Raw genomic sequence first — 57,671 nt, 5'->3', positions numbered from 1 at the left:
CTCGCCGTCAGTACCGAGGTCTGCAAGCGCCTCATGGAGTTTGCCGACCGTGGCGACCTTGCCTGCGAAGTAGCCGTTGAGGTAATCGCCGTCACAGGCTCTGCGAAGCAGCCACGATCGGGCCATTGGGTCGTCGAGTCTGCAGAGAGCTTCAACGACATAGACGCGTCCCCAGCCTGTGACTCGCTCGCCGAGCCAGAGCAGAGCCTCGACTCCTCCGGGCTGACGTTCGAAAGCGTGCGCCGCCAGTGGCCCGAAGTGGTTGGAGAGCAGCCCGATCGTCTGAATCAGGGGGATGTCGTCGGCTGTTCCCACGGCGGCGACCAAGGCAAGCCCCATGGTGACCGAGCATCGATCGGTCCCGTGCCGGACCAACCACCGGCCCGTTTGCCGGACGCGCTCTCGGTCCGCCCGCTCAGCCGCGGCGGCGATGTGTGCGTTGTGGTGAATCGGAACGTAGACATCGTGGAAGGCATCGGCCAACTCACTGGGAGGGGCAACGGCCCGCGCGAAATGCGCGTCAAGGATGAGAGCCGCGTCCTTGCCGGCCGACTGCCGGTCCCTAGGCGCCTTCGGTCCTTGCCCACCACGGTGCAACCCGTTGTCGGGATACGGTTCTCCGTCGCGCGCAAGCGGCTCGCCTGGAGCAAGCCGATGGAGCCGGAGCGCGTGGTCGAACAGTGCTGTCGGTGATCCGGGCAGTCCTGTCCCGGTCGTCTCGCTCATCGGCGGACGGAGGACTCGATTCTCTTGATCATGGCCTGGAGCCTGCCATGGCAGGCGTCACCGTGACAAGCCCCCGTGTGCGGCCACCATCGAAGCGAGCGACGGGAGCCATGAGGTCCGTTGCTCCAGCGCCTCCAGGACACGCCGAAGGGGACCAGCCCATGGCCGGTCCCCTTCGAACCCGCAGGTCAGGCGAGTTGGCAGATCGCGTCGAATGGTCCGTTCGACGCGACTCCGCCTATCTTCAGCTGCAGCCGCTGGTGGAGCCGCAGCCCTCGCAGATGTAGCAGGAGCCGGCGCGCTGCATCTTCGTACCGCAGGAGAAGCAGAGCGGGGCGTCGGCGGAGACGCCGAGCTGCATCTCGACCAGTTCGGCGTTGGAGTGCGCCGTCTTGGGGGCCGGGACCGGGGCGACCGCGACCGGCTTGGCGGCCGGGACGGTCTGGACCGCGGCGAGCGGGGCCGCCTGGGTCAGGGACTCCGTGTCGAGCTCCTCGTCGAGGGGCTCGTAGGAACCGGTGTCCAGGTGGCGCTGACGCTCCTCGGCGGAGTGGATGCCGAGGGCCGAGCGGGTCTCGAAGGGCAGGAAGTCGAGCGCCACGCGGCGGAAGATGTAGTCGACGATGGACTGCGCCATGCGCACGTCCGGGTCGTCCGTCATACCGGCCGGCTCGAAGCGCATGTTCGTGAACTTCGCGACGTAGGTCTCCAGCGGGACGCCGTACTGCAGACCGACCGAGACGGCGATCGAGAAGGCGTCCATCATGCCCGCGAGGGTCGAACCCTGCTTGGACATCTTCAGGAAGACCTCGCCGAGACCGTCGTCCGGGTAGGAGTTCGCGGTCATGTAGCCCTCGGCGCCACCGACCGTGAAGGAGGTGGTGATCCCCGGGCGGCCCTTCGGGAGGCGCTTGCGGACCGGGCGGTACTCGATGACCTTCTCGACGGCCGTCCGGATGGTGTCCTCCGCCTTGGCGGTGACCTCCTCCTTCTCCTCTTCCTTCTTCTTCGCGGAGAGGGGCTGGCCGACCTTGCAGTTGTCGCGGTAGATGGCGAGCGCCTTGACGCCCAACTTCCACGCCTCGAAGTAGATCTCCTCGATCTCCTCGACGGTCGCCGTCTCCGGCATGTTGACCGTCTTCGAGATCGCGCCGGAGATCCAGGGCTGGATCGCGGCCATCATGCGCACGTGGCCCATCGCGGAGATGGAACGCTCGCCCATCGCGCAGTCGAAGACCGAGTAGTGCTCCTGCTTCAGGCCCGGGGCGTCGACGACCACGCCGTGCTCGGCGATGTGGGCGACGATCGCCTCGATCTGCTCTTCCTGGTAGCCCATGCGGCGCAGGGCCTGCGGAACGGTGCCGTTGACGATCTGCATCGAGCCGCCGCCGACGAGCTTCTTGAACTTGACCAGGGCCAGGTCCGGCTCGACACCGGTGGTGTCACAGGACATCGCGAGACCGATGGTGCCGGTCGGCGCGAGGACGGAGGCCTGCGAGTTGCGGAAGCCGTTCTTCTCGCCGAGGCGGATCACGTCCTGCCAGGCCTCGGTGGCCGCGGCCCAGATGATGTTGTCCAGGTCCTCGGTGCGCGGCGCGACGGCGTTGGCGTCGGCGTGCTGCTTCATGACGCGCTTGTGCGACTCGGCGTTGCGGGCGTAACCGTCGTACGGGCCGACGATCGCGGCCAGCTCGGCGGAGCGCTTGTACGCGGTACCGGTCATCAGCGAGGTGATCGACGCGGCGAGGGTGCGGCCGCCGTCGGAGTCGTACGCGTGGCCGGTGGCCATCAGCAGGGCGCCGAGGTTGGCGTAGCCGATGCCCAGCTGGCGGAAGGCGCGGGTGTTCTCGCCGATCTTCTGCGTCGGGAAGTCCGCGAAGCAGATGGAGATGTCCATCGCGGTGATGACCAGCTCGACGACCTTGGAGAAGCGCTCGGCGTCGAAGGACTGCTTGCCCTTGCCGTCGTCGTCGAGGAACTTCATCAGGTTCAGGGAGGCGAGGTTGCAGGACGTGTTGTCCAGGTGCATGTACTCGCTGCACGGGTTGGACGCGGTGATGCGGCCGGACTCGGGGCAGGTGTGCCAGTTGTTGATCACACCGTCGTACTGGATGCCCGGGTCGGCGCAGGCCCACGCGGCCTCGGCGAGCTTGCGGAAGAGCGACTTGGCGTCGACCGTCTCGATGATCTCGCCGGTCATGCGGGCCCGCAGGCCGAACTCGGTGCCGTTCTCGACGGCCGTCATGAACTCGTCGTTCACACGGACGGAGTTGTTGGCGTTCTGGTACTGGACGGACGTGATGTCGTCGCCGCCCAGGTCCATGTCGAAGCCCGCGTCGCGCAGGGCGCGGATCTTCTCCTCTTCCTTCACCTTGGTCGCGATGAAGTCCTCGACGTCCGGGTGGTCCACGTCCAGGACGACCATCTTGGCCGCGCGGCGGGTGGCGCCGCCCGACTTGATCGTTCCGGCGGACGCGTCGGCGCCGCGCATGAAGGAGACCGGGCCGGAGGCGTTGCCACCGGAGGAGAGGAGCTCCTTGGAAGAGCGGATGCGGGAGAGGTTCAGGCCGGCGCCGGAGCCGCCCTTGAAGATCATGCCCTCTTCCTTGTACCAGTCGAGGATCGACTCCATGGAGTCGTCGACGGCCAGGATGAAGCAGGCGGAGACCTGCTGCGGCTGGGGCGTGCCGACGTTGAACCACACCGGCGAGTTGAAGCTGAAGATCTGGTGCAGGAGCGCGTAGGTCAGCTCGTGCTCGAAGATCTCCGCGTCGGCGGGCGACGTGAAGTAGTCGAAGTCCTCGCCGGCCTTCGTGTACGTCTTCACGATCCGGTCGATGAGCTGCCGCAGACCGGTCTCGCGCTGCGGGCTGCCGACCGCACCGCGGAAGTACTTGCTGGTGACGATGTTGACCGCGTTCACCGACCAGAAGTCGGGGAACTCGACGCCGTACTGCTCGAAGTTGACCGAGCCGTCGCGCCAGTTGGTCATGACGACGTCGCGGCGCGCCCAGGTCACCTCGTCGTACGGGTGCACGCCCGGGGTGGTGTGGATGCGCTCGATACGCAGGCCGCTCTTGGCAGTCTTGGTGCCCTTGGCGCGGGAACCTCGTGCCGAGCTGCTCGCCGTCTCTGTCATGCCGTTCCTCCCAATGAGGGCAAAACGCCCTAAAGTGCCAGCGCTATTCCGCGGCACGGTGCTGTGTGTCTTGTATCTACGTCTTCTTCGCCAGACCCACCGGCCGTTCCACGACGCACGTACGGCGCGGAACGGACCCTCCGGTCAGTCGGCGGCGGAGGCGGGCACGGGGACCGGAACGGTCCCACCGGGCTCGCACTCTTCATGAGGCCGCGGCACGCGGAGTTCCGCGATGGCGGTCTCGAAGTCTTCGAGTGTGTCGAACGCCTTGTAAACGGACGCGAACCGGAGGTACGCGACCAAGTCGAGGTCCTGCAACGGGCCGAGTATGGCCAGACCCACGTCGTGGGTGGTCAGCTCGGCGCTCCCGGTGGCGCGCAGCGCCTCCTCGACCCGCTGGCCGAGTTTGGCGAGGGCGTCCTCGGTGACCGGCCGCCCCTGGCACGCCTTGCGCACGCCGGAGATGACCTTGGTACGGCTGAAGGGTTCCGTCACCCCGCTGCGCTTGATCACCATCAGCGAGGCCGTCTCCACCGTCGTGAAGCGACGGGAGCAGTCGGGGCACTGGCGGCGCCGGCGGATCGACGTGCCGTCGTCGGTGGTGCGACTGTCGACGACACGGCTGTCGGGGTGCCTGCAGAAGGGGCAGTGCATGGTTCCCTCACCCTCCTCTTGGCACGACTGAATCACCTCGCGAGACCCCTGAACGGCAGAGTCGAAGCTCTGCAGGAGGCTCTCGAAGCAGCCACAAGCATATGCGATGTCGGGGACCCCGGCAGACCGGGGACCACAACTTCTGGGTGGCAGCGCTCATCCAACCACTAGATCTTGGGTTGTGGTGGATTTACACCGCTCCGCGTGTCGCGGCGTCCGGTGGCCGGATAACAGGCTTCGCGGTGCCACACTGAGCGCAGACCCGGACGGTGGCGACCCGACCCGGAAGGGTACCGTAAGCAGTGGTTCCGCAGCCGAACCCCCGTTCGGTCCGGACGGCCCACCGGCGGCATATACACCTCACGAAGTGAACACGGTGGGTGATCTCCGATTTTTCACTCGAACGTGTGTTTGGCGCAACCTTTCGAAAGCAACTACCGTTGTCCAGCTAGGGAGAACATTTCGAGAGGGGCCGACGACGTGACCACCACCGCAGACAGTGCCACCATCACTGCCCAGAACCGCTCCCAGAGCCGACTTGAGCCGGTGCATGCCATGAATGACGCAAGTCTGAACCCGGAGGCGGAGCCCGTACGCCCCGCACGCTCGCTGCCAGGGCGGCCTCCAGGCATCCGCGCCGACAGTTCCGGGCTCACGGACCGGCAGCGGAGGGTCATCGAGGTCATTCGCGACTCGGTGCAGCGGCGCGGCTACCCGCCGTCGATGCGGGAGATCGGCCAGGCGGTCGGCCTGTCCAGCACCTCTTCGGTCGCGCACCAGCTGATGGCCCTGGAGCGCAAGGGCTTCCTGCGCCGCGACCCCCACCGCCCCCGGGCGTACGAGGTGCGCGGCTCCGACCAGCCCAGCTCGCAGCCCACGGACACCACGGGCAAGCCCGCGGCCTCGTACGTGCCGCTGGTCGGCCGGATCGCGGCCGGTGGCCCCATCCTCGCCGAGGAGTCGGTGGAGGACGTCTTCCCCCTCCCCCGCCAGCTCGTCGGCGACGGCGAGCTGTTCTGCCTCAAGGTCGTCGGCGATTCGATGATCGAGGCCGCGATCTGTGACGGCGACTGGGTCACGGTCCGTCGCCAGCCGGTCGCGGAGAACGGCGACATCGTCGCCGCCATGCTCGACGGCGAGGCCACGGTCAAGCGCTTCAAGCGCGAGGACGGCCATGTCTGGCTGCTCCCGCACAACGCCGCCTACCAGCCGATCCCCGGCGACGAGGCCACCATCCTCGGTAAGGTCGTGGCCGTACTGCGCCGGCTCTGATCGCCTGCGCCCCCATCCAGCTCCGGGACCTCCTGCGCCGGTCCCGGAGCTGCTTTGTGTCTCGGCCTACTTCTCGTCGGCCTTCGCCGCGGCGTCGATCGCGGCGAGCGAGCGACGGACCTGATTGCGGTCCGTCGTGTACCAGAAGTCCGGCAGTGTGGCCCGCAGGAAGCTCCCGTACCGGGCCGTGGCCAGCCGGGGGTCCAGGACCGCTACGACGCCCTTGTCTCCGGTGGCCCGTACGAGACGGCCCGCACCCTGGGCCATGAGCAGGGCCGCGTGGGTCGCCGCGACGGACATGAAGCCGTTCCCGCCGCGCTCCTCGACCGCCTTCTGCCGGGCGCTCATCAGCGGGTCGTCGGGACGCGGGAACGGAATCCTGTCCATGATCACCAGCTGACAGCTGGGCCCCGGCACGTCCACGCCCTGCCACAGCGACAGGGTCCCGAACAGGCAGGTCTTCGGGTCGGCGGCGAAGGCCTTGATCAGCTCGCCGAGCGTCTCCTCGCCCTGGAGCAGGATCGGGTTCTCGAGCCGGCCGCGCAGTTCCTCGGCGGCGGCCTTCGCCCCGCGCATGGAGGAGAACAGTCCGAGGGTGCGGCCGCCCGCCGCCTCGATCAGCTCCGCGAGCTCGTCCATCATGTCGCCGCGGGTGCCCTCGCGGCCGGGGGTCGCCAGGTGCTTGGCGACATAGAGGATGCCCTGCTTGGGATAGTCGAAGGGCGAGCCGACGTCGAGGCCCTTCCACTGCGGCACGTCCTCGCCCTCGACGCCCTCCGGGGACAGTCCCATCGACGCCGCGACCCCGTTGAAGTCGCCGCCGAGCTTGAGGGTCGCCGAGGTCAGGACCACGGAGCGGTCCGCGAACAGCTTCTCGCGCAGCAAGCCGGACACCGAGAGCGGAGCGACCCTGAGGGTGGCGCCGAACCGGTCGTGGCGTTCGTACCAGACGACGTCGTACTCGGAGCCGGCCACGATCCGCTCCGCCACCCCGTGCACGCTCTCCACCGCGGCCAGCGCCTGCTTTCGGACGGCGTCCTCGTCGTGGACGGACTTGTCGCGCGTGTTGCCGATCGCCGAGATCACGGTGCGCGAGGCGTCCCGCAGGGCCATCAGCGCGTAGCCGAGGTCCTCGGGGATCTCCTCCAGCCGGCCGGGGAGGGCCAGCTCCATGACTCGCTCGAAGGTCTCGGACGCGGTCTGCAGGGAGTCGGCCGTCTTCTCGTCGACCAGCTTGGCCGCACGCTTCACGGCACGGTTGACCTGGCCGGGGGTGAGCTCTCCCGTGGCGACCCCGGTCACCCGGGACACCAGCTCGTGGGCCTCGTCGACGATCAGCACCTCGTGCTGCGGGAGCACCGGGGCGCCCTCGATCGCGTCGATGGCGAGGAGGGCGTGGTTGGTGACGACCACGTCCGCGAGCTTGGCCCGCTCGCGGGCGGCCTCGGCGAAGCACTCCGCGCCGTACGCGCACTTCGTCGCGCCCAGGCATTCCCGGGAGGAGACGGAGATCTGCGCCCACGCCTTGTCGGAGACGCCCGGGGTGAGGTCGTCGCGGTCGCCCGTCTCGGTCTCGTCCGCCCAGTCGCGCAGCCGCAGCAGGTCCTGCCCCAGTTTGCTGGTCGGGGTGGCCGCCTCGAACTGGTCGAAGAGGCCCTCCTCCTCGTCCTGCGGGGCGCCCTCGTGCAGACGGTGCAGACACAGGTAGTTGGAGCGGCCCTTGAGCATGGCGAACTGCGGGCGGCGGCGGAGCTGCGGATGCAGCGCCTCCACCGTCCGGGGCAGGTCGCGCTCGACGAGCTGGCGCTGGAGGGCCAGCGTCGCCGTGGCCACGACCACGCGCTCGCCGTGCGCGAGGGCCGGCACCAGGTAGCCCAGGGACTTACCGGTGCCGGTACCGGCCTGGATGAGGCGGTGGGAGTTGTCGTCGATCGCTTCGGCGACGGCTTCGGCCATGGCCACCTGGCCGGGGCGCTCCGTGCCGCCGACGGCGGAGACGGCGGCGTGCAGCAGGTCGGGGAGGGAGGGCTTCGTCATAGCAGTGCCAACCCTACGGGGCCCCGCCGACAGTGACCGCACCGGCGAGCGGTCATGACCGGTGGAGGGGGTTCGGCACCGTCCCGTACCGCACGGCGTTGGGGCGGTCGGGCCGGTCGCGGTAGCCGTCCTCGTAGAGACGGTTCCTGTTGAGGCAGAGCCTCACGATGCGTTCGCCGAGGAGGTCGAAGAGCTCGTAGCGCTCCTTGAGCTCCGGGAAGCGGGCCTGGTGGCGGAGGATCTCCGCCCGCACGAGGGACCAGAACGTGTCTTCCGGAACCCCGAGCCGGTCCTCACAGAGGGCGGAGAGGTAGCGGAAGACACCGACGAAGAGCCCGGAGTGGATGAACTGGGGCAGGAAGTCCGCGGGCTCGGTGGGCAGGACCGCACGGACCTCGTCGGGCATGGACGCCAGCTCGGGCAGCGGTTCGGCGCTGATGTTGACGTCGTCCACGAAGTCCTTGATCGCGAGCCGGACCGGGACGTCGTGCTCGTCGAAGATCACGACGGCGTTCTCGCCGTGCGGGGAGAACACGGTGCCGTAGCGGTACAGGAAGCGGAGCAGCGGAGGCAGCAGGGCGGCGAAGAGGCGCTGGAGCCAGACCGTGGGGGTCAGGCCGGAGCGCGCGACGAGCTCGGCGGTGAAGGACCGGCCGCGGGGATCGGTGTGCAGCAGCGAGGAGAGGGTGCGGGCCCGCTCCCCGGCGGCGAGGTGTCCGGTCAGCGGCTCGCGCCAGATCGCGCCGAGGAGCTCCTTGTACTGGTACGGGACTTCGGGGAGCGCGTCGTAGACGGGGTGGCGGACCGTGACGGAGGCGACCTCGCCGAGCAGGATCACCCCGCATTCCTCGCGCAGGAAGGGGTCTCCGTCGCGCAGGGAGTGGATCCAGGCGGTGACGGCGGGCGCCGCGAGGGCCAGGTCCGAGGGCAGGCCGCGCCAGACCATCGTGTTGAAGACGGAGAGCGGCAGTTTGACGCTGTGGCGGTCGGGGCGGGTGAGGTTGAGGAAGGTGCGGATCGACTGCTGGGGGAGGCGGAGGTCGGGGTCGGCGGGGAGCGGGACCAAGGTGCCGGCGGCGAGGGCCGGCGCGAAGAGGGGCAGGACGACCTCGTCCCACTGCCAGGGGTGGACGGGGAGGTAGAGGTAGCCGAGCGGGTCGAGACCGCGGTCGCGCAGGGTCCGGTCGAAGAGGGCGCGGGTGACGGGGTCGAGCTCGGCGGAGTAGAGGCGGGCGGGGTCCTCCAGGCCGGCGGTGCCGCGGTAGTGCGCGAGGGAGCTGTGCGCGGCGAGCCAGGGCAGACGCTGGGCGGTGCGGGCCTCGGGCGCCCAGGCGGCGGTGTCGGAGGCGGAGAGTCCGATCCGCCCCTTGTTGAGGACGAGCCAGGGGTGGCCGGTCTGGTGGCCTTCGAGGGCCGCGTAGTCGAGGTCGGCGAGGACGTCCGCGGTGAGCCCGGTGTGGTCGATGCGGGCGTCGGCGGCGAGGGTGGCGCTGAGCTCGCGGACGAGGTGGCCGAGGGTGGCGCCGTCGAGGCCGAGGAGCGTGCGCGCGCGGATGAGGAAGGCGTACGGGTCCCCGAAGGCGGACGGCGACCCGGGTTCGGCGGGCTGCGGGGTGAGGGTGATCGTGTCGGGTGTGACGTGCCAGCTGCCGTACGAGCGGCGGCGGGCCCGGAAGCCGAGGCTGCTGCCGTCGTCGAGGGTCAGCGTCCAGGCGTCTCCGGAGGCCGCCGGGGCGGGGACCGGGGTGATGATCTCCTCGTACGCAAACTCGCCGAGCATCTTGGCGAGCAGGCGGCGGGCGGCGAAATCCCAGGTCGGGCAGTTCAGTTCGGGCGGCGTGCACGGGTGCTGGGGCGACGGGGGCACGGTGTCCGGGAAGTGGGGGCCTGGGGAGTCGGGGGCTGCGGGGAAATTCTGCACGGGACTCCTCAGGATCGGGAACTTTGCTGTGTGGCGCAGAGTTTTCGAGGTGAGATGTACGGGAAGTAAAGGGATGTGCGGGAACGGCTCGGATGTACGGGAAGCGCGGGGGGCAATCAGAGGAGATTGCGCAGCGCCCGCTCCCGGATCATCAGGGCGGCTCGCTTGCCGGGCAGTTCGATCTCGGCGGGACAGCGGAAGCCGGATTTCAGGAAGGCTGATACGGAGGGGGTGTTGCGGATGTCCGGTTCGGCGATGACGCGCATGCAGCGTGGGCGGTTGTCGAGCACCAGGTCGGCGACGGCGCGCAGGAGCATGGTGCCCAGACCCCGGCCACGGTTCGCGCCGTCTCCGATGAGCAGGTGGATACCCGTGTCGTGGGGTCGCGCCGGGTAGTGCGCGGAGAGCGGGTCGAGGTCGGCCCGGTAGATCTCCCAGTAGCTCATCGGCGTGTCGTCGAGGAGGCCGAGGCACGGGATGCTGCGGCTGCCCCCGTCCCGTTGCGCCCATACGTGGGCGGCGGTGACGGCGGCCGGGCCGGAGAGTTCCCAATAGGCGTCCACCTGCGGGTCGTTCATCCAGCCGGTGAGCAGATCCAGGTCGCGGTCGAGCCGTACGGGTTCGAGGCGGAAGAAGCCGGACCGCGTCGTGACGCCGCCCCAGGCAGCCGGGGAGTCGAGGAGATCGGCCTCGGCCAGCTGGGGCAGCGACTCGGCGCTGAGACGCGGCGCGGGGGTGCGGAGCGCTTCGGGGCGGCGCGCGTCGGGGCGGAGCACATCGGTGAGGAGCACGCCGGTGTGGAAGTCGGTGGAGGGCATCGGTGGCTCTTCTCCCTTTTCTGTGCTGACGCGTCAATCGTGGAGGGGGTTGGTGATGGTGACGTAGACGGACTGGGTGTCGACGGGCCCGACGAGCTCGTCCAGGCCTCCCAGGCGGGTGAGCAGATTCGCCTTGCAGCGCAGGGTGGGCGAGTCGAGCAGCCTCTCGGGGAGCGGGCCGAGGCCCTTGGCCTTGCCGAGGAAACGGCGGAAGGCGGCCAGCAGGACACGCTCGTCGGCGAGCCGCTGGGATCCGAAGGCTCCGATGAGACCGAGCACGTTGTTGATGCCGAGGTAGTAGGCGAAGCGTTCGTCGGTGACGGCGTCCGAGACGAAGGTGTCGCTCGTGGTGCCGATTCCGGGGAGCCGGCGCTCCAGTTCCGTGCGGCGGGAGGCGCGGAAGTAGTAGCCCTGGTTGTCGCGGTAGCGGCCACCGACCGGCCAGCCGGCCGGGTCAAGGAGGACCAGCGTGTTCTGCTGGTGCGCTTCGAGGGCGATGCCGGCGAGCGCGTCGAAGGCGAGGACCGGCAGGACCACGTGCTCGAGGTAGCGCAGGAACCACTCGGCGGCGACGGCGGAAGTCGTCCGCCCGGTGGTGGCGGCGAGGCGCGAGACGGTCTCGGCCAGACGGGAACTCATGGTGGTCCGCCCGGGCCACGGGCGGGGTGAGGTGAGTGCGGCGACACAGAGGGCGTCGTCGCCCGGTCGGAAGGGGTTGTGACGCAGCAGGACGTCGAGTCCGGGGACGGGGGTGCCGTCCGGGGCGTCGACGGCGACCCAGGCGGGATCGCGGACGATGTCGAAGCCGGGGTGGGTGGCCTGCCACCGCTCGGCGAGTCCGGTGCGGAGCAGTCGGTGCACCTCGATGCCGCGGTGGAGTTCCTTGCGGAGGTTCTCGCGCCGGGAGTTGGTGATGCGCAGGCCCAGGGAGAGCTTGAGCATCGCGGGAGCGCCGGGCTGCTGGACGGTGCGGATGGAGGAGGTCGGATACCAGGGGGCGCCGTACGGGCCCAGGTCGTGCAGGAGTCCCGTGTCGCGGAGGGCGGCGACCGCGGGGCGCTGGAGCAGGTCGCGGGCCTGCCAGGGGTGAAGGGGGAGGGGGGTGGCGCCGTCGGGCACCGGGAGGCCGGGGGCGAGGCGGCCCAGCAGGCGGGCGGCGGAGACGGGGCGGCCGCGTTCGGTCCAGGCGGAGTCGGTGGCGAGGGCGGCGGGTTCGACCGCCAACCAGTGCAGGGGGAAGGAGCCGTGGAGTTCGGGTGAGTAGCGGCGCACTTCGGTGTCGGAGAGCCCTTCGCGGCTCTTCGGGGTCGGGTGCAGCGGGTGGCCGAGGAGGAGGGACTGTTCGGCGGTGAGGAACCGGTCCGCGCCGATGGGGGCGGGTGCGGCCGGGCGTTGACGGCGGTCGGTGATGAATTCGGCGGTCCGGCGCACCGAGTCGGCGACCCGCCCGACGAGGTCGGCGCCGCCGGGGTCGCCGTGGCTGCGGGCGCCGTCACTGTGGGCACCCTCGCTGTGGGCACCGGTTCCGGGGCCGCCTCCTTCGCGGGAGATCAGCGCCGCGAGGGTGACCGCGTCCACGGCCGGGGCGTCGGCCGGGACGCCTTCGATCCGGGCCGGACCGAAGCGGTGCCAGCCGGCCGTGGACCAGTAGCGGACGGCGACGAGCAGGGCGGCGCCGGATGCGGGGAGGGGGATGCGCAGGACGGGGCCGGCGGGCTGTTCGAGTGCGGTCTCGCGGACCCAGCAGCGCAGCAGGTTCTCCACCGAGGCGGCCTCGGCGGCGACTCTGGGGTCGGGGTGGTCCAACGGGTCCGCCGCTCCCGCGCGGGGACGGACGTTGCCGTCCTTCTGCCGCGGCACCGCGGCGGGTGCCTGCGGCTCGGCCGCCGGCCAGGGCATCCCCGCGGCCGGCATGCCCGGGAACGCACCGGCAGGACCGGTGACCCCCTCCGCCGGCGACGCGGACGCCGCGGCCCGCTCGCTCGGTTCGGCTGGACCAAGTCGCGGGGCCACCGCGTCCTGGGCGGCGCTGGGCGGGCTGGTGCGACCGCTGGCCGAAGGGGCCGCCGCGGACGGTCCCTTCGGCACGGCCTTGCCCTGTCCCCCCGAGGCCGGCTCCCCCGAACGCCCCGGGCCGGGCGACGCCGAGCCGCCCGACGGGCCGCGGCCGGGCGAGGCTCCCCGAGCCTCCGCGGAACCCTCCGCCCTCGGACCCTCTGCCCGGCTTGCCGGGCCAGAGTCGGCCGCAGCCCCGGAAGCCGGTCGCGAAGCAACGGGCGAAGGTTCACTGCCGGAGGCCTCGCCCGTAGCCCGTACCCCGGACCACGCCACGGCACCGGCCAGCGGCGGCCACGCGGTGGGAGCGGGGGAAGGGGCGGCTGACACAGCCGGAGTGGGGGTAGGGCGGGGGGCACTGTCCGCGGGAGCGAGCAGAGGCGGCCATGCGGTGGGGGCGGGGGAAGGTGAGCTGGGCTCGGTCGGCACGAAGGGGGGTTGGGGGGAACGTTCCGCTGGAGCGGGTGGCGGCTGCCACCCGGTGGCGGCGGGCGGAGGCTCGGTGACCGGAGCCGGACCGGGCGGCTCAGGTCGGGCCGTAGCACCGGAAGGTGACGGGCTCGGCCTGCCGTCCGGGGAGACGGGGGGGATGGGTCGCGCGGGCGGAGGCGTCGCGGCCGAGGTGGCGCTCACTGCAACCGGCCCGTCCGGGTCCCCGGGTGCGACGGCCGGGGTCGGGCTCGGAGCGGGAGCCGGGGGCTCGGTACCGAAGGGCTTCCCAAGTCGGGTCGGCGGGTGCCCGTTGGAGGCCGCCAGGGGCGGAGAGGGGCGGTCGTCCTGCGGTGGCGTCGGCGCGGCGCCGGGGGCCGGGGTCGACGGCAGCGTTGGCGCGGCGTCGAAGGTCGGGATCGGCTGCGGAGTAGGTCCGGCCGGGGCGGCGGGAGACGGTGCCGGCGGGCTCTCGGCGCCGGGCCGGGTCCCGGGTGCGGGGGCCGGCGGCTGCGGGAGGGCTACGGAGACGGGCGGACGGAGCGAGGGCCAGTGCCCGGCCGCAGCAGCCGAAGCCGGGGCGGCCGTCGGCGGTGCCCCGACGGTGGCCGGGACACCGGGGGGAGGGACTGACGCCGTTGAGCGGGGCCCGGTCTCCTCCGGAGTCGGCAGCGGTGAGGAGCCGACGGGGGCAGGCATGGAGGGCGTGTACCCGTACCCGCTAGCAGAGGGAGAGCTCGGGGCGTCCGGAGACGGGACCGCACCGCCCCCGGCGCAGGGTGGCGTACCCACGGCCGGCGCCGACCTCACTGGCGGAGCGGCGGACATCGACCCGGGCTGCCGCCCAGCCGCGGCAAGGGGAGACCGTGGCTGAGCGACGGGCGCCGGGGAAGGCACCACGGAACCAGCCGGAGGAATCGGCGGCGCAGCCTCAGCCGCAGCAAGGAGGGGCCTTCCCGGATCGACCGCCACCGGCGCGGGCGGCACAGGGGCAGACCACGGAAGCGGCGAAGCCAGCCCATCGGCAGACAGCGGAACCGGCACCGGCAGGGCGGGGGCAGGCGAGGAATCCGCCGACGGCTGTGGGTCAGCGGGCACCGGTGACTGAAGGGCGGACGCAGCCGGAGCGAGTGGCGGCCGGTGTGGAACGGCTTGCGCCGGCGGGGGTGGCGCAGGAGCGACCTGCGGAAGCGGCGGGCCCAGCCGGTCAGTCGACAGCGGCACGGCGGGGACCGGGACGGGGGCGGGGACCGGGACGGGGGCGGGGAGCGGGACGGGGGCGGGCCTGGAGCCCGGCGACGGCAGCGCACCGGTAGGCGGCGCGAACTCAGCCGGAGGCTGCGGGGACTCGGCCGGAGGCTGCGGGGACTCGGCCGGAGGCTGCGGGGACCGTAGCGGAGCGGTGGGCAGCGGCGGCGGTGGGGTGGCCGGGGGCTGAGGCTGCGGTGGTTGTACGAGGTTGGCCGGTGGGTGCGCCGAGGCGGACGGAGGGAGGGTGGAGGCCACGGGAGTCGGCGGGTGGAGCAGGTCGGTGTGCGCGGGGGTGGGAGGCGTGAGGGCGGGAGGCGGGAAGGTGGAGGCCACGGGGGTCGTCGAGTGGAGCGGGTCGGTGTGCGCGGGGGTGGGGGGTGGGAGGGGGGCCGAGGGGTGGAGGGGGTCGGGCATCGGGGTCCTTAGCGGCGGGTGGCGGCGGAGAGGGCGTCGGCGAGGCGGTCGAGGACGGCTGAGGCCTGTTCGTCGGTCAGGGTGAGCGGGGGGAGGAGGCGGACGACACTGGCGTGGCGGCCGCCGAGTTCGACGATGAGGCCCCGGTCCAGACAGGCCTGGCGGACGGCCACCGCGAGGTCGGGCGAGGCTTCCCCGGTGTCGGGGTCGGCCAGTTCGACGCCGATCATCAGCCCGCGGCCCCGTACGTCCGCCACGCAGGGGTGGGACGGGATCAGGCCGCGCAGCGCGGCGAGCATGCGCGCGCCCAGGGTCCGCGCGCGCTCCGCGAGGCCGTTCTCCCTGACGTAGGCCAGCGTCGCGGTGCCGGCCGCCATGGCCAGCTGGTTGCCGCGGAAGGTGCCGGCGTGGGCTCCGGGGGCCCACTGGTCCAGCTCCGCCCGGTACACGATCACCGCGAGCGGCAGGCTGCCCCCGATGGCTTTGGAGAGCACCATCACGTCGGGGACGACCCCCGCGTGGTCGACCCCCCAGAAGGCCCCGGTGCGCCCGACCCCCGTCTGGACCTCGTCGGCGATCAGCGGGATCCCCCGCTCCGCCGTGATCGCCCGCATCCTGCGCAGCCAGGCGTCGGGGGCGGGGTGGACTCCGCCCTCTCCCTGGACGGGTTCGACGATCATCCCGGCGGGCGCGGGCACCCCGCTCTTGGGGTCGTCGAGCAGGTTCCGCGTCCAACGGGCCGACAGTTCCGCCCCCTCGGCCCCGCCGATGCCGAAGGGGCAGCGGCGGTCCTGTGGGTACGGCAGCCGGGTCACCCGTACGTCCGTGGCCCCTCCGGAGACGGCCAGTGCTCCCGCGGTCATGCCGTGGTAGGCCCCCGTGAAGGCGAGCATCCCGGACCGGCCGGTCGCGGTGCGGACGAGGGTGAGCGCGGCCTCCACCGCGTCCGTCCCGGCCGGTCCGCAGAACTGGATGCGGGCGTCCGCGGCCAGCTCCGCCGGCAGGCTGGCGAACAGCTCGGTGGTGAAGGCGTCCTTGACCGGAGTCGCGAGGTCCAGCACGTGCAGCGGGGCTCCCGAGTCGAGGACCCCGCGGATGGCTTCGAGCACCACCGGGTGGTTGTGGCCGAGGGCGAGGGTTCCGGCGCCGGAGAGGCAGTCGAGGTAGCGGCGTCCGTCCGCGCCCTCGATGGTCAACCCCCTTGCGCGCACGGGCACGATGGGCAGGGAGCGTGCGTACGTCCTTGCCGCGGACTCCCGTTGTGCCTGCCTGCGCAGGATCCCCTCGCCCGCGGCCGACCTCGGAGCCGTATCGGACCTCGGATCCGGATCAAACCTCGGAGCCGTATCGGACCGCGGAGCCGTATCGGACCGCGGAGCCATATCCGGCCCCGGATCCGCGAACCGCCCCGGAGCCGCGAACCGCCCTGTCTCCGGAACCCGGTTCGCCTGCGCCGGTACCTCCGCCCCGGCCGTGGCCTGCTCGCCCGTCCACGCCGTCAAAGGCACGAGTGTCGCTCCTCCCGCACGGTTGCTCTTCCGGGGTGCGCTTCGAACACCCACGCTGCTCCCCCGTCCCCCGTACGTACCAACGACGGTGGCGGCGACGGATCACGGGTGGGCCCAAGATCCTTGTCCGGCCGGGGGGAACCGACGCCCCGGGCTGTGCCGTCCCCCACGGCAGCGGCATAGTGGGGTGCTGCAACCCGGGCGCCCGCCCACCCAGGCGCCATCCCGAACCAAGAACCATCCAGGGGGATTCACGACATGCGACCGATCCGACCGGTCACCGCGATCCTGTGCTCGGCCGCGCTCGCGCTGACCGCCGCGGCCTGCGGGCCCGGCGACGGTGAGACCGACGCCAAGCCGACCGTGGCGGCGAGCCTGCCCACCAGCCTGGACGGGGTGAAGATCCCGGACGGGCTGAAGGACAAGCTCAAGGAACACGGCATCGACCTGGAGAAGTGGAAGGGGGGTGAGTGGAAGAACTGGAAGAAGGAGGACTGGCTCCGCGAGGCGGGCGATTACATCAACCCGATCATCGAGGACCTCTGGGACCCGGACCGGATGCGTGACGCCGCCAAGACTCCGCAGCCTCCGGCCGTCGACCCGGACGCGGGCAAGGACCAGGGCGTCACCGACCCGACCCCGGCTCCGGTGGCGGCCAAGGCCGCGACCGCGCCCTACCACCGGAGCGTTCCCGCCTCCGGCAAGGTGTTCTTCGACGGTCCCGAGGGCTCGATGGTCTGCTCGGCGACCGTGGTCAAGGACCCCGCGCACCCCGGCAAGTCCAACATGGTCTGGACGGCCGGCCACTGCGTGCACGCGGGCAAGTCCGGCGGCTGGTACCGCAACATCGCCTTCGTCCCGTCGTACAACAACAAGGGCAAGTCCGCGGCCGCGCTCAAGGGTGCGCCCCGCGAGGAAGTTGCCCCGTACGGCGTGTGGTGGAGCGACTGGGCGCAGACCTCGGACCAGTGGATCGCGACCGGCGGTCCGACCGGCGGCGCGGGTGCCCCGTACGACTTCGCGGTGCTGCACGTGACCCCGGAGAAGGGCGGCGGCAAGTCGCTGGAGGAGACGGTCGGTACGGCGCTCCCGGTGGAGTTCAACGCCGCTGCCGCGCCCAAGATCGCGAAGATGACGGCCACCGGCTACCCGGCGGCGGCTCCGTTCGACGGCCAGAAGACCTTCCAGTGCGCCGACAAGCCGGGCCGTCTGTCGCTGAACGCGACCGACCCCACGATGTACCGCATCGGCTGCACGATGACCGGCGGTTCCTCGGGCGGCGGCTGGGTCGCGGCGGGCAGTGACGGCAAGCCCGCGCTGGTGTCGAACACCTCCATCGGCCCCGCCAAGGCGGGCTGGCTGGCCGGTCCCCGGCTGGGTCCGGAGGCGAAGGGCGTCTTCGACGCCGTGAGCGGCAAGTTCAAGTAACCGCGTCTGCACACCACACGACTGAGGGCCCCCGCTGCTGCGGGGGCCCTCAGTCGTTCATTCGGTACGCGTCGGCGTCAGTGCTTCGCGAGCACGTACGGAGCGAACTCCGCCGCCAGTTCCGCGTGCACCCGCGCCTTGAGCAGGGTGCCCTCCGCCGTGTGCTCCTCGGAGATCACCTCGCCCTCGGCATGCGCCCGGGCGACGAGCCCGCCGCGCGTGTAGGGCACGACGGCCTCGATCTCGATCGCCGGCCGCGGCAGCTCGGCGTCGATGAGCGCGAGGAGTTCCTCGATGCCCTGACCCGTGCGCGCCGAGACGGCGATGGAGCGCTTCTCGATCCGCAGCAGGCGCTGGAGCACCAGCGGGTCGGCCGCGTCCGCCTTGTTGATCACCACGATCTCGGGCACCTTGACGGCGCCGACCTCGCGGATGACCTCGCGGACCGCCGCCAGCTGCTCCTCCGGCGCCGGGTGCGAGCCGTCCACGATGTGCAGGATGAGGTCGGAGTCGCCGACCTCCTCCATCGTGGAGCGGAACGCCTCGACGAGGTGGTGGGGCAGGTGCCGGACGAAGCCGACCGTGTCGGCCAGGGTGTAGACCCGGCCGGACGGGGTCTCGGCCCGGCGGACGGTCGGGTCGAGGGTGGCGAACAGTGCGTTCTCCACCAGGACGCCCGCGCCCGTGAGCCGGTTGAGCAGCGAGGACTTGCCCGCGTTGGTGTATCCGGCGATGGCGACCGAGGGCACCTTGTTGCGGCGCCGTTCCTGCCGCTTGATGTCGCGGCCGGTCTTCATCTCCGCGATCTCCCGGCGCATCTTCGCCATCTTCTCGCGGATCCGGCGCCGGTCGGTCTCGATCTTGGTCTCACCGGGGCCGCGGGTGGCCATGCCGCCACCGCCGCCGCCGCCCATCTGCCGGGACAGCGAGGCACCCCAGCCGCGCAGTCGCGGCAGCATGTACTGCATCTGCGCGAGTGCGACCTGCGCCTTGCCCTCTCGGGACTTGGCGTGCTGGGCGAAGATGTCGAGGATGAGCGCGGTCCGGTCGACCACCTTCACCTTGACGACGTCTTCGAGGGCGATGAGCTGGCCGGGGCTGAGCTCACCGTCGCAGACGACGGTGTCGGCGCCGCTCTCCATCACGATGTCGCGCAGCTCGCGCGCCTTGCCGGAACCGATGAAGGTGGCCGGGTCGGGCTTGTCGCGGCGCTGGATCACTCCGTCGAGTACGAGCGCGCCCGCCGTCTCGGCGAGGGCGGCGAGCTCCGCGAGGGAGTTGTCCGCGTCCTGCACCGTGCCGGAGGTCCATACGCCGACGAGGACGACCCGCTCCAGGCGGAGCTGGCGATACTCGACCTCGGTGACGTCTTCGAGCTCGGTGGAGAGGCCGACCACGCGGCGCAGGGCCGCGCGCTCGGAGCGCTCGTACTGGGCGCCGTCCCGGTCTCCGTCGATCTCGTGGCTCCAGGCGACGTCCTCTTCCATCAGGGCGTCGGCCCGAAGGCTCTCGGTGAAGCTCTGCGGATCCGGCGCATCCTGTGCGTCGTCCCGCGCGTCCTGGGAAGGGGAAGAAGAGGAGGTCATTGGATCCTTACGTCGTTTTCGAATGCGTCCGCGTCAGGCGAAGCGGAGCCAAGGCCAAAGCTACTCCCGCGCGTGACATAACACTGTCACGTCCAACGTGTGACACTCCCCCGGGATTCCCCCGGACTGCGGAGATTCCCCGGTGGCGCCCCGCGCAGCGGCCTCGTCGATGGTGGCATGCCCGTTCCGCACGCGTCACACGCTTTTCGCGGCGCTCCACTCCGGGTGCCCCGGCATCGCCGGCGTCTTCTTCCCGTACAGCCACGGCTCCAGGAACGCCCCCAGGTCCCGGCCCGCCTCCTGCGAGGCCAGCCGTACGAAGTCCTCCGTACCCGCGACTCCGTCCCGGTGCTCCCCCACCCAGCGGCGCTCCACCCGGTCGAAGGCCTTGGCCCCGATCTCCTGCCGCAGCGCGTAGAGGATCAGCGCGGCGCCGTCGTAGACCGCGGGCCGGAACAGCCCGATCTTCTCTCCCGGGGCGGCCGGCTTGGGCGCGGCCGGGGGGCCGCCGGCCGCCCGCCACTGGTCGGAGCGCTGGTACGCCTCACGCATCCGCCGCTCCAGGGAGTACGTGCCGAGGCCGTCGGCGTACAGGGCTTCGTACCAGGTGGCATGGCCCTCGTTGAGCCACAGGTCGGACCAGGTGCGCGGGCTCACGCTGTCGCCGAACCACTGGTGGGCCAGCTCGTGGACCATCACGGACTCGACGTACCACTCGGGGTAGCCGCCGCTGCCCGAGAACAGTGCGCTCTCGAACAGCGACAGGGTCTGCGTCTCCAGCTCGAAGCCGGTACGGGCCTTCGCGATCAGCACCCCGTAGTTCTCGAAGGGGTAGCGGCCGATCCGTGCCTCCATCCACTCGATGTGCCCGGCGGTCTTCTTCAGCCAGGGCTCCAGCCGCTCCCGGTCCGCCGCGGGGACCACGTCGCGCAGTGGCAGACCGTGCGGCCCGGTGCGGTGGACCACGGCCGAGTCGCCGATCGAGACCTGGGCGAGTTCGGTGGCCATCGGGTGCAGCGTCCTGTACGTCCAGGTGGTCGCGGCGCCCGCCCGGCGGGCCGGCAGCGCGCCCGGCACTCCGTTGGCCACGGCCGTCATCCCGGCCGGGGCGCTCACCCGGAAGGTGAAGTACGCCTTGTCGGCGGGGTGGTCGTTGCACGGGAAGACCCGGTGCGCGGCGTCGGCCTGGTTGGCCATCGCCAGGCCGTCGTCGGTGACCACCCAGCCGCCGTCGCCGCGGCCGCGCGGGTCGCTCGTGTGCCGGACGGTGATGTGAAGGGGGAGGTCCGGCTCCACCGGCCGGGCCGGGGTCAGCACGAGGTCCTCGCCGACGCTGGCGAAGCCGGCGGGTTCCCCGTTGACCTCGGCGGAGGCCACTTTCCCATGGGTGAAGTCGAGGTTGACCGTTTCGAGCCGGGTGAGGCTGCGCGCGTCGATGACGGTGACCGCGTCGAGAGGGCTCTTGTTGTCCTTGTACGCGAAGGACAGGTCGTACGAGAGGACGTCGTATCCGGGGTTCCCCAGTTCGGGGAAGAGCGGGTCGCCGATGCCGAGCGCCCGGGGCGGGGGCACGACGGCGGCGACGAGGGTGAGGGAGGCCGCGGCGAGCAGGGCGGCGCGCAGGCGCGCGGAGGTGAGCTGCATCCCCCACCGCTTATCAGCGCCCGCCACGCGCCCGCGAACGGCGCGCGACGGCTCCACCCGAAAGGGGTAGGGCGGGCTGGTGGTCCCTTCCCCCGAGCCCCCTTACGCCCGGCTGACGTCGTAGACCCCGGGCACGTCCCGCATGGCCCGCATCAGTGCCGGGAGGCCCGTCGCGTCGGGCAGCTGCAGGGTGTAGCTGTGCCGGACCCGCTGTTCGACCGGCGGCTCGACCGTCGCGGAGACCACCTCGACCCCCTCGCGGGCGATGGCCTCGGTCAGATCGGCCAGCAGGTGCGGGCGGCCGAACGATTCGGCGAGCAGCGTGACCCGGCAGTCCGCGGTCGCCCGCCAGTGGACGGCGATGGGGGTCCGCCCCACGGCCCGCATCTGGGCCACCGTCGCGCAGTGGACCCGGTGCACGGTGACGGCCCCGCCGCGTACGACGAACCCCTCGACGGCGTCCGGGGGCACCGGGGTGCAGCACCCGGCGAGCCGCACGGTGGCGTCGGGCAGGTCGGCGACGGCGTTGCCCCCGCCGCTGCGGAGGCCGATCACCGACAGCGGCGGCCTGGGTGCGGCGTCGGCGGGCCGGGCCCCGTCGGGGTGGGCCTCGAGCCAGCTGCTGACGGCGATCCGGGCGGCCGGGGTCTTGGCGTGGTCCAGCCAGTCGGCGGTGGGCCCCGAGGAGGCGTCGTGCGCGATCAGGAGCTGGACGGTGTCCCCGTCGGAGAGCCGCGAGGACAGGGAGGTCAGGCGCCCGTTGACCCGGGCGCCGATACAGCCGTGGGCCGCCTCGCCGTACTGCGCGTAGGCGGCGTCGATACAGCTGGCGCCGGCCGGCAGGCTGATGGTGCCGGGGACGCCTCCGTCGGCGCGGAACACGGTGATCTCCCGGTCCTGGGCCAGCTCCGAGCGCAGGACGTCCCAGAAGGTGTCGGGGTCGGGCGCCGACTGCTGCCAGTCGAGCAGCCGCGACAGCCAGCCGGGCCGGGTCGGGTCCACCCGCTCCTCGTCGCAGTCGGCCGCCGCGACCGGCTCCGCCGACGGCGGGGCCGTGTACGGATTGCCGAGCGCCACCACGCCCGCCTCCGCGACCCGGTGCATCTGCCGGGTCCGCACGATGACCTCGGCCACCTGGGTGGTGGGCCCCTCCGACGTGGCGAAGGCGGTGTGCAGGGACTGGTAGAGGTTGAACTTGGGGGTGGCGATGAAGTCCTTGAACTCGGAGATGACCGGGGTGAAGCATGTGTGCAGCTCCCCCAGCACGGCATAGCAGTCCGCGTTCTCCCCCACGAGGACCAGCAGGCGGCCGAAGTCGGAGCCGCGCAGTTCCCCGCGCTTGAGGGAGATGCGGTGGACGGAGACGAAGTGCCGGGGCCGTACGACCACCTCGGCGGCGATGCCCGCGTCGCGCAGGACGACCCGTACCGAGTCGGCGATGGCGGGCAGCGGGTCGCGCTCGCCCGCGTGGGCCGCGATGAGGGCGCGGGTGTGCTCGTACTCCTCGGGGTGCAGGATCGCGAAGACGAGGTCCTCCAGCTCGGTCTTCAGGGCCTGCACGCCGAGCCGTTCGGCGAGCGGGATGAGGACGTCGCGGGTGACCTTGGCGATGCGGGCCTGTTTCTCCGGTCGCATCACGCCGAGGGTGCGCATGTTGTGCAGCCGGTCGGCGAGTTTGATGGACATCACGCGGACGTCGTTGCCGGTGGCGACGAGCATCTTGCGGAAGGTCTCGGGCTCGGCGGCGGCGCCGTAGTCGATCTTCTCGACCTTGGTGACGCCGTCGACGATGAAGCAGACCTCGTCGCCGAACTCCTCGCGGACCTGATCGAGGGTCACGTCGGTGTCCTCGACGGTGTCGTGGAGGAGCGAGGCCGTCAAGGTGGTGGTTTCGGCGCCCAGTTCGGCCAGGATGAGCGTCACGGCGAGCGGATGTGTGATGTACGGCTCACCGCTCTTGCGCATCTGGCCGCGGTGCGAGGTCTCCGCGAGCAGGTACGCGCGGCGCAGCAGTGACAGGTCCGCGTCGGGGTGGTGGGCGCGGTGCGCTTCGGCGACATGGCCGATGGCGTCCGGCAGTCGATCCCGGGGCGTGGGGCCGAGCAGCGCAGCGCGTCCGAGTCGTCGCAGGTCAAGCCTGGTACGGCCGCGTCTGCGAAGTTCGGGGAGCGCTTCGGGACGTGCTTCGGGGTTCGTGGCCTCTGCACTCATGGGCACCTCCGACGGCTTCGACCGGCGGTGGTGGGCATGGGGTGCGCCCGCAGGGCCGGTGCCTGATGCTACCGACCCCACCACGTGGCGCAGTCCACCTCTCGCTCAGCGTGAAACGGATCACCCATTAGAGGGAAGCTTCAGGCGAAAGCCGTTTCGGTGAGCCAGGCGGGATCGAACTCGCCCTCGGCCACGATCACGGCGGGTCCGGTCATCTCGATCCGCCCGTCGGGGTGCTCGGTGATGAGCAGGGTGCCGCCGGGCAGATCGACGGTGTACGTGACGGGCGCGCCGGTGACGGCCGGGTCGGCGCCGTCGCGGCGGATGGCGGCCACGGCGACCGCGCAGGCGCCGGTGCCGCAGGAGCGGGTCTCGCCGGAGCCGCGCTCGTGGACGCGCATGGCGACGTGCCGGGGGCCGCGGTCGACGACGAACTCGACATTGACACCCGTCGGGTAGGCGGACGCCGGGCTGTACGGGGGCGGGTCGAGCAGCTTCCCGGCATCGTCCAGGCTGTCAACGAAGGCCACCGCGTGCGGGTTCCCCATGTTGACGTTCCGAGCGGGCCAGGAGCGGGCCCCGACGGAGACGGTGACCTCACCCTCGGGAAGCTCGGCACGGCCCATGGAGACGGTCACGTCGCCGGTCTTGTCGAGGTGCACCCGCTTGACTCCGCCGCGGGTGGCGACGGCCAGGTCGCCCGGCTCCGCGTGCCCCGCGTGCTGGAGGTAGCGGGCGAAGACGCGGACGCCGTTGCCGCACATCTCGGCGATGGAGCCGTCGCTGTTGCGGTAGTCCATGAACCACTCGGCCTCGCCGGCCAGGTGCGCCGCCTCGGGGTGCGCGGCGGAGCGCACGACGTGCAGCACGCCGTCCGCGCCGATCCCGGCCCGCCGGTCGCACAGCCGCGCGACGGCGGAGGGCGTCAGCTCGATGGCGTTGTCCGGGTCCGGGACGATCACGAAGTCGTTCTCGGTGCCGTGGCCCTTGAGGAAGGAGAGGCTGGTCTGCGTCACCCGCCCATGGTACCGAGCCGGCGCCCGGCGCAGCCGGGCCGCCCCTGTGACGACAGGCCCTATCGGAGCCGGGCCACCCGGTACACCGCGAGCGCTACGACACCCAGCGCGACCAGCGCGTACAGCAGGGCGAGGCGCCAGTCGGGCCGCTGCCCCGAACCGCGGGCCGGGAGCCCCGGCAGGGCGTAGCCCACGCGGCGCGCGGCCATCAGGCCCCAGCCGCCCGCGCAGCAGCTGATCAGGAATCCGAGCATGGCGACGACCGCTCCGCCGTCGCCGAACTCGAAGGCGAGGGGGAAGGCGAACATCAGGGATCCGGCCGCGGCCAGCATGACGATGGGGGCGATCTGCCAGAGCCTCAGGCGGCGCTGCGGGCGCAGTTCCACCTCGAAGGCGGGGGCGGCGGCCGCCTCCGCCTCGGCGGAGTCGGGCGCGTCCGGGCCGTCGGGGGTCAGCCGCGCGGGATCCGCGGGCAGTCCGAGGCCGTCGGCGTCCGCGGGCAGTGCGAGCCCGTGGGTGAGCCCGCCGGTGAGCCCGTCTGCGTCCACCGGCGCTCCGCCGGGCAGCCCTTCGCCATCGGCGAGGGCGCTGTGAAGCATCGGGTCCGTTTCCCGTCGGGTGTCGTCCCGACCGGTGTCACGAGGGCCGGCCTCCATCGCCACGCGCCCTCCCCACTTGGACTTCGCACGCCGTCGTTCACCGCCGGTGACGGCACCGGCGGAAGTTTGATGATGGCACGCCGTCAGGCCCGGGACGGGCGTGCGGGGCGTCCCGATGCCATCACGTGATCAGGCTGTGACCGCTCGTTCGACCAACGACTGCGCGAGTCCGGCGAGTTCTTCCCGGTCCTCGGCGGCCCCGCTGAGCCAGTGCACCCTCGGATCACGGCGGAACCACGAGTCCTGCCTGCGGGCGAACCGCTTGGTGGCGCGGACCGTCTCGGCGCGCGCGTCCTCCTCCGTGCACTCCCCGGCGAGGGCGGCCAGTACCTGCTGGTAGCCGAGCGCCCTGGAGGCGGTGATTCCGCCCCGCAGGCCGGCGGCCTCCAGCGTGCGGACCTCGTCCACCAGCCCGGCCTCCCACATCCGGTCCACGCGCAGCGCGATCCGCTCGTCGAGCTCGGGCCGGGCCACGTCCACACCGATCTGGACCGTGTCGTAGACGGACTCGTGGCCGGGCAGGTTCGCGGTGAACGGCCGTCCGGTGATCTCGATGACCTCCAGCGCGCGCACGATGCGGCGGCCGTTGCTGGGCAGGATCGCCTGCGCGGCGGCGGGGTCGGCGGCGGCGAGGCGGGCGTGCAGGGCGCCGGGGCCGCGCAGGGTGACCTCCGCCTCCAGCCGGGCCCGGACCTCGGGGTCGGTTCCGGGGAACTCCATGGCGTCGAGCGCGCCGCGCACGTAGAGCCCGGAACCGCCGACGAGGACCGGTGTACGGCCCTGGGCGAGCAGCTTGTCGATCTCGGCGCGGGCGAGGCGCTGGTACTCGGCGACGCTCGCCGTCTCGGTGACGTCCCAGATGTCGAGGAGGTGGTGCGGGACCCCTCCGCGTTCCTCGGTCGTCAGTTTGGCGGTACCGATGTCCATCCCCCGGTACAGCTGCATCGAGTCGGCGTTGACGACTTCGCCGTCGAAATGACGGGCCAGGGCTACGCCCAGATCGGACTTTCCGGCGGCGGTGGGTCCTACGACGGCGATGACCCGCGGGGCGGGGGCTGCTTTCCTCACCGCACCAGTCTCGCAGCCCCTCGTCAAGGCATCGCCATGTACCCGATCGAGCTACGTGACGGGATCGGACCGGGGTCGTTGCCTTGGCGGGGTTCCGGCCGGGCGTACGTCTGCCGTACGGCGGCCCGCCCACGGCGGAACTTCACTCACACGAGTAACGTTATAGGAGTAGACATGGGCATTTTGGACCGGCTTCTCGGCCGCAAGACCCAGGCGACGACCGACGAGGCCGTTTCCGCGGATCTGACGGCGGAGTCCGCGACGGCCGACGAGGCCGGGACCGAGCAGGCTGTGGCGGAGGAGAGCGCGGTGGAAGCCGTCGAGATTCCGAAGCAGCAGTCGGCGGAGGTCAGCGCGGACAGCGAGGCCGCAGAGGGTGCCCGTACGTAGCCTCGCTATTGGAAGGTGACCCATGGGCCTGCTGGACAATCTGAAGGCCAAGCTCGCGCCCGCGAAGGACAAGGTCGGCGACCTCGCTGCTCAGCACGAGGGCAAGATCACCCAGAATCTGGAGAAGGTGGCCAAGGCCGTCGACTCCAAGACCAAGGGCAAGTACAGCGGCCAGATCTCTAGCGGCGCGGACAAGGCGAAGGACGCCCTGGGCAAGATCGCGCACAAGGACGCTCCCGGCGGGCCGACGCCGCCGGCCGCTTCCTGACGCGGTCCCGGACTGACCGGAATCAGAGAAGGGGCGCGGCACCTTTGGGTGCCGCGCCCCTTCTCCGTTTCTCCGTGCCGCCGTGCGGTCCCGCCGCCGCTACGACCAGGCCGCGACGAAGTACCCGACCCCGTACGGGGCGTCCTCGTACAGCAGCCGCCCTTCGAGCCCGGCGCCCTCCGCGGCGCCCGCGAGCACCTGCCAGGGGGCCCGGCCGGCGGCCTGGAGCTCGGCGGCGAGTCCCGGGTCGAGGGCGGCGAGGGCCGTCAGGTCGGCGGTGCCGAGCGCGCGGGCCGCCTTGGCGTCGAAGGCGGCGGCGCGTTCGTCGAGGTAACCGGGGGCCTTCAGGGAGCGGCAGGCGCTGCCGTCACCCATGACGAGCAGGGCGACCCGGTCCTCGCGTGCGGCGAGCTCCCGGCCGGCCTCCAGACACCGCTCGGTGTCCAGCGGCCCGGCGACCCCGAACCCCTCCAGGGGCGCGGCGCCCCAGCCGGCCCGGCCGAGCAGCCAGGCCCCGACGGCCAGCGGGGCGGGCAGCAGGCGCGGGCCCTCCTCGCCCTCGCCCAGCCGTACGTCGGCCCCGGCGCCGAATCCGCGGAAGGTGCCGCGGGCGCCCTGGGGATAGGCACCGTGGTGGTCCGGGTCGCAGGCTCCGACCACGACGAGCAGGTCGGGCCGGGAGGCGGCGAGCACGGACAGCGCGTCGGAACACGCGGTCCGGGCATCGCCGAGTTCGGCGGCGGCGCCCGTGGCGAGCTCCGGCAGGAGCATCGGCGGGGCGGGGCAGACGGCGGCGGCTACGAGCATGATCCGCAGCGTAGCCGTGACCGGGGCGGGTCGGGGCCGGTACCGCTGCGCGGGGCCGTCTCCCCGGGTGCCCTGCCGGCCGGCGTGCTGCTGCGCGGGTGCCCTGCCCGGGCTGCGGCCCGGCGCCGCTGCGGCCCCGGCACGTACCCGGTCGGCCCGGTGCCCGATGCCGCTGCGGGGGGCGCCGAGCGCGCCGTCGCTGGGCGGAGCAAGGAGTCCCCTACCCGCCCTTCCACCGTTCCCCGGGCTCCGCCCGGACCCGTTGCCGGGTGCGGCGCCGTTCCCGGGGGCCAGCCCCCGGACCCCCGCTCCTCAAACGCCGGAGGGGCTGGATTCAGCCGAGGCGGGCTGGATGGCGCGGAGCGCCATTCCAGCCTCGCCGGCGTTTGAGGCGCGGGGTCCGGGGCGGAGCCCCAGGGGGGTCCGGGCGCAGCCCGGGGAACGGGCGAAGGGCGGCTAGGGGACCTCGCCCCGCAGGGCCGACCCAGCCGCACCCGCCCACCGGACCGCACGCCGGGACGGCAGTGGCGAGCACCCCGACCCACCACCGCCGGACGGAGTCCGGCGCAGCGGCGCGAAGCCGGGGAGGCCCGCCAGGGCCGAGCCGCGCGAGCGGCGCGTCGAAAAGGTGCCCGGCGCAGCGGCGCGAAGCCCAGGAGGCCCGCCAGGGCCGAGTGGTGCGAGGGACGCGTCAAGAAGGAGAAGGTGCGGCGCAGCCCGACGTCGTCACCGGGAGGGGGGCCGGGACGCCCAGGGTCGGGATGCCCAGGAGGACGCCCTTCGGCTGCGCCGGAGCCGCGTTGCGCTTCTCCCAGGCGTCGCCCGCGCGGGTCCGGCGTACCGCCCCCGTCGGGCCCTCCGCGAGGAGGTGGTGGGGGGCCGCGTAGGTGATCTCGACCGTCACCACGTCACCCGGGCGGACCTCTTCGTCGGGCTTGGTGAAGTGGACCAGGCGGTTGTCGGGGGCACGGCCGGAGAGGCGGTGCGTGGCGCCGTCCTTGCGGCCTTCGCCCTCCGCGACCATGACCTCCAGGGTCCGGCCGACCTGCTTCTTGTTCTCGTCCCAGGAGATCTCCTCCTGGAGGGCGACCAGGCGCATGTACCGCTCCTGGACGACCTCCTTGGGGATCTGCCCCTCCATGTCGGCGGCCGGGGTCCCGGGGCGCTTGGAGTACTGGAAGGTGAAGGCGTTCGCGAAGCGCGCCTCGCGCACGGCGTGCATGGTCTGCTGGAAGTCCTCCTCCGTCTCACCGGGGAAGCCCACGATGATGTCGGTGGAGATCGCGGCGTGCGGGATGGACGCGCGGACCTTCTCGATGATGCCGAGGAAGCGCTCCTGGCGGTACGAGCGGCGCATCGCCTTCAGGATCGTGTCCGATCCGGACTGCATGGGCATGTGCAGCTGCGGCATGACGTTGGGGGTCTCGGCCATCGCCGCGATCACGTCGTCGGTGAAGTCGCGCGGGTGCGGGGAGGTGAAGCGGACCCGCTCCAGGCCCTCGATGGCGCCGCAGGCGCGCAGCAGCTTGGAGAAGGCCTCGCGGTCGCCCAGGTCGGAGCCGTAGGCGTTGACGTTCTGGCCGAGCAGGGTGATCTCGGAGACGCCCTCGGCGACGAGTGCCTCGACCTCGGCGAGGATGTCGCCGGGACGGCGGTCCTCCTCCTTGCCGCGCAGCGCCGGGACGATGCAGAAGGTGCAGGTGTTGTTGCAGCCGACGGAGATCGAGACCCAGGCGGCGTACGCGGACTCGCGCCGGGTGGGGAGCGTGGAGGGGAAGGCCTCCAGCGACTCGGCGATCTCGATCTGCGCCTCTTCCTGAATGCGCGCGCGCTCCAGCAGGACGGGCAGCTTGCCGATGTTGTGCGTGCCGAAGACCACGTCGACCCAGGGGGCGCGGTCCACGATCGTGTCGCGGTCCTTCTGGGCGAGGCAGCCGCCGACGGCGATCTGCATGCCGGGTCGCTTGGTCTTCATCGGCGCGAGCCGCCCGAGATTGCCGTAGAGCTTGTTGTCGGCGTTCTCACGGACGGCGCAGGTGTTGAACACGACGACGTCGGCGTCGCCGTCGGAGCCCTGGGGCGCGCGGACGTACCCGGCGTCCTCCAGCAGGCCTGACAGCCGCTCGGAGTCGTGCACGTTCATCTGACAGCCGTACGTCCGGACCTCGTACGTTTTCACAACAGTCGCCTCGCCGCTCTCGGTACTCACCCAGCAAGGGTACGGGTCGGGCGTGGCGGCCCGGGCCGGGCGTGGGCCGGAGCGGGACGGGCGGGCCGGAAGGGCGGGCCGTGACAGGACGGCGGGTCGGTGGCAGGATCGCGGCCATGCCTCTCGTACCGCCCCGGATCAGCAGGCGCCGTGCCCTGCGGGCCCTGGTGGCCGTACTGGCCGTGCTCTGCGCCCTCGTCTGGTGGCTGCGGCCCTTCGGCCGTCCGGAGCTCACGGGCGGGATCACCCTCAGCACCGGCGTCCAGAAGGGGGTCTACCACCGCTACGGCCAGCTGCTGGAACAGGCGCTCGCCAAGGACGTGCCCGGATTGCGGGTCAGCCTGAAGACCAGCGAGGGCTCGCAGCAGAACCTGCAGCGGGTGGCCGCGGGCGAGGCCGACTTCACGGTGGCGACGGCCGACGCGGTGGCCAAGTACCAGGTCGACCGGAAGCCCGGGGCGGAAAGGCTGCGCGCCCTGGCCCGGCTCTACGACGACTACGTCCAGCTCGTGGTGCCGGCCGGTTCGCCCGTTCAGTCCACCCGGGACCTGCGGGGCAAGCGGGTCGCCGTCGGCCAGGAGGGCTCGGGGGTACGGCTGATCTCGGAGCGGATGCTCACGGCGGCGGGGCTTGACCCGGTGCGCGACGTCACCCCGGTGGCCATCGGCATCGACACCGTGCCGGCGGAGCTGGAGGCCGGCCGGATCGACGCCTTCTTCTGGTCGGGCGGGCTGCCCACCACTGCCGTGAAGGAGCTCTCGGAGCGGTTCGAGATCCGGCTCGTGCAGCTCGGCGACCTGGTGGAGGCGCTCCAGGCCAGCGGCAGCCCCGCGCGGTACTACCGGGCGGCGGTGATGCCCCAGGACGCCTACGACCGCGCCCGCAACACCTCGTCGGTGTCCACCGTGGCGGTGCCGAACCTGCTGGTGACCCGGGAGGACGCGGGCACCGAGCTGACGGAGCAGTTCACGCGCACGGTGATCGACAGGCGGGACAAGATCGGGGCGCAGGTACACGCCGCCCAGCTCGTGGACCTGCGGACGGCGATCTACACCGATCCCCTGCAACTGCACGAGGGCGCGGCCCGCTACTACCGCTCGGTCAAGCCGTAGGGCGTGCCCCGGCCGCCGTCACGACGGCAGCAGCATCGTCGCCGCGGCTGCGGCCCCGATCAGGCCGGCGTGGGTGCCCAGCGTCGCCGGGACGACCTGGAGGTCCTTCACGAAGGACAGGGTCGCGTACGAGGCCAGGTGCGCCCGGACCGGCCCGAAGAGGGTGTCGCCGGAGGCGGCGACCCCGCCTCCGATGACGGCGATGTCGGTCTCGACGAGGGTGGCGGTGGCCGCGATGGCCGCGGCCAGCGCCCGGCCCGCGCGGTCGAAGGCGGCCAGTGCGACGGGATCGCCCGCGGCAGCGGCGGCGGCCACCCCGGCCGCGGTGGCGTCCCCGGCCGGGACCCAGCCCTGGGCCAGGGCCCAGGCCGCGATGGCGGTCCCGGAGGCGAGGGACTCCACGCAGCCGCGGCCGCCGCAGGCGCAGGGCTCCCCGTCGAAGGCGACGCTGATGTGGCCGATGTGACCCGCGTTCCCGGTGGGGCCGGGGTGCAGCTGGTTGTTCAGGACGAGTCCGCCGCCGACGCCGGTGGAGACCACCATGCAGAGCGCGTTGGCGTGCCCGCGGGCGGCGCCCAGCCAGTGCTCGGCGGCGGTCATCGCCACCCCGTCGCCGACCAGCACCGTCGGGATCCGCAGCCCGTGCCGCGCGAGCTCGGCCTCCACCCGGGCCTGTACGGGGAAGCCCCTCCAGGCGCCGATGTTGACCGGGCTGACCGTGCCGAGCGCGGCGTCCACCGGGCCGGCGCTGCCGATCCCGCACCGGACGGCGGAGCCCCACAGCGGGGACTGCGCGAGCTCCGCGACGACCTCCGCGACGGCGGCGAACACGGTGTCCCCGTCGGCGCCGCGCGGGGTGGGGCGGCGGGTGGTGGCCGTCATGGCGCCGTCGGAGTCCACCAGCGCTCCGGCGATCTTCGTACCGCCGATGTCGATCGCGACCGTGGGGCCGGAGTCGGCCGGCGCACCGGCGCGGGGGGCGGGGAATGCGGAGGTGGGGGTGGGAGTGGTCACGATGGCGCTCCAGGAAGGGGTCGGTTTCAGTATGCGGCCGTCGGTGGCGCCGTACTCTCGCGGGGCTCCAGCCTGGGCCGCTCGCTCTCGCGGGACCTCGGCGGGCCCCCCGCGAGGAGGGCGAGGAGCTCTTCGGCGGCGAGCCGGCCGAAGCCGGCGGTATCGCGGACCAGGGCGGTGAGCCGGGGGCGGGTGACCCGGCAGAGCGCGGAGTCGTCCCAGGCGACGACGGAGAGCCCGCCCGGGACCGGGATGCCCAGCTCGGAGGCGACGGCCACGCCGGCCACCGCCATCACGTCGTTGTCGTAGACGATCGCGGTCGGCGGCTGCGGCTCGGCGAGGATCCGCCGGGTGGCCTCCGCCCCCTCGGCGTCGGAGTAGTCGGTGGTGACCGAGCGCACCTGTCCGGGGCCGAGGCCCAGCCGCTCGGCCTCGGCGCGCAGCGAGGCGATCCGGCGGTCGGTGTGGGCGAGTCCGGGCAGTCCGGCGACGTGCGCGATCCGGCGGTGGCCGAGCCCGTACAGGTGGTCGAGCACCTCTGCCATGGCGCCGGCGTCGTCGGCCCGGACGGCGGACAGGGCGGCGGGCGCAGCGGGGTCGGGAGAGGCGGGGTCGGGAGAGGCAGGGTCCGGAGAGGCGGGGTCCGGAGAGGCGGAGGCCGGAGAGGCGGAGGCCGGTCCCGTCTCCCCCACCGTGACGGCCGGCAGGGCGAGCTGCTCGAGCAGGGCGGGGCGCGGGTCGTCGGTCCTCGGGTCCACGACGACGACCCCGTCCACGCGCCGCTCGGCCCACCAGCGGCGGTAGACGGCGCATTCGGCGTCGAGGTCCTCGACCACCTGGAAGAGCAGGGCGATCCGGCCGGCGGCCAGCACCTCCTGGATCCCGGAGACCAGCTGGAGGAAGAAGGACTCGACGCCGAGGGTGTGCGCGGGCCGGGCGAGGACCAGGCCGACGGCTCCGGACAGTTCGCCGGAGAGGGCGCGGGCGGCGCTGTTGGGCTGCCAGCCGAGCTCCTCGGCGACCCTCCGGATGCGGGCGCGGGTGTCCTGGGAGACTCCGGGCCGGTTGTTGAGCGCGAAGGAGACGGCGCTCTCCGACACCCCGGCCTGGCGGGCGATGTCCTTGATGGTGGGTCTGCGGGCCATGGCCTGTCTCATCCCTCGCTGACGTGGACGGCAATGGCCGGACCGTACGCGATCCTGCCCTGGCAGACCGCCTTGACCACGACCCAGTACTCCCCGGCGGGGGTGCACAGCGGCGGCCGCAGCTCGAAGACCGCCCGGGCCTCGCCGTCCGCCGGGACCTCGACGGGCAAGGCGGCGGGGGCCGTCATCTCCCAGGTGCCGAACGGCGAGACGGCGTAGGCCTGCCCGGTCAGGCCGGTACGGATGCCCGTGGAGCCGATCCGTGCCCGTACGAGGGCCCGCCCGCCGGGGGCGACGGTGACGGCGGGCTCCGGCGCGGCCACCCACAGCCCGGCCGGGGCTCCGGCCGGGCCGCCGGGCACGGTGACGGTGAGCACGTCCTCGAAGGTGCCCGCCGGGGTGGTGGCGAGGATCCGGACCAGGTGTTCGCCGGGTTCCGCGCCGGCGGCGGGCTCCACGGTGAGCGGGTAGGAGACGTGGCCGCCGGGCGGGAGCCCGGGCCGCTGCCGGGTCCAGGAGGTGGTCCAGCCCTCCGGTGCCCGGACCTCCAGCCCGGCCGGGCCGCCGTCCGCCTGCCCGTGGGCGGCGAGGGTGACCGTCGCCCCGGCGGGGATCCCGTCACACGTCACGGTGTACGGGGCGTCGCCGAGCGGGGCGGTCCCGGTGTTGTGCAGCCAGTACCGGCTGAACACCGGCTGGTGCGGCTCCCGTTCGTCCTGGCGCGGCGGCATGCCGGATTCCGTGAGCAGCAGGAGCGTGGTCGTCGCGGCGCCCTGGACCTGCCCCTCGAAGAAGCCGGTGGGGCGGTCCAGCAGATCGGCCTCGGCGGCCGGATCCGTCGGCCACAGGATCTCGGCCATCACCGGGCGGCCGTGCGTCTCGCGCAGCCGGACGGCGAGTTCGCGCCGGTCGCCGGAGCCCTCGGCCCGCTTCACCGTCTCGATCAGCACCCGGTCGGCCGGCTCCACGCCGAGCAGCGAGCGCGCGGGCGGCCGGGGCCCCTCGGCGGGGGCGGCCGTGACGGCGGTGAGCGGCTTGTTGAACTCCCGTCCGCGGCGCACCAGGTCCACCGCCCGCCAGTCCCCGGAACCCGCCACCAGCGCGTGCTCGAAGACGTGGGTCCAGTGCTGGAGCTGGAAGGAACTGCCGTCGGGTGCGGTGCGCCTCGGCGGGTCCATCCACGCCCCGCTCGGGCGGCCGGTGCAGGACCGCATCAGGGTGCTGTGCAGCCGCCCGGCGGTGTCGACGGCGAAGCCGGGCGTGCCGCGCACCAGGATCCCGACGGTGCGGTCGGCGTACGGCTCCTCGTGCGGGTACGCAGCCTCGTGCGGGTACGCCGACTCGTGCGCGCCCTCTTCGCCCGCCGGAGCCGGGGCTCCGCCCGCCGGAGCCGGGGCGTCGATCCGGCCCGACGCGGCGACGGCCCGGGCGAGTCGCGCCGGGGGCCCGGCGTGGACCAGGACCGGCAGGTCCCGCAGGCCCGTCAGATCGCAGCCGGGGCTCCAGAGCGTGCGGAGCCCCGCTCGGGCCGCTACCCAGACCTGCCCGTGTTCTCGTAGGGCGTCTCGCAGGGCCTTCTCGTGGGCGGGACCGGCCGACTCCAGCAGCGCCGCGGTGAAGGGGTTGTCCTCGGGGCCGCCGAGTGCGATGCGGAAGTCGGGCAGGCTGCTGTCCACCGCCAGGTCGCCCCAGCGCGGCCCGGCCGCCCGGGTCGGGGTCGCGGTGACCCCGTGCCGGCCGAGGGCGGTGACCAGCTCGCGCAGTCCCGCGGGGGTGTCCGCGTCCGGGAGGACGATCTCCGCCGCGCCCAGGGCCCGGCCGCCCGGGCCGGTCATCGGCGCCGACAGCGCGAACCAGTTCAGACAGGGGCTGTCCAGGGTCCAGGGGGCCCGGGTGTGGTCGGCCCCGGTGTCCGCCTCGGGAAAGGCGAACCCGCGCCCCACCGCGGACGCCGCGGTCTCGGCGACGGGCAGCGCCCCGGGCACGTCCGCCGGGATCCGCAGCCGCAGCAACTGGTCGGAGCCTTCGAAGGCGTGCACCGTCGTGGTGAGTTCCGCCCGGTCCAGGCCGTCCCACAGGGTGGTGGTCCGGGTCCAGCGCACGGGCCCGGTCCGCCCGGTGGCCACGATGCGCGAACCGAGCGGCCCGCGCTCGGCGCGGCAGGACGCGGCGGGCCCGGCGCCCGAACCGGTGCCCGGGCCCTTGGGCAGCAGGTGCCAGGGGCCCTCTTCGAAGTAGGGGTGCTTGTCGTACTCCTCCTGCACGACGAGCTCGTCCACCTCGCCGGGGGTGAGGATCTCCTGCCCGGTGCGCCGGTCCAGCAGCCGGGCCAGGCCGCCGCCGCGCGCGGGATCTGCCTCGGCGCGCAGGAACTCGTTCTGGACGGCATGCCCCGGCGCCGGCTCCCAGCCGCCGGAGAGCGGCGTTTCGCAGGTGGCCAGCCACCAGGTGCGGTGGCCGAGCGCGGGCACCTCCCGGGCGAGGAAGGCCAGTTCGGCGGTCCCGCCGGCGACGGCCTCGACGTGCACGGGCGCCCCGCGGCCCGCTTCGTCCAGGACGGTGATCAGACGGGCGTCACGGTCCTCGGCGAGGCCGAGCGCCGCCAGCTCGACGCGGGTGCGGACCAGGTCGGTGCGGGTCCACGAGACCGGGTTGTGCACGGTCACGGCGAGCGGTCCGGGGCCGCGGGTGTCGGCCGCGGCGGTGAGCGCGGCGAGCGCCTCCTCCCGTACGCCGGCGGCCAGTTCGCGGGCCTCGCGCCAGGTGGGGAGCAGGTCGAGGTACACCTGGTCGGAGAAGGTCCCGGTGACGGCGTCGTGGTGGGCTGCGTGCAGCAGGTGGCGCCAGGCCTTGGACAGGGTCTGCGCGGGGTAGGAGGTCAGGCCTTCGGCGCAAGCGAGGGCGGTGAAGGTCTCGGCCTGTTCGAGGAGGTTCTCGGCGGCCCGGTGCGCCTGTTTCACGTCGGCGTAGGTGACGTCCTTGCCGGTGTAGACCGGGCCCATCTCCCGGGTGACCGGGAGGGGTTGCTCGCCGCGCGCCGCGAGTTCGGCGCGGACGGCGTCGAAGTGGGCGCGCGGGCCGGTGTGTTCCATGCGGGGCCAGCAGTAGCGGCGGTTCCAGGCGTGCTGTACGTCCAAGCCCCAGCGGTGCGGCCAGGAGAAGTCGGTGCCCATCGGGATCAGGACGTTCTTCGTCGCGGCGGCGGTGCGCAGCAGCTCGTACAGGTCCAGCAGCTGTTCGGCGGCGGCCTCGGCGTCCGGTGCCCGGTGGGAGAACCAGCCGGCGGAGTAGTGCGCGGGCAGGTAGTGCAGGAGCAGGCCCTCCCCGCCGGGGGCGATCCACTCGTACTCGGCGGGCAGCTGCATGGCGGCCGGGGCGCGCAGCTCGTCGCCCCAGGTGTCCATCATCGGGCCCCACTGGTGGTGGGGCCCGCGGGCGAGGACGGCGGAGTCGAGTCCGGCGCCGGCCATCAGGGCGGGGAAGGAGGGGTCGTGGCCGAAGACGTCGAGCTGCCAGGCGGTGCGCGGGTCGGCTCCGAGGGTGCCGCGGTGCAGGGCGAGCCCGTGGACGGCGGAGCGGATGGTGGTCTCGGCGGAGGTGAGGTTGGTGGAGGGCTCGTTGTAGGTGCCGCCGACGATCTCCAAGCGGCCTTCGGCGATCAGTGCGCGCAGCTCGGCGCGTTCGGCGGGGTGGGTGTCCCAGTAGGGCTTGAGGTAGTCGACCTCGGAGAGCACGAAGCGGTACGCCGGGTCCTCGCGCGCCTGCTGGAGGTGGAGCGGGATCAGGGTGAAGGCCGGGACGCCGGTGTACTCCCAGCCGCGCTCGGCCTCGCCGGCCTTCGGCGGGGCGTCCCAGAGGGCGGTGTAGGCGGCCTGGGTGTTCCACCACATGGGGTCGTAGTGGAAGTGCGGGACCAGGCGGACGGTCCAGCCGGGCTCGGCGACGACCAGGCCGAAGGGGTGCTCGGCGAGCGGCCGCCCGTCGGGGGTGGCGACGCGGACGGTGGCGGGCAGGAGGGTCCCGGGGGCGGAGCCCGGGGTCCGGACGGCGACCTCGACGGTGGACTCCGGGGCGGGCCGGGGGCCGGACCCGGCCAGATCGGCGCGGGCATCGGTGCCGGCGTAGGCCTCGGCGGTGTCGGCCCGCACGATGCGGAGGTGCGGGGTGGTGATGCCGTCTCCGTGCACCGCCACGTGCAACGGGCCGGCCGGGCGGGCTCTGCGGATGCGGATCCGGACGATCTGCGAGGGGGTTTCCGGCGGGCCGCCGAAGAGGGCCGGGGTGGTGACCGACGTGACGGTAATTCCGCTGTCCATTTCCGCACACTTCCTTGCGTGACAACACCGCTCATCAACAACTAAACCGCATTAGTGCGCTCAGCTTCGGGCGACCGGAACCCGCCTGTCAACCGGACTGAAGCGCATAAGTACCAGAGCTGTGGAGGTCAGGACTTTCATCCCGCCAAGTGGGGACGTTCGGAGATAAGGACCCTGTTGACTTATCCCCCGGACAGGCGGCAGGTTGTGGGCATCCCGCGAATTCCCCCTGAACTCCAGGACCCTTCATGCACGACGGCAACGCCGCCTCCGCACCCGCACCGGTTCCCGCCTCCGCACCCGCCCGCGCCCTGCGTTTCGGCGCCAACTACACGCCGACGCGCGGCTGGTTCCACCACTGGCTCGACTTCGACCTCGACGAGGTCGAGGCCGACCTCGACTCGATCGCCGGCCTCGGCCTGGACCACGTACGGGTCTTCCCGCTGTGGCCGGTGTTCCAGCCGAACCGGACGCTGATCCGGCCGCGCGCCGTCGAGCAGCTCGTCGCCCTCGCCGACGCGGCCGCCGACCGCGGGCTCGACGTCAACGTGGACGGGCTCCAGGGGCACCTGTCGAGCTTCGACTTCCTGCCCGCGTGGACCGGCACCTGGCACCGGCGCAACATCTTCAGCGATCCGCAGGTCGTCGCCGGGCAGGAGGAGTACCTGCGCACGCTGGCCGCCGCCCTCGCCGACCGGCCGAACTTCCTGGGCATGACGGTCGGCAACGAGATCAACCAGTTCTCCGACGATCCGCACCCCTCCCCCGACCGGATCACCCAGGAGCAGGCCGGGCGCTGGCTGGAGCGGATGCTCGCCGCATGCGAGTCGGGCGCGCCGGGCCGCATGCACCTGCACGCCGAGTACGACGCCGCCTGGTACCAGGACGGCCACCCCTTCACCGTGGCCCAGGCGGCCCGTCTGGGCGCCGCGACCGCCGTGCACTCCTGGGTGTTCAACGGCACCGCCCAGCGGCACGGCCGGACCGGTACGGCGACCGAGCACCACGCCGCGTACCTGATCGAGCTCTCCAAGGCCTGGGCCCGCGATCCGCACCGGCCGGTCTGGCTCCAGGAGGTGGGCGCGCCCGCGCCGCTGATCCAGCCCGAGCACGCGGCCTCCTTCACCGAGGCGACCGTGGCGAACGCCCTGGACTGCCCCGGCCTGTGGGGCGTGACCTGGTGGTGCTCGCACGACGTGTCGCGGGAGCTCGCGGACTTCCCCGAGCTGGAGTACGGGCTCGGCCTGCTCACCAACGACCGCCGGACCAAGCCCGCCGGCCGGGTGATCGCCGAGATCACCGAGGAGTGGCGGGGCCGCGAGCACCGCCCGGCGGTCCGCTCGACCGCGCTCGCCGTGGACGTAGGCGGCGCCGAGTCCGCGCCGAACCGCTCGGTGTGCGCCCCCGGCGGGGCGTTCTTCGAGGCCTGGGCGGCGCTCACCGCCCAGGGGGTCCGGCCCGCCGTGGTCCTGGCGGAGCTGGCCGGGGACGCGGAGCACCTGGCCGCCCGCGGCATCACCGAGGTACTGCACGTGTCCGACGTGCCCGACGTGCCCGACGTCTCCGGCGGGACCTGACCGGGCCCACCGCGCCCGGCGTCCCCACGGGGGCCGGGGTGGGCCCACAGGGGCCAGGGCGGGCCCACCAGGCCCCGGCCGGGCCCCGCGCACCCCCCGGCCCGGCCCACGCCCGGCCCACGCCCGGCCCCCGCACCGCACCGCACCACGGGCCCCGACCCGGCCCGCACCGGCCGCTACGGAGGAGGACCCCTCATGTCCGAGATCGACAACGGCGTCGACCCTCGCACCGCCCACCAGCCCGCCCCCCACCACTCCGATCCCCACCAGCCCGGACCCCGCCCCGCCTCCATGCGCCCGACCCGGCGCGGAATGCTGCTCGCCGGAGCGGGGGCCGGGGCAGCCACCCTGCTCTGCACGGCAGCCGGCCCGGCGGCGGCAGCCCCCACGGCCCCGGCATCGGCACCAGCCCCGGGCACCGGCCCCGCACCGGCCGAACTCCCGGAGGGACTCGCCCCGTACGCCTCGTACTGGTTCCCGGACTCGCTGCCCGCCGGGACCCCGGGCCCCGGGATCACCTGGCGCTCCCTCCTGCGGTGGACCCCGGAGTCCGACCCCGATCTGGCCTACAACACCGCGACCGTGCCGCTGGCGCCCCGCTTCACCCCGGTGCCGCCGAACACCACGGCGCGCGCCGGCCAGGCCCGTATCGCCTCGCTCGTCTCCTTCGGGAACACGGCCGGCAATCCGGCGCAGGGTTCCCCGACCGCCGACTACTACGCCCTCACCCACTGGGCGTACATGGACGAGCTCGTCTTCTGGGGCGGCTCCTCCGGCGAGGGCATCGTGCTCGCCCCGAACGCGCCCGTCACCGACGCCGCGCACCGCAACGGCGTCCGGGTGATGGGCAACGTGTTCCTGCCGCCCGTGCCCTACGGCGGCGACCTCCAGTGGACCCGCGACCTGGTCCAGCGGGACTCCCTCGGCCGGTTCCCGGTCGCCGAGAAGCTGGTGGAGGTGGCGCGGGCGTACGGGTTCGACGGCTGGTTCGTCAACGCCGAGACCGAGGGCGGCGACAGCGAACTCGCCGCCCGGATGCGGCAGTTCCTGCACGCCCTGCGCGCCGCCGGCGAACCGCACGGCCTCGGCATCACCTGGTACGACGCGATGAACTCCACCGGCAAGGTCGGCTGGCAGGGCGCGCTCAACGAGCTCAACCAGGAGTTCTACGAGGACCGCCGCGGCAAGGTCGCGGACACGATGTTCGTGGACTTCCGCTGGACCCCGGCGAAACTCGCCGCCTCCGGCGACCTCGCCGACCGGCTCGGCCGCGGCCGCCACGAGCTGTGGGCGGCCGTGGACATGGAGTCCGACGGCTGGAACTCCACGGTGGACTGGGACGCGATCGTCCCGCGCGGGCGCGATCACGTCGTCTCCTACGGGTTCTACCGGCCCGAGTGGACCCGCAACCACCTCGCCGACCGCTCCCCCGGCGCCTTCCATCGCGCCGACGACCGGTTCTGGACGGGCGCGTCCCTGGACCCCGCCCACCCCTGCGCCGAGGACACCTGGCGCGCCCCCGCCACCGTCGTCGCCGACCGGTCCACCGTGACCGCGCTGCCCTTCGCGTGCTCCTTCAACACCGGGCACGGAGAGCGCTGGTACGAGGACGGCGAGCCCGTCTCCGACACCGGCTGGAACCACCTCGGCCTCCAGGACCGGCTCCCGGGCCGCCGCTGGGCCGTACACACGGCCGGGACCCGCCCGGAGGTCAGCCTCGACTTCGCCCGGGCCTGGCGCGGCGGCTCCAGCCTCCTCGTCACCGGTGAGCTCACGGCCCCGGCCGCCATAGCCCTGCACGCCACCCGGCTGCCGCTGACCCGCTCCTGCGTCGCCGAGCTGGTGCACCGCACCGAGTCGGGCCCGGTCACGGTCGAGCTCGGCGTGGCCACCCGCGAGCCGTCCGGCCCGGGGCAGGAGGTCCCGTACACCTGGCTGAAGGCACAGACCCTCGGGACCGGTCAGGGCTGGCGGACGGCCAGGGTCCGACTGTCGGAACTGGCGGGCGAGACCGCTCACGGTCTGGCCGTACGGATCACCCGACGCGGGAAGGAGCCGGTGCGCTGGCGACTCGGCGCGCTGACGGTACGCGAGGCCGCCGCGCGGCCCCGCCCGGCGACTCCGGGCACACCGGCCGTGTCCGCCTCGGCCCAGCAGTCCGGCAGGGCCGCCGTACGACTGACCTGGCGGCGGTCCGCCGGTGCCGTCCGCCACTACGAGGTGTCCCGCGTCCTGCCGGACGGCGCCCGCCGCTTCCTCGGCGGCACCTGCGGAACCGCCCTCCACCTCCCGGCCGTCGAGCGCGCCGGGCGGGAGCAGGCGGCCGTCTTCGAGATCCGGGCCGTGGACGAGCTGTACGCCGTCTCCGCCCCCGCCCGAACCACCCTCACCTGGACCGGAGCCCTCTGACGCAGGACGACCGCGCAGTGCTGGAGGGTGACGTACGGCTCGGCCCGTTCGAGCCGGTGACCCTTCGGTTCACTCGGGGCCGGCGGCGGGATCGGTGCGCGGGACGGCCACGGTCACGCGCAGCCCGTGCGGCGGGTTCTGCTCGTAGGAGAGGGACCCGCCGCCCGCGGCGAGCAGGATGCGGGAGATGGAGAGGCCGAGCCCGGAGCCCTTGATGTTCTGGTGGCGTCCGCTGCGCCAGAACCGGTCACCGATCCGCAGCAGCTCCTCCTCGGTGAGCCCGGGGCCCCGGTCGGCGACCACGATCAGCACCCGGTCGCCGTCCACGGAGAGCACCACCTCGACGGCCTCACCCTCCGGAGTGAACTTGAGGGCGTTGTCGATGACGGCGTCGAGCGCGCTCGAGAGTGCGATCGGGTCGGCCCAGCCGGTGGCGGCGGTCCGCCCCGTCCCGGTGAGCCGCACCCCCTTCTCCTCGGCGTACGGGCGCCAGGCGGTCACCCGCTCGACGGCCAGCCCCGCGATGTCGATCAGGCTGATCTCGGCGGTGGCGTGCTCGGCCAGGGCCAGGTCGAGCAGGTCGTCCAGGACCTGGGTCAGGCGCTTTCCCTCGGTCCGTACGGAGGCGATCTCCTCGTTGCCCTCGGGCAGCTCGAGGGCGAGCAGTTCGATCCGCAGGAGGAGCGCGGCGAGCGGGTTGCGCAGCTGGTGGGAGGCGTCGGCGACAAAGGCCCGCTGCTGTTCCAGCACCTCTTCGACGTTGTCGGCCATCTCGTTGAACGAGCGGGCCAGGCGCCTGAGTTCCGGGGGACCACCACCGGCCGCCACTCGGGAGTTCATCTGCCCGGTGGCGATGCCGTGGGCGGCTGCGTCCAGGGTCTGCACGGGTTTGAGCACCCAGCTGGTCAGCCGCAGGGCGGCGCCGAAGGCCACGAGCATGGCCGCGCCGAGCCCGGCTGCGATCAGCAGCCAGCCCCGCAGGATCCGGCCGCGCATCTGGTCGGTGGGCGACTCGGTGGCGACCACGGCGACCACGTCCCCGTCGAGGACGACCGGGGAGGCGACCAGGATCCTGCCGTTGGTCTGCCAGGGCCACACCTGTCCGGGGTCGTGGCTGCGCCGCCCGGCGAGCGCCTCCTCGAAGGCCCGGCGGCCCTCCCCATGATCCGGAACCACCCACCAGCCGGGAGACCGGGCGATGGCGTCGTCGTTCCGGCGGAAGACTCCGACGCGGATGCCGTACAGCTCCTGGTAGCGGGCCAGTTCGTGCTGGAGGGTCTGGCGGCGCTCGTCGGCTCCGCTGGACTTCGAGCCCTCGGCGTCGATGACGAACTGGGCGAGCGCGGCGAAGCGGGCGCTGTCGTCGATGCGGTCGACGACCACCCGCTGTTGCTGCCCGGCCGCGAGGGCCACCGCGAGCGGGAGGCCGAGGGCGAGCAGGACGCCCGCCATCAGGACGACGAGCAGCGGGAGCAGACGGGCGCGCACGACGGGTGGCCGCTAGACGGCGGGCGGGGCGGAGGCGGCGGGCGGGGCGGGGGCCGCCGGGGCGGGCGGTACGACGAGCCGGTACCCGACGCCGCGGACGGTCTCGATGAGCGCCGGCATGCGCAGCTTGGACCGCAGCGAGGCCACGTGCACCTCGAGGGTCCGGCCGGTGCCTTCCCAACTGGTGCGCCAGACCTCGCTGATGATCTGCTCCCGGCGGAAGACGACCCCGGGGCGCTGCGCGAGCAGGGCCAGCAGGTCGAACTCCTTGCGGGTGAGCGGTACGTCGGTACCGTCCACGCTGACCCGGCGGGTGGCCAGCTCGATGCCGACGGTCCCGAGCCGGACCGCGCCGGGCGTGCCCGCGGGGCCGGCGGCGGCGCTCTCCTCGGAGACGCCGGTACGGCGGGCCACCGCGTGGATGCGGGCGAGGAGTTCGCCGGTGTCGTAGGGCTTGGTGACGTAGTCGTCGGCGCCCATGTTGAGTCCGTGGATGCGGGAGCGCACGTCGGCCCGCGCGGTGACCATGATGACGGGCGTACTGGTGCGCTTGCGGATCTTGCCGCACACCTCGTACCCGTCCTGGTCGGGCAGGCCGAGGTCGAGCAGGATCACCCCGTAGGGAGAGGCCTGGGGCGGCGCGCCGGCCGACAGCAGGGCCTGCAGGGCCTCCTCACCGCTGCGGGCATGGGTGACCTTGAAGCCGTGCCGGGCGAGGATCGCGGACAGGGCGGCGGCGACGTGGTCGTCGTCCTCGACGAGCAGCAGTCTCATGTCGTCCCCCTCTCCATCTCTTGATCTCTTCGCGTTCGCCTGGCGGACATCATGGGCCATCAAGCATCCACGCCGATACGGACTCCCACGTCAAGACGGTTCCGGGCCGATAGGGGTTCCGTTATCCACCCGGTACGCCGCGGCCGGTGCCGGACGCCCGCGGGTACGGAGCGTATCGGTGCGAGGCCGGATCGTTATGCTCAATTCTCCCTCAGATGTGATGACGCTGTGCGCGCCACGTCACTACTGTCCTCCCAACCGAGGAGGACGGAGCCCCAAGCCGATGAGCGGAGTATCAGTGACCAAGGACGTGCGGGACGCGGCCGGTGCCGCGGACGACCTGGTCGTGCTGAGCAACGTCAACAAGCACTTCGGCGCGCTGCACGTGCTTCAGGACATCGATCTGAGCATTGCCCGCGGTGAGGTCGTCGTGGTGATCGGCCCTTCGGGGTCGGGCAAGTCCACGCTGTGCCGGACCATCAACCGCCTGGAGACGATCGATTCGGGCAGCATCACCCTCGATGGCAAGCAACTGCCGTCGGAGGGCAAGGCGCTGGCCAAGCTGCGTGCCGATGTGGGCATGGTCTTCCAGTCGTTCAACCTCTTCGCCCACAAGACGGTGCTGCAGAACGTGATGCTGGGCCAGCTCAAGGTCCGCAAGGCGGACCAGGCGGCGGCGCTGGCGAAGGCGAAGTCCCTCCTCGACCGGGTGGGTGTCGGATCGCAGGCCGACAAGTACCCGGCGCAGCTCTCCGGCGGCCAGCAGCAGCGCGTGGCGATCGCCCGCGCCCTGGCGATGGACCCGAAGGTGATGCTCTTCGACGAGCCGACCTCGGCCCTCGACCCGGAGATGATCAACGAGGTGCTGGAGGTCATGCAGCAGCTCGCCCGGGAGGGGATGACCATGGTCGTCGTCACGCACGAGATGGGCTTCGCCCGCTCCGCCGCCAACCGGGTCGTCTTCATGGCCGACGGGAAGATCGTCGAAGAGGCGACGCCCGAGCAGTTCTTCAGCAACCCGCGGAGCGACCGCGCCAAGGACTTCCTCTCGAAGATCCTGCACCACTGACCTTCGTATCTGGTAGTGATCCGGTGACGGATCGTCGTCCAGCACGCACGTCGTACGTCTCACTTCACTGCTGTCTCACGTCTCACTTCGAGGGAAGTCCACCATGAAGCTCTCCAAGGTCGGCGCGGCCGCCGCCATCGCCGTTGCTCTCGCCCTGACCGCGACCGCCTGTGGCAGCGGCGACGACACCAAGCCCGGCAGCGACGCCGGTGCGTCGGGCGGGGCCAAGAAGGACAAGATCGTCATCGGCATCAAGTTCGACCAGCCGGGTGTGGGCCTCAAGGCCGCCGACGGCAAGTTCACGGGCTTCGACGTGGACGTGGCGACGTACGTGGCCAAGGAGCTCGGCTACGAGCCGAGCCAGATCGAGTTCAAGCAGGCTGTCAGCGCCGAGCGCGAGAACCTCATCTCCAACGGCGACGTGAAGCTGGTCGTCGCGAGCTACTCGATCAACGACAAGCGCAAGGAGCGGGTCGACTTCGCCGGCCCGTACTTCCTCGCGCACCAGGACCTGCTGGTCCGCGCCGACGACACCTCGATCACCAAGGCCGAGGACCTCAACAAGAAGAAGCTCTGCTCGGTCACCGGCTCCACGTCCGCGCAGAACGTCAAGACCAAGCTGGCCCCCGAGGCCGACCTGCTCGAGCTGGGCGGCTACTCCGAGTGCCTGACCGGTCTGGAGAACAAGAAGGTCGACGCCCTGACCACGGACAACTCGATCCTGGCCGGCTACGCGGCCCAGGACAAGAACAAGGGCAAGTTCAAGCTGGTCGGGCTGAGCCTGAGCAACGAGAACTACGGCATCGGTCTGAAGAAGGGCGACAAGGAGCTCCAGACCAAGGTCAACGCCGCCATCAAGAAGATGGAGGCGGACGGCGCCTGGGCCGCGGCCATCGAGAAGAACTTCGGCCCGTCCGGCTACAAGGCCGAGCCGGCCCCCGCGGTCACCGAAGGCAGCTGATCCGGCGGCCGGTCCGCCGGCCGATCCATCGGTGAGGAGCGTCGCCGCCCGCCTGCCGCGGGCGGCGCCGTGCCCCACCGGCCCACCTGGCCATCCTGGGGAGAGCGCAGGCCATCGTGTTCGATTTTCTTGATTCCGGGCAGTACGACGTGCTCGGAGCCTTCTGGGTGACGGTTCAGCTCACCCTCTACTCGGCCGTCGGGTCCCTGATCTGGGGCACCGTACTGGCCGGGATGCGGGTCAGCCCGGTGCCGCTGATGCGGGGCTTCGGCACCGCGTACGTCAACCTCGTGCGCAACACCCCGCTGACCGTGCTGATCATCGGGTGTTCGCTGGGCCTCAGCCAGACCCTCGGCGTCACCCTCGGCGGCGGCACCTTCAAGGAGATCGGCTTCCGGCTCGCGGTCCTCGGGTTCATCGCCTACACCGGCACCTTCGTCTGCGAGGCGATCCGCTCGGGCATCAACACGGTCCCGGTCGGCCAGGCCGAGGCCTCCCGCGCCCTGGGCATGAGCTTCCTCCAGACGCTCACCCTGATCGTGCTCCCCCAGGCGTTCCGGGCGGTCATCGCGCCGCTCGCCAACGTACTGATCGCCCTCACCAAGAACACCACGGTGGCCGCGGCGATCGGCGTGGCCGAGGCCGCGCTCCTGATGAAGGAGATGGTCGAGAACGAGCCGCAGGACCTCTTCGCCGTCTTCGGCGTCTTCGCCCTCGGCTTCGTCCTTCTGACCCTGCCCACCGGCCTGCTCCTGGGCTGGGTTGCCAAGCGAGTGGCGGTGAAGCGATGACCTCCGTGCTGTACGACGCCCCGGGCCCCAAGGCCAAGGCGCGCAACTGGATCTACAGCGGGATCTTCCTCGTCGTGGCCGCGGCCGTCGCCTGGTGGGTGCTGTCCGCCCTGGCGGACAAGAACCAGCTCGACGCCGACAAGTGGAGCCCCTTCTTCACGGACAGCCAGGTATGGACGACGTTCCTGCTCCCCGGGCTCGGCGAGACCCTGCGGGCCGGCGTCATCGCCATGGTGATCGCCCTGCCCCTGGGCGCCCTCCTCGGCATGGGCCGGCTCTCCGACCACGCGTGGGTACGCAGCATCGTGGGCACCTGGGTCGAGTTCTTCCGGGCCATCCCGGTCCTGATGCTGATGCTCTTCGGCTCCGCCTTCTACGTGCAGTACACCGGCGTGGACTCCGAGGTGCGGCCGCTGTACGCCGTGATCACCGGCCTGGTCCTGTACAACTCCGCGGTCATCGGCGAGATCGTCCGGGCCGGCGTCGAGTCGCTGCCGAAGGGCCAGACCGACGCCGCGAAGGCGATCGGCATGCGCAAGGGCCAGGTCATGACCTACGTCCTGATCCCGCAGGCGGTGACCGCGATGCTGCCGGCGCTGGTCAGCCAGCTCGTGGTGATCCTCAAGGACACCGCGATCGGAGGTGCGGTACTGGGCCTCGCCGAGCTGCTGTCGACGTACCGGCAGATCTCCGCGAACTTCAGCAACACCATCCCGACCCTCATCGTGATCGCGGCGATCTACATCGCGGTGAACTTCGCCCTCACCTCCTTCGCCTCCTGGCTGGAGGGCCGTCTGCGCAAGTCGAAGCGGACCACCGACGCGATGATTCCGATGGACCTGGTCAACGCGGGCGAGAACACCGGCGGCGCCTGACCGTCCTCCCGGCGCGGCATCGGACATGCGCTCGAACCCGCGTCCGGCAACCGGCCTGACAGCCGGTCAGTACACTGGCGGGACACGTGTGGTGCGACGGAACTCATCCGTCGCACCACTCGGCATTGTCCGGACCGGCGTCACTTGACGCAGGCACCTCCAGTGGGTTGCATACGTTCTGTGATCACATACCGGACACCGGGAGCCACATCATGGACCCGGTGATCGTCGTCGGCGCGGGGCCCGTCGGACTGTCCCTGTCCCTCGCCCTGGCCGGCCAGGGCGTGCCCTGCGTCGTGCTCGACGAGGGATCCGGCAAGGACGAGCTCCGCCCCGCCCGCACCGTCGCCCTGCACTCCGACACCGCCGCCATGGTGCACCGGCTGGGGTGTACGACCCTGCGCGACGAGGGCGCGTACTTCACCGCCTGGCGGACCATGCGGCGCGGCCGCGAGTCGCAAAGGATCACCTTCGAGGACGGCCCGGCCCCGATCCACCTGCCCCAGCACGCCCTGACCCGCGGACTGCGCGACGCCGCCGCGGCGCACCCGCTGGTCCAGCTGGTCACCGAGAGCAAACTCGACGCCCTGGAGCAGGACGGGCGCGGGGTCACCGCCCACACCCGGGGTGCCGAGACCACGTGGTGGCGCGGGAGCCACCTGGTCGGCTGCGACGGAGCCCGCTCCACCGTGCGCAAGCTGCTCGGCATCCGCTTCCCCGGCCGCACCGCCGTCGAACGGCACGCCGTGGCCGCCCTGCGCACCGAACTGCCCTGGCCCGGTGAAGCGTTGCTGCACCGCAGCCCGCCCGAGGAGATCACCGCCAGGCCGCTGGCCGACGGGGTGTACCGGCTGGACTGGCTGCTCCCGGCGCGCGGGGACCTCGTCACCCCCGACGCGCTGGTGACCCTCATCCGCGACAGCCTCGCCCTGTGGTGCGGGGGCACGACGCCCCCGTACGAACTCCTCGACACCGGGGTCCACACCCTGCACCACCGGCTCGCCCGGCGCTGGCGCGACGGCCGCTGCTTCCTCGCCGGGGACGCGGCGCACCTGCTCGGCGCGCTCGGCACCCAGGGCGTCGAGGAGGGGCTCCGGGACGCCGAGAACCTCGCCTGGAAGCTCTCCCTCGCCTGGCACCAGGGGGCCTCCGAGGAACTCCTCGACAGTTACGAGGCCGAGCGCCGCAGGGCGGTGGCCGCCCGACTGCGCGCCGCCGACCAGGCCATGCCCGTACTGCGCACCGGGGGCGGGCTGCGCAACTACCTCCCGGGCGCCTCGCGCGCCGCCGAACTACTGCTGACCGACGGCCATTTGGGGCGCGGCCCGCTCGGCGCGGAGCCGGTGTACGCCCCGCCCGTGGCCGTCCACGACGTGCCCACCGCCACCGAGCCGGGCGGGCCCGTGGAGAACGTCCCGGTGACCGCGCCCGACGGCTCGACGGTGCCGCTGCGCGACCAGCTGGGGCGGGGCCGGCTGCTCGTCGTCCTCGTCGCCCCGGGCACCGGGGTCTGGGACCGGCGGCACTGGGTGAGCGCCGGCCTGATGCCCCGCCTGGCGGCGGCGGTCGCCGCGCTGCCGGTCCGGGCGGAGCTGCTCGTGGCGGACGGCTACCCGGGGGCGGCGGCGCACACCGTGCTCCTCGTACGACCTGACGGGCATCTCGCGGCCACGTTCGCCGGGGTCCACCCGGCCGAGCTGTACGAGGCCGCGGACGCGCTCCGGCACGGGGCACCGGAAGCTCCCCCGACCAGGGCGGCCCCCAGGGCCCTGCCCGCCGCCGCACCCGTCATCGATTGAGCATCCATCGAGCGTCTCCCGAGCGATGATCGATTGACCCTCCGGTCGACTCGTGCTTCACTCGCGGACATGACCGGCAACGACGTACGCCTGTGGCGGAGGGTCCATATGGACCTGCTCCGCTACGCGGGCTGCGTATGTCGCCCTTCCTGCTGATTCGCCCTTCCCCCGCGCGCCCCCATGCGGATGTGCCGCGCACCCTCGCGAACCCCCAGGACGGTCATCCTCCATGTCTGCACCCACGCACGCCCCCGCCCCGCCCCCGGCTGCGGCTTCCGCCCCGGCCATCTCGCCGGCGGATCTCCTCGCCTTCACCCTGCGCATCGCCTCCGACCCCGAGCTGATCGCCTTCCTCCCCCTCGATCCCGAGGGGCGGACGTGGATCCGGCTCGACGGCCCGGGCGGCAGCGAGGCCTGGCTGATCGGCTGGCCGCCCGGCACCGGCACCGGCTGGCACGACCACGCCGAGTCGCGGGGCGCGTTCACGACCGCGCGCGGGCGCCTCACGGAGAACTCCCTGGCGGTCCGCCTCCCCTCGGAGGGCTGGCAGTCCCTCTCCCTGGCCCCCGACGTGGACCGCACGCGCCGGCTGGGCGCGGGCACCGGGCGGGCCTTCGGCGAGCACCACGTGCACGAGGTGCTCAACGAGTCCGCGACCGAGCACGCGATCTCCGTCCACGCGTACCACCCGCCGCTCCCCCTGATCCGCCGCTACAGCCGCACCGGCCCGGTGCTCACGCTGGAGCAGGTCGAGCGTCCGGCGGACTGGCAGTGAGCGGCATCGACGCGCTGGTCGACCGGCTACGGACCACGTACACCCGCGTGGACCCGGCCCAGGCGCACGCGGAGTCCCTGACCGGGGCCCTGCTGGTCGACATCCGGTACCAGGCCCTGCGCGAGCGGGACGGACTGATCCCCGGCGCCCTGCTGATCGAGCGCAACGAACTGGAATGGCGCCTCGACCCCGAGGGCTCCCACCGCCTCCCGGAGGCGGTGGACCACGACATCCGCGTGATCGTCATCTGCAACGAGGGCTACGCCTCCACCCTCGCGGCGGCCTCCCTGCACGCCCTGTCCCTCCCCCACGCGACGGACCTCACGGGCGGCTTCCAGGCCTGGAAGGCGGCCGGCCTGCCCGTCGTTCCTTCTTGACGCGGAGCTCGCACCGCTGCGCGGGCTTCGCTCCGCCGCGCCGGACTCCGTCCGGCGGTGGCGGGGGGGCAGGGGCACCTACTCCCCCGCCCAGTAGGCGGTACGCACCTCCCCCGCCTCGAAGTCCCGGCGCGGCAGGCGCAGTCCGAGGGACTCCTCCAGGGCGTGGAAGTACAGCTCGTAGGTGTTGGTCAGTTCGGGGTGGTCCAGCTCGGCGCGGCGCACGGCCCGGTTGAGGAAGTCCAGCTCGCCGCCCCGCAGATAGGGCGCGCGGCCGTACTCGTACCAGAGCAGCTCCAGCATGCCCCGCTCGTGGTCATCGTCGACGCGGCGGCCGTCCCGCACGTAGTCGAAGGTGTAGATGGCCTTCGCGGCGGTGGCGGCCAGCCACACGCTCTCCCTGATCCCGAGGTCCGCGTACGCCTCCTTGTCGGTGAAGGCCCCCGGCGGCGTGTCGTGGTACAGGAGGAACGTCCACTCGCCCGCCTGCCCGTAACAGCAGCTCTCCCACGCACCGTGGGCCCGGCCCCCGTCGGCCGCATCCAGGTCCTTCAGCCGAGTACCGGCGGCGACCTGCGCGGGATCGGCCCCGTACAGAAGGGCCAGTCGCGCGGGGTCTACGGTGCGCCCGGGCTCCGCGCGGTGGAAGGCGAGCGTCGTGTACGGGTTCTGGCCGGTCCAGGGCACGGCCATCCAGGCGAGCCCCTCCAGCGGGTCGCGCCCGCAGGCCTCCATCGTCCCCGGGTCGTCCAGGCCGCCGCCGCGGAACCGCCTGCCCCACACCGGGTCGATGCGGTCCAGCGCGTCCGCCGTCTCCGCGGGGACGCCTCCGCGCCGGCGCATCGCGTCCTCGGCGATCAGGTACAGCACCTGGTCGAGATCGCGGGTGGCGAAGGCCTCGTAGGAGGGATCGTGATGGCCGTGCACCGTGCCGTCCTCGTCCAGCAGCAGGCACAGGCCGGCGTCCTCCATCCCGGCACGCCCGGCACGCTCGACCCACTCCTCCACCTCGTCGGCCGAGTGCACCACGGGCGGCAGCCCGACCGTGTCGAGCAGGGGGTGTCGCGCGGCCGTCCGCCGCCAGGCCTCCGTGAGTGTCAGTTCGGTGATCTTCATGGCGCCAATGTAGAAGGAGGCACCGACATCCGGCCGGCTCAGGCTCGGTCGGCCGGTCGTCATGCGCCCTTGGCCGCCGCGAGGTCCACCGGGCGGGGCCGCATCGCCACCCGCCCGGCGAAGCCCGTGGAGCACAGCGCGACCAGCCCCGCCCCGCCCACGACCACCCCGTACACCAGCGGCAGCACCACCGCGGCCGCCGTGCCCGTCATGCCCACGCTGAACGCGGTGAGGACCGCCAGCGAGATCCCGGACCCCAGCACCACCCCCATCAGGAGCACCGCCAGCGCCTCCACCCGAAGCATCCCCCGCACCTGCCGACGCGTCGCCCCCGCGAGCCTCAGCATCGCGAACTCCCGCAGCCGCTCCCCCGTGGACATCGCCAGGGTGTTGGCCACCGCGATCGCGGTGAAGGCCAGGACGAGCCCCATCGCCAGCAGGTTGATCTCCGACCCGGCCGCCTGCCGCTCCGCCCGTGCGCCGTCCGCTTCGGCCGCCGACAGCACGGCCACGCCCGGGTACTCCCGTACCGCCGAGGCGAGCACCTCCCGTACCACCGGCCCCGCCACCAGCACGCTGGAAGCCAGCGGGTCGTCGACGTGCGCGGCGACCAGACCGTGCGGCAGTGTCACGTCCCCGAAGCCGAGCCCCCGCGCGTACACCGCGGACACGGTCAGGGTGACCGGCGTTCCGTCCCCCAGCGTCAGCGAGAGCGGGCTGCCCGGCTTCAGGCCCAGCTGGTCCGCGGCCGGTTCGCTCACCGCGACGCTCTTCTCCCCGAACCCCGTCAGGCTCCCGGCCGTCACCCCCCGGGTTCCAGGTCCGGTCCAGTCCGGCCGGGGTCACGCCCTGCGCCGCGTACTTCGTCAGCCCCACCCGGATCGACGTGTGCACGATCTCGGTGGCCGCCAGGACCCCGGGGGTCCGGCGGATCCGCTCGGCGGCGGCGCCGGGAACCCCCGGCCCCCGGCCCTGGAGCACCCACTCGGCCCGTACTCCCTCACGGGCCTGCGCCCGGGCGGCGTCGCCGAGCGTCGGGGTGACGAAGAGCACGGTGCAGGCCATCCCGATCAGCAGGGTGAGCGGGGTGACGGCGCAGGCCATCCGGGTCGCGTTGCCGCGCAGGTTCGCGGTGGCCAGGCGGCCCCCCGGGCCGGCCAGCCGGAGCGGCCCGGCGAGCAGCGCGGCCGCGGCCTTGACGATCAGCGGGCCCAGCAGGGCGACGGCTCCGGCGAGCACCACGACGGCGAGGAAGGTGACCGGAGTCGAAGCCGGCTCGGTGCGCAGCGTGCTCAGTACGGCGACCAGGACCACGCCGGCCGCCAGCAGCAGCGTCCCGGCGACGAGCCGCGCCCACGTGGGCCGGCCCCGCTCTGCGGCGGCCTCGGCAAGCGCCTCGGCGGGTCGGACGCGGGCCACCCGCCGTGCGGTGATCCGGGCCGCGGCCCAGGCTCCGAGCAGGCTCGCGCCGACGGCGGCGATCATCGGGAAGATCCCGGCGGTGCGTTCCAGGGTCACGGGGACGACCCCCGCGTCGACGAACCGTCCGTGCAGCCAGGCGGCCAGCGGCAGCCCGGCGAGGGCTCCTGCGACTCCGGCGGCCAGTCCGACGAGCAGCGCCTCGCGGCCGATCATGCTCCGCAGCTGCCCGGGGGTGGCGGCGATGGCACGGAGCAGGGCGAGCTCCCGGTGGCGCTGCTGGATCGACAGGGAGAAGGTGCCGACGACCACGAGGACCGCCACGAGGAGCGAGGTACCGCCCATCGCGCCGCCCATGGAAACCAGCTTGATCCGGGCGCCGGCCGCGTCGAGGAATTCCACGGGGCCCCGCTCGTCGCCGGTGGCCACCTGCGCGGTGGTGCCCCGGAGCGCCTGCCGGATCCGCACGGCCACCTCGCCGGCGTCCACTCCTGCCCGGGGCAGTACCCCGATGGCGCTGACCCGGCCTTCACGGGCGGCGAGCCGCTGCGCCTCGGCGTCGCCGAAGAACAGCGCGCTCTGGTTTGCGAGGCTCCCGCCGGCCGCGGCGGCGATCCCGCTGACCGTGTAGGTCTTGGGCGCGCCGGTGGACTGCACGGTGAGTGCGGAGCCGGGCTTCAGGGCCGCGCGGGCGGCGAGTCCGCGGTCGACGACGACCTCGTCACCACCCTGGGGGGCGCGGCCTTCGGCGAGCGTGAAGGGGGTCAGCGCGGCCGAGCTCCAGGCGTGACCGTACGAGGGCTTCGCGCCTTCGCCGCCCGGTCCGCCCTTGGTGAGCGGCACGGCCTGGAAGGTGAGCTCGGGGACGGCCCGCTCGACTCCGGGCACCGCGCGGACGGTGTCCACGGTGGCGGCCGGCAGCCAGGCCCGTTCGGCGACGGGCTTGGCCTTGTGCTTCGTCTTGACCTTCGGCTTGTCGCCCTTCTTCACCTTGACCGTCGTCGTGTGGACGTTCTGGTCGGCGGAGACGACCACCGGGGCGCCCGCGTAGCGCTCGGTGGCGATCGTCCCGCGCAGTCCCGTCTCCAGGAGGGTTCCGCAGGCGGTGACGAGGGCCGCCGCGCACAACAGGGCGAGGAAGGCGCCGAGGAAACCGGCTTTGCGGTCTCTGACGGTCTGGAGTGCGTAGCGCAGCATCATGCGGAAAACTCTGCCGCCGGGGCCGCCCCGGGACATTGGAGCGCCCCGGCGTGCTCGGCCGGGGGCTAACCCCACCCTGCTCCGCACCCGCGTGACGCACCCCTCGGCTCCAGGGAGCCGCGGGTCACCCCGTCAGATCGTCGGCGTCTTCGCCTTCCGCCTCCAGCGCGCGGCGGACCACCCGCAGGGCCATGCCCTCGGGGTACCCCTTGCGGGCGAGCATTCCGGCGAGGCGCCGGATCCGCTTGTCCCGCTCCAGGCCCCGGGTCGCGCGGAGCTTGCGCTCCACGAGCTCCCGGGCGGTCTCCTCCTCTTGGTCGGAGTCCAGCTGTTCCAGGGCCTCCTGTACGAGGGTCGGTGCCACCCCCTTGGTACGGAGCTCCTGTGCGAGCGCCCGGCGGGCCAGCCCCCGCCCCCGGTGCCGGGACTCGACCCAGGCCCCGGCGAACGCGGCGTCGTCGATCAGGCCCACCTCCTCGAACCGGGAGAGGACCTGCTCCGACACCTCCTCGGGGATGTCCCGCTTGGCCAGGGCGTCCGCGAGCTGGCGCCTGGTGCGCGGCATCCCGGTGAGCAGGCGCAGACAGATCGCCCGCGCCTGCTCTTCGGGACTCTGGGGCGGCAGCTCCTGGCGGTCCTCCCGGCCCTCCCGGCCCTCCGCACGGCGGCCTCCCCGGCCGCCGCTCTCGCGGCGGCCCCGGCGACTGCCCTCGCGGCGGTCCTCACCGCCGTCCGCGCCGCCCCTTTCCTGCTCCCACACGGGTCAGCTCTTGGCGACGGCGGCCTTGACCGCGGTCTTGGCCTTCGTCGCGGGCGCGGGCACCGCGGCGGTCTCGGCGGACGCGTCAGCGCCGGCCTCGGCCGTGGCGGCGGCGGTCGCAGCGGCGTCCTTGCGGATGCCGACGCCCAGCTTCTCCTTGATCTTCCGCTCGATCTCGTCGGAGAGGGCGGGGTTGTCGCAGAGGAACTTCCGCGCGTTCTCCTTGCCCTGGCCGAGCTGGTCGCCCTCGTACGTGTACCAGGCGCCGGCCTTGCGGACGAAGCCGTGCTCCACGCCCATGTCGATCAGGCCGCCCTCGCGGCTGATGCCGTGGCCGTAGAGGATGTCGAACTCGGCCTGCTTGAAGGGCGGCGCGACCTTGTTCTTGACGACCTTGACGCGGGTGCGGTTGCCGACCGCGTCCGTGCCGTCCTTGAGGGTCTCGATGCGCCGGATGTCGAGGCGCACGGAGGCGTAGAACTTCAGCGCGCGGCCACCGGTGGTGGTCTCCGGCGAGCCGAACATCACACCGATCTTCTCGCGGAGCTGGTTGATGAAGATCGCGGTGGTCTTGGACTGGCTGAGCGCACCGGTGATCTTCCGGAGGGCCTGGCTCATCAGACGGGCCTGGAGACCCACGTGCGAGTCGCCCATCTCGCCCTCGATCTCCGCGCGGGGCACGAGGGCCGCGACGGAGTCGATGACGATGAGGTCCAGCGCACCGGAGCGGACCAGCATGTCCACGATCTCCAGCGCCTGCTCACCGGTGTCCGGCTGGGACAGGATGAGGTTGTCCGTGTCGACGCCGAGGGCCTTGGCGTACTCGGGGTCGAGCGCGTGCTCGGCGTCCACGAAGGCCACGGTGCCGCCGGCCTTCTGCGCGTTGGCCACGGCATGCAGGGTCAGGGTCGTCTTACCGGAGGACTCCGGCCCGTAGACCTCGATCACACGGCCGCGCGGCAGTCCACCGACGCCGAGCGCGATGTCGAGCGCGGTCGATCCGGTGGGGATGACCTCGATGGGGTCGTTCGGCTTGTCGCCGAGACGCATCACGGCACCCTTGCCGAACTGCCGTTCAATCTGTGCGAGCGCGGCTTCGAGAGCCTTCTCGCGGTCGTTGCCTGCCATGGGTTCCACCCGATTTGCTTGAGTCGATCGCTTCACGCCATTGACGCTAACGCCTGCCACTGACAACGCGGTCCCACGCCCGGTTCGGCTGTGGATAACCCATAAGAATGCGTGTTCGATTTCCCTGTCAAGCGCGCCACGCCGGACCCGTCCGCCACACCGGCGAGTGGCATGATCCACTCTCATGACGGACGCCACGGACGCCACGAACACCGCAGACACCTCGGATGCCGCGGACGCCACGAACACCACCTCCAGCATGTTCCCCGCCGGCCGCACCGCACTCATCGTGCGGATACCCGAAGCGGAACCCGCCGTCCGGGACTGGCGGGACCGGATCGATCCCGCCGCCCGCGCCGGAGCCGGGGTGCCGGCGCACGTGAGCGTGCTCTACCCGTTCCTCCAGGAGAGCCTGATCGACGCCTCCGTCCACGCCGGGATCGCCGCGGCCCTGCGTCCCCACCTCGCCTTCGACCTGCGCTTCGAGGGGACCGGCCGGTTCCCGGGGATGCTCTACCTCGCCCCGGAGCCCGACGCCCCGCTCCGCCGGCTGACCCTCGCGGTCACCGAGCGCTGGCCGCAGGTCCGGCCCTACGGCGGCCGCTACCCGGATCCGGTCCCGCATCTCACGGTGGCCCAGCGCGCCCGGGAGGCGGACCTGGACGCCGCCGAGGCGGACCTGCGCGGCAGGCTCCCCCTCACCACCCGCGTCCGCGCCGTCGACCTGGTGGCCTTCGACGGAACGGCCTGGCACGAGCGCGCGAGGTTCACACTGCGGGAACCCGACGAGTGACAACCCAGGGTTGACGCCCGCTCGACTGTCAACCTAGGGTTGCACCCATGACGAACCCTTCGGTGGAACCCGTTCGCATGACCAATCCGGTACGCCTCGACGACCTCATCGAGGCCATCAAGAAGGTCCACACCGACACCCTGGAGCAGCTCAGCGGCGCAGTCGTCGCCGCCGAGGCCCTCGGGGACGTCGCCGACCACCTCATCGGCCACTTCGTCGACCAGGCCCGCCGCTCCGGCGCCTCCTGGACCGACATCGGCCGCAGCATGGGCGTCACCCGCCAGGCCGCCCAGAAGCGCTTCGTGCCCAAGGCCGACAAGGAGGGCGACGCCGGACTCGACCCCGGCCAGGGCTTCGGCCGCTTCACCCCCCGCGCCCGCAACGTGGTGGTCACCGCGCAGAACGAGGCCCGCGCCGCCGGCAACACCGAGATCCGCACCGGGCACCTCGTCCTCGGACTCCTCGCCGAGCCCGACGGGCTCGCCGCCCAAGCCGTCGCCGCCCAGGGAATCGCGGCCGTCGACGTACGCGCCGCCGTGACCGCCGCCCTGCCCCCGGCCGTGGAGGAGGTCCCCGAGCTGGTCCCCTTCGACGCCTCGTCGAAGAAGGCCCTGGAGCTCACCTTCCGCGAGGCCCTGCGCCTCGGCCACAGCTACGTGGGCACCGAGCACATCCTGCTCGCGCTCCTGGAACTGGAGAACGGTACGGGTCCGCTCAGCGGCCTCGGCGTGGACAAGGACGGCGTCGAGAACTGGGTCACGGACGCCCTGGCATCCGTGCTCGGCGCCTCGGACGGGCCCGGGCAGTAGAGGCGTCCGCGTCTCCGGTCAGCGCGTACCGCTTCACGTACGCGCCGAGGAAGGCCTGCATCGTGGCGACGGCCGGGATCGCGATGAGCGCCCCGACCGCGCCCAGCAGGGCGGTGCCCGCGATGACCGATCCGAAGGCCACCGCCGGGTGGATGTCCACCGTCTTCGAGGTCAGCTTCGGCTGGAGCACGTAGTTCTCGAACTGCTGGTACACCACCACGAATCCGAGGACGTACAGCGCGTACCAGGGGTTGACCGTGAAGGCGATCAGCATCGGCAGCGCGCCCGCCAGATAGGTGCCGATGGTGGGGATGAACTGCGACACCAGCCCCACCCACACCGCGAGCGCGGGCGCGTACGGCACGCCCAGCACCGCGAAGAGGATGTAGTGCGCGATCCCGGAGATCAGCGCCATCAGCCCGCGCGAGTAGAGGTACCCGCCCGTCTTGGTGAC

At 72.7% G+C, this 57,671-nt stretch carries 42 protein-coding genes and 1 pseudogene (2 of these 43 only partly in view); 17 read left to right on the top strand and 26 right to left on the bottom strand.

What is annotated here, in order from left to right; genetic code table 11:
• From OG247_RS31055 to nrdR, 3 genes are all read right to left on the bottom strand, one after another.
• Positions 1–726: the 5' portion of a hypothetical protein gene (locus OG247_RS31055; RefSeq protein ID WP_327255274.1), read on the bottom strand. The gene continues 393 nt to the left of window position 1, outside the view; the window shows 726 of its 1,119 coding nt (coding positions 1–726); it begins with the start codon at positions 724–726; the stop codon falls past the left edge of the window.
• Between the two features lie 244 nt (positions 727–970).
• Positions 971–3,865 (bottom strand): vitamin B12-dependent ribonucleotide reductase, encoded by a 2,895-nt coding sequence (locus OG247_RS31050; protein ID WP_327255273.1) that lies wholly within the window; start codon positions 3,863–3,865, stop codon positions 971–973.
• A gap of 144 nt (positions 3,866–4,009) precedes the next feature.
• On the bottom strand, positions 4,010–4,519 hold the full coding sequence (nrdR, locus tag OG247_RS31045; RefSeq protein ID WP_327255272.1) for a transcriptional regulator NrdR: 510 nt from the start codon (positions 4,517–4,519) through the stop codon (positions 4,010–4,012).
• 480 nt (positions 4,520–4,999) lie between these two features.
• On the opposite strand from nrdR, the gene lexA reads away from it, so the two are divergent.
• Positions 5,000–5,791, top strand: coding sequence for a transcriptional repressor LexA (gene lexA, locus OG247_RS31040; protein ID WP_243331797.1), 792 nt, complete (start codon positions 5,000–5,002; stop codon positions 5,789–5,791).
• A 66-nt stretch (positions 5,792–5,857) separates the two neighbouring features.
• Here lexA and OG247_RS31035 read toward each other — a convergent pair whose 3' ends face one another.
• From OG247_RS31035 to OG247_RS31015, 5 genes are all read right to left on the bottom strand, one after another.
• Positions 5,858–7,828 carry an ATP-dependent DNA helicase gene (locus OG247_RS31035; protein WP_327255271.1) on the bottom strand — a complete coding sequence of 657 codons (1,971 nt, stop codon included), beginning with the start codon at positions 7,826–7,828 and terminating at the stop codon, positions 5,858–5,860.
• Positions 7,829–7,880: 52 nt separating this feature from the next.
• Complete coding sequence (locus OG247_RS31030; RefSeq protein ID WP_327255270.1) at positions 7,881–9,749, bottom strand: IucA/IucC family protein; 1,869 nt, start codon at positions 9,747–9,749, stop codon at positions 7,881–7,883.
• Positions 9,750–9,865: 116 nt separating this feature from the next.
• The gene (locus tag OG247_RS31025; RefSeq protein WP_327255269.1) at positions 9,866–10,567 is read right to left on the bottom strand and encodes a GNAT family N-acetyltransferase; all 702 of its coding nucleotides are present in this window, start codon (positions 10,565–10,567) and stop codon (positions 9,866–9,868) included.
• 33 nt (positions 10,568–10,600) lie between these two features.
• A complete protein-coding gene (locus OG247_RS31020; protein WP_327255268.1) occupies positions 10,601–12,481 on the bottom strand; it encodes an IucA/IucC family protein in 1,881 nt (626 codons plus the stop codon).
• Between the two features lie 2,243 nt (positions 12,482–14,724).
• Positions 14,725–16,098 (bottom strand): diaminobutyrate--2-oxoglutarate transaminase family protein, encoded by a 1,374-nt coding sequence (locus tag OG247_RS31015; RefSeq protein WP_327257704.1) that lies wholly within the window; start codon positions 16,096–16,098, stop codon positions 14,725–14,727.
• A gap of 384 nt (positions 16,099–16,482) precedes the next feature.
• On the opposite strand from OG247_RS31015, the gene OG247_RS31010 reads away from it, so the two are divergent.
• Entirely contained in the window at positions 16,483–17,652 is a 1,170-nt protein-coding gene (locus OG247_RS31010) for a trypsin-like serine peptidase (protein WP_327255267.1), read from the top strand.
• Positions 17,653–17,729: 77 nt separating this feature from the next.
• Here OG247_RS31010 and hflX read toward each other — a convergent pair whose 3' ends face one another.
• From hflX to miaA, 6 genes are all read right to left on the bottom strand, one after another.
• Positions 17,730–19,238, bottom strand: a complete 1,509-nt coding sequence (gene hflX, locus OG247_RS31005) for a GTPase HflX (RefSeq protein ID WP_327255266.1) — start codon at positions 19,236–19,238, stop codon at positions 17,730–17,732.
• A gap of 195 nt (positions 19,239–19,433) precedes the next feature.
• Complete coding sequence (locus tag OG247_RS31000; protein WP_327255265.1) at positions 19,434–20,882, bottom strand: M1 family metallopeptidase; 1,449 nt, start codon at positions 20,880–20,882, stop codon at positions 19,434–19,436.
• A 102-nt stretch (positions 20,883–20,984) separates the two neighbouring features.
• Positions 20,985–23,093 carry a RelA/SpoT family protein gene (locus tag OG247_RS30995; RefSeq protein WP_327255264.1) on the bottom strand — a complete coding sequence of 703 codons (2,109 nt, stop codon included), beginning with the start codon at positions 23,091–23,093 and terminating at the stop codon, positions 20,985–20,987.
• Between the two features lie 140 nt (positions 23,094–23,233).
• Positions 23,234–24,109: a diaminopimelate epimerase gene (gene dapF, locus OG247_RS30990; RefSeq protein WP_327255263.1), complete on the bottom strand. Its 876-nt coding sequence runs from the start codon at positions 24,107–24,109 to the stop codon at positions 23,234–23,236.
• A 59-nt stretch (positions 24,110–24,168) separates the two neighbouring features.
• The gene (locus OG247_RS30985) at positions 24,169–24,771 is read right to left on the bottom strand and encodes a hypothetical protein (RefSeq protein WP_442813464.1); all 603 of its coding nucleotides are present in this window, start codon (positions 24,769–24,771) and stop codon (positions 24,169–24,171) included.
• Between the two features lie 126 nt (positions 24,772–24,897).
• Entirely contained in the window at positions 24,898–25,836 is a 939-nt protein-coding gene (gene miaA / locus OG247_RS30980; RefSeq protein ID WP_327255261.1) for a tRNA (adenosine(37)-N6)-dimethylallyltransferase MiaA, read from the bottom strand.
• A 174-nt stretch (positions 25,837–26,010) separates the two neighbouring features.
• On the opposite strand from miaA, the gene OG247_RS30975 reads away from it, so the two are divergent.
• Both OG247_RS30975 and OG247_RS30970 read left to right on the top strand, forming a co-directional pair.
• Complete coding sequence (locus tag OG247_RS30975; protein ID WP_327255260.1) at positions 26,011–26,226, top strand: gliding motility protein; 216 nt, start codon at positions 26,011–26,013, stop codon at positions 26,224–26,226.
• A 22-nt stretch (positions 26,227–26,248) separates the two neighbouring features.
• Positions 26,249–26,494 carry an antitoxin gene (locus OG247_RS30970; protein ID WP_266881466.1) on the top strand — a complete coding sequence of 82 codons (246 nt, stop codon included), beginning with the start codon at positions 26,249–26,251 and terminating at the stop codon, positions 26,492–26,494.
• Between the two features lie 99 nt (positions 26,495–26,593).
• On the opposite strand, the gene OG247_RS30965 is transcribed toward OG247_RS30970, so the two are convergent.
• Positions 26,594–27,301 (bottom strand): class III extradiol dioxygenase subunit B-like domain-containing protein, encoded by a 708-nt coding sequence (locus tag OG247_RS30965; RefSeq protein ID WP_327255259.1) that lies wholly within the window; start codon positions 27,299–27,301, stop codon positions 26,594–26,596.
• A 691-nt stretch (positions 27,302–27,992) separates the two neighbouring features.
• On the bottom strand, positions 27,993–29,510 hold the full coding sequence (miaB, locus tag OG247_RS30960) for a tRNA (N6-isopentenyl adenosine(37)-C2)-methylthiotransferase MiaB (protein ID WP_327255258.1): 1,518 nt from the start codon (positions 29,508–29,510) through the stop codon (positions 27,993–27,995).
• A 116-nt stretch (positions 29,511–29,626) separates the two neighbouring features.
• Between miaB and OG247_RS30955 the strand changes: the two genes are divergently transcribed.
• On the top strand, positions 29,627–30,622 hold the full coding sequence (locus OG247_RS30955) for a TAXI family TRAP transporter solute-binding subunit (protein WP_327255257.1): 996 nt from the start codon (positions 29,627–29,629) through the stop codon (positions 30,620–30,622).
• A gap of 18 nt (positions 30,623–30,640) precedes the next feature.
• Here the strand turns inward: OG247_RS30955 and OG247_RS30950 are convergent, their stop codons facing one another.
• From OG247_RS30950 to OG247_RS30940, 3 genes are all read right to left on the bottom strand, one after another.
• Positions 30,641–31,558, bottom strand: coding sequence for an ROK family protein (locus OG247_RS30950; protein ID WP_327257703.1), 918 nt, complete (start codon positions 31,556–31,558; stop codon positions 30,641–30,643).
• A 104-nt stretch (positions 31,559–31,662) separates the two neighbouring features.
• Positions 31,663–32,781 (bottom strand): LacI family DNA-binding transcriptional regulator, encoded by a 1,119-nt coding sequence (locus tag OG247_RS30945; RefSeq protein ID WP_327255256.1) that lies wholly within the window; start codon positions 32,779–32,781, stop codon positions 31,663–31,665.
• 8 nt (positions 32,782–32,789) lie between these two features.
• Positions 32,790–37,097 (bottom strand): NEW3 domain-containing protein, encoded by a 4,308-nt coding sequence (locus OG247_RS30940; protein WP_327255255.1) that lies wholly within the window; start codon positions 37,095–37,097, stop codon positions 32,790–32,792.
• A gap of 248 nt (positions 37,098–37,345) precedes the next feature.
• Between OG247_RS30940 and OG247_RS30935 the strand changes: the two genes are divergently transcribed.
• Both OG247_RS30935 and OG247_RS30930 read left to right on the top strand, forming a co-directional pair.
• The gene (locus OG247_RS30935; RefSeq protein ID WP_327255254.1) at positions 37,346–38,674 is read left to right on the top strand and encodes a glycoside hydrolase 5 family protein; all 1,329 of its coding nucleotides are present in this window, start codon (positions 37,346–37,348) and stop codon (positions 38,672–38,674) included.
• Between the two features lie 291 nt (positions 38,675–38,965).
• A complete protein-coding gene (locus OG247_RS30930) occupies positions 38,966–41,083 on the top strand; it encodes an endo-beta-N-acetylglucosaminidase (RefSeq protein ID WP_327257702.1) in 2,118 nt (705 codons plus the stop codon).
• Positions 41,084–41,152: 69 nt separating this feature from the next.
• Here OG247_RS30930 and OG247_RS30925 read toward each other — a convergent pair whose 3' ends face one another.
• On the bottom strand, positions 41,153–42,571 hold the full coding sequence (locus OG247_RS30925; RefSeq protein ID WP_327255253.1) for a sensor histidine kinase: 1,419 nt from the start codon (positions 42,569–42,571) through the stop codon (positions 41,153–41,155).
• 12 nt (positions 42,572–42,583) lie between these two features.
• A complete protein-coding gene (locus OG247_RS30920; protein ID WP_327255252.1) occupies positions 42,584–43,345 on the bottom strand; it encodes a response regulator transcription factor in 762 nt (253 codons plus the stop codon).
• 283 nt (positions 43,346–43,628) lie between these two features.
• On the opposite strand from OG247_RS30920, the gene OG247_RS30915 reads away from it, so the two are divergent.
• The 8 genes from OG247_RS30915 (at position 43,629) to OG247_RS30885 (ending at position 49,992) form a co-directional block, all read left to right on the top strand.
• Complete coding sequence (locus tag OG247_RS30915; protein ID WP_327255251.1) at positions 43,629–44,414, top strand: amino acid ABC transporter ATP-binding protein; 786 nt, start codon at positions 43,629–43,631, stop codon at positions 44,412–44,414.
• Between the two features lie 103 nt (positions 44,415–44,517).
• Positions 44,518–45,375, top strand: a complete 858-nt coding sequence (locus OG247_RS30910; protein ID WP_327255250.1) for a glutamate ABC transporter substrate-binding protein — start codon at positions 44,518–44,520, stop codon at positions 45,373–45,375.
• A gap of 116 nt (positions 45,376–45,491) precedes the next feature.
• Complete coding sequence (locus OG247_RS30905; RefSeq protein WP_327255249.1) at positions 45,492–46,166, top strand: amino acid ABC transporter permease; 675 nt, start codon at positions 45,492–45,494, stop codon at positions 46,164–46,166.
• Positions 46,163–47,041: an amino acid ABC transporter permease gene (locus tag OG247_RS30900; protein WP_327255248.1), complete on the top strand. Its 879-nt coding sequence runs from the start codon at positions 46,163–46,165 to the stop codon at positions 47,039–47,041. The genes OG247_RS30905 and OG247_RS30900 overlap by 4 nt, the downstream gene beginning before the upstream one ends.
• Positions 47,042–47,253: 212 nt before the next feature.
• Entirely contained in the window at positions 47,254–48,840 is a 1,587-nt protein-coding gene (locus OG247_RS30895) for an FAD-dependent monooxygenase (protein ID WP_327255247.1), read from the top strand.
• 69 nt (positions 48,841–48,909) lie between these two features.
• Positions 48,910–48,996 carry a putative leader peptide gene (locus tag OG247_RS44915; protein ID WP_311318651.1) on the top strand — a complete coding sequence of 29 codons (87 nt, stop codon included), beginning with the start codon at positions 48,910–48,912 and terminating at the stop codon, positions 48,994–48,996.
• 73 nt (positions 48,997–49,069) lie between these two features.
• A complete protein-coding gene (locus OG247_RS30890) occupies positions 49,070–49,615 on the top strand; it encodes a cysteine dioxygenase (RefSeq protein WP_327255246.1) in 546 nt (181 codons plus the stop codon).
• Positions 49,606–49,992, top strand: coding sequence for a rhodanese-like domain-containing protein (locus OG247_RS30885; protein WP_327257701.1), 387 nt, complete (start codon positions 49,606–49,608; stop codon positions 49,990–49,992). The genes OG247_RS30890 and OG247_RS30885 overlap by 10 nt, the downstream gene beginning before the upstream one ends.
• A gap of 78 nt (positions 49,993–50,070) precedes the next feature.
• Here OG247_RS30885 and OG247_RS30880 read toward each other — a convergent pair whose 3' ends face one another.
• The 4 genes and pseudogenes from OG247_RS30880 to recA all read right to left on the bottom strand — a co-directional run bounded on the left by OG247_RS30880 (position 50,071) and on the right by recA (position 55,615).
• On the bottom strand, positions 50,071–51,108 hold the full coding sequence (locus OG247_RS30880; RefSeq protein WP_327255245.1) for a hypothetical protein: 1,038 nt from the start codon (positions 51,106–51,108) through the stop codon (positions 50,071–50,073).
• 59 nt (positions 51,109–51,167) lie between these two features.
• Positions 51,168–53,727: pseudogene (locus OG247_RS30875) on the bottom strand (FtsX-like permease family protein).
• Between the two features lie 124 nt (positions 53,728–53,851).
• Positions 53,852–54,487, bottom strand: a complete 636-nt coding sequence (recX, locus tag OG247_RS30870) for a recombination regulator RecX (RefSeq protein ID WP_327255244.1) — start codon at positions 54,485–54,487, stop codon at positions 53,852–53,854.
• Between the two features lie 3 nt (positions 54,488–54,490).
• Positions 54,491–55,615, bottom strand: a complete 1,125-nt coding sequence (gene recA / locus OG247_RS30865; protein ID WP_327255243.1) for a recombinase RecA — start codon at positions 55,613–55,615, stop codon at positions 54,491–54,493.
• 184 nt (positions 55,616–55,799) lie between these two features.
• On the opposite strand from recA, the gene OG247_RS30860 reads away from it, so the two are divergent.
• Together OG247_RS30860 and OG247_RS30855 are read left to right on the top strand one after the other, a co-directional pair.
• On the top strand, positions 55,800–56,408 hold the full coding sequence (locus OG247_RS30860) for a 2'-5' RNA ligase family protein (RefSeq protein ID WP_327255242.1): 609 nt from the start codon (positions 55,800–55,802) through the stop codon (positions 56,406–56,408).
• Between the two features lie 47 nt (positions 56,409–56,455).
• The gene (locus OG247_RS30855; protein WP_327255241.1) at positions 56,456–57,217 is read left to right on the top strand and encodes a Clp protease N-terminal domain-containing protein; all 762 of its coding nucleotides are present in this window, start codon (positions 56,456–56,458) and stop codon (positions 57,215–57,217) included.
• Here the strand turns inward: OG247_RS30855 and OG247_RS30850 are convergent.
• Positions 57,165–57,671: the 3' portion of an AI-2E family transporter gene (locus OG247_RS30850; RefSeq protein WP_442813461.1), read on the bottom strand. 738 nt of this gene lie beyond the right edge of the window; 507 of the gene's 1,245 nt are visible here — the last part of the coding sequence; its start codon lies beyond the right edge, outside the window; its stop codon occupies positions 57,165–57,167. The two genes, OG247_RS30855 and OG247_RS30850, sit on opposite strands and share 53 nt — an antisense overlap.

This window comes from Streptomyces sp. NBC_01244, from assembly GCF_035987325.1.
Classification (GTDB): Bacteria; Actinomycetota; Actinomycetes; order Streptomycetales; family Streptomycetaceae; genus Streptomyces.
Note: the sequence above shows the minus strand (reverse complement) of the source record. Positions and strands in the feature narration are given on the sequence as shown.

Excerpts from the sequence above, each read along its gene's own strand:
- OG247_RS31020 (WP_327255268.1), bottom strand. The coding sequence starts at position 12,481 with ATGCCGGCCGCGGGGATGCCCTGGCCGGCGGCCGAGCCGCAGGCACCC.
- OG247_RS30975 (WP_327255260.1), top strand. The coding sequence starts at position 26,011 with ATGGGCATTTTGGACCGGCTTCTCGGCCGCAAGACCCAGGCGACGACC.
- OG247_RS31015 (WP_327257704.1), bottom strand. The coding sequence starts at position 16,098 with ATGGCTCCGCGGTCCGATACGGCTCCGCGGTCCGATACGGCTCCGAGG.
- OG247_RS30890 (WP_327255246.1), top strand. The coding sequence starts at position 49,070 with ATGTCTGCACCCACGCACGCCCCCGCCCCGCCCCCGGCTGCGGCTTCC.
- OG247_RS30880 (WP_327255245.1), bottom strand. The coding sequence starts at position 51,108 with ATGAAGATCACCGAACTGACACTCACGGAGGCCTGGCGGCGGACGGCC.
- hflX (WP_327255266.1), bottom strand. The coding sequence starts at position 19,238 with ATGACCTCCTCTTCTTCCCCTTCCCAGGACGCGCGGGACGACGCACAG.
- OG247_RS30900 (WP_327255248.1), top strand. The coding sequence starts at position 46,163 with ATGACCTCCGTGCTGTACGACGCCCCGGGCCCCAAGGCCAAGGCGCGC.
- OG247_RS30915 (WP_327255251.1), top strand. The coding sequence starts at position 43,629 with ATGAGCGGAGTATCAGTGACCAAGGACGTGCGGGACGCGGCCGGTGCC.
- OG247_RS30895 (WP_327255247.1), top strand. The coding sequence starts at position 47,254 with ATGGACCCGGTGATCGTCGTCGGCGCGGGGCCCGTCGGACTGTCCCTG.
- OG247_RS30970 (WP_266881466.1), top strand. The coding sequence starts at position 26,249 with ATGGGCCTGCTGGACAATCTGAAGGCCAAGCTCGCGCCCGCGAAGGAC.
- OG247_RS31010 (WP_327255267.1), top strand. The coding sequence starts at position 16,483 with ATGCGACCGATCCGACCGGTCACCGCGATCCTGTGCTCGGCCGCGCTC.
- OG247_RS30920 (WP_327255252.1), bottom strand. The coding sequence starts at position 43,345 with ATGAGACTGCTGCTCGTCGAGGACGACGACCACGTCGCCGCCGCCCTG.
- nrdR (WP_327255272.1), bottom strand. The coding sequence starts at position 4,519 with ATGCACTGCCCCTTCTGCAGGCACCCCGACAGCCGTGTCGTCGACAGT.
- OG247_RS31035 (WP_327255271.1), bottom strand. The coding sequence starts at position 7,828 with ATGACGAAGCCCTCCCTCCCCGACCTGCTGCACGCCGCCGTCTCCGCC.
- OG247_RS30860 (WP_327255242.1), top strand. The coding sequence starts at position 55,800 with ATGACGGACGCCACGGACGCCACGAACACCGCAGACACCTCGGATGCC.
- OG247_RS30930 (WP_327257702.1), top strand. The coding sequence starts at position 38,966 with ATGCGCCCGACCCGGCGCGGAATGCTGCTCGCCGGAGCGGGGGCCGGG.
- OG247_RS30945 (WP_327255256.1), bottom strand. The coding sequence starts at position 32,781 with ATGGCCCGCAGACCCACCATCAAGGACATCGCCCGCCAGGCCGGGGTG.
- OG247_RS30995 (WP_327255264.1), bottom strand. The coding sequence starts at position 23,093 with ATGAGTGCAGAGGCCACGAACCCCGAAGCACGTCCCGAAGCGCTCCCC.
- OG247_RS44915 (WP_311318651.1), top strand. The coding sequence starts at position 48,910 with ATGACCGGCAACGACGTACGCCTGTGGCGGAGGGTCCATATGGACCTG.
- OG247_RS30955 (WP_327255257.1), top strand. The coding sequence starts at position 29,627 with ATGCCTCTCGTACCGCCCCGGATCAGCAGGCGCCGTGCCCTGCGGGCC.
- OG247_RS30965 (WP_327255259.1), bottom strand. The coding sequence starts at position 27,301 with ATGCTCGTAGCCGCCGCCGTCTGCCCCGCCCCGCCGATGCTCCTGCCG.
- OG247_RS31000 (WP_327255265.1), bottom strand. The coding sequence starts at position 20,882 with ATGCAGCTCACCTCCGCGCGCCTGCGCGCCGCCCTGCTCGCCGCGGCC.
- OG247_RS30855 (WP_327255241.1), top strand. The coding sequence starts at position 56,456 with ATGACGAACCCTTCGGTGGAACCCGTTCGCATGACCAATCCGGTACGC.
- OG247_RS30935 (WP_327255254.1), top strand. The coding sequence starts at position 37,346 with ATGCACGACGGCAACGCCGCCTCCGCACCCGCACCGGTTCCCGCCTCC.
- recA (WP_327255243.1), bottom strand. The coding sequence starts at position 55,615 with ATGGCAGGCAACGACCGCGAGAAGGCTCTCGAAGCCGCGCTCGCACAG.
- OG247_RS31025 (WP_327255269.1), bottom strand. The coding sequence starts at position 10,567 with ATGCCCTCCACCGACTTCCACACCGGCGTGCTCCTCACCGATGTGCTC.
- OG247_RS31050 (WP_327255273.1), bottom strand. The coding sequence starts at position 3,865 with ATGACAGAGACGGCGAGCAGCTCGGCACGAGGTTCCCGCGCCAAGGGC.
- OG247_RS30940 (WP_327255255.1), bottom strand. The coding sequence starts at position 37,097 with ATGGACAGCGGAATTACCGTCACGTCGGTCACCACCCCGGCCCTCTTC.
- OG247_RS30910 (WP_327255250.1), top strand. The coding sequence starts at position 44,518 with ATGAAGCTCTCCAAGGTCGGCGCGGCCGCCGCCATCGCCGTTGCTCTC.